Annotated in this window: 54 protein-coding genes and 8 pseudogenes (1 of these 62 only partly in view); 24 read left to right on the top strand and 38 right to left on the bottom strand. The window is 61.2% G+C overall.

The features are described from left to right. The 5 genes and pseudogenes from B5M41_RS23855 to B5M41_RS23875 all read right to left on the bottom strand — a co-directional run. A pseudogene (locus B5M41_RS23855) lies at nt 1-313 on the bottom strand (ABC transporter permease); the annotation flags it as partial. Nucleotides 314-532: 219 nt separating this feature from the next. Beyond that, a complete protein-coding gene (locus B5M41_RS23860; RefSeq protein ID WP_134652456.1) occupies nt 533-1,597 on the bottom strand; it encodes an ABC transporter ATP-binding protein in 1,065 nt (354 codons plus the stop codon). Further along, nucleotides 1,591-2,538, bottom strand: coding sequence for an NAD-dependent epimerase/dehydratase family protein (locus B5M41_RS23865; protein ID WP_134652458.1), 948 nt, complete (start codon nt 2,536-2,538; stop codon nt 1,591-1,593). The genes B5M41_RS23860 and B5M41_RS23865 overlap by 7 nt, the downstream gene beginning before the upstream one ends. Then, complete coding sequence (gene lhgO, locus B5M41_RS23870) at nt 2,535-3,752, bottom strand: L-2-hydroxyglutarate oxidase (protein ID WP_134652460.1); 1,218 nt, start codon at nt 3,750-3,752, stop codon at nt 2,535-2,537. Before lhgO ends, B5M41_RS23865 begins: the two co-directional genes overlap by 4 nt. Nucleotides 3,753-3,770: 18 nt before the next feature. After that, nucleotides 3,771-4,616 (bottom strand): carbon-nitrogen hydrolase family protein, encoded by an 846-nt coding sequence (locus B5M41_RS23875; protein WP_134652462.1) that lies wholly within the window; start codon nt 4,614-4,616, stop codon nt 3,771-3,773. A 135-nt stretch (nt 4,617-4,751) separates the two neighbouring features. Between B5M41_RS23875 and B5M41_RS23880 the strand changes: the two genes are divergently transcribed. Beyond that, on the top strand, nt 4,752-5,489 hold the full coding sequence (locus tag B5M41_RS23880; RefSeq protein ID WP_134652464.1) for a GntR family transcriptional regulator: 738 nt from the start codon (nt 4,752-4,754) through the stop codon (nt 5,487-5,489). Nucleotides 5,490-5,627: 138 nt separating this feature from the next. Here the strand turns inward: B5M41_RS23880 and B5M41_RS23885 are convergent, their stop codons facing one another. Both B5M41_RS23885 and B5M41_RS27180 read right to left on the bottom strand, forming a co-directional pair. Next, entirely contained in the window at nt 5,628-6,308 is a 681-nt protein-coding gene (locus tag B5M41_RS23885) for a LysR family substrate-binding domain-containing protein (protein WP_167719450.1), read from the bottom strand. Nucleotides 6,309-6,326: 18 nt separating this feature from the next. Then, nucleotides 6,327-6,422: pseudogene (locus tag B5M41_RS27180) on the bottom strand (helix-turn-helix domain-containing protein); the annotation flags it as partial. 215 nt (nt 6,423-6,637) lie between these two features. On the opposite strand from B5M41_RS27180, the gene B5M41_RS27055 reads away from it, so the two are divergent. The 4 genes from B5M41_RS27055 to B5M41_RS23905 all read left to right on the top strand — a co-directional run bounded on the left by B5M41_RS27055 (nt 6,638) and on the right by B5M41_RS23905 (nt 8,436). After that, nucleotides 6,638-6,979 (top strand): hypothetical protein, encoded by a 342-nt coding sequence (locus B5M41_RS27055; RefSeq protein ID WP_230640321.1) that lies wholly within the window; start codon nt 6,638-6,640, stop codon nt 6,977-6,979. Beyond that, nucleotides 6,903-7,283, top strand: a complete 381-nt coding sequence (locus B5M41_RS27060) for an HlyD family secretion protein (protein WP_230640322.1) — start codon at nt 6,903-6,905, stop codon at nt 7,281-7,283. The genes B5M41_RS27055 and B5M41_RS27060 overlap by 77 nt, the downstream gene beginning before the upstream one ends. An 88-nt stretch (nt 7,284-7,371) precedes the next feature. Continuing rightward, nucleotides 7,372-7,770: an HlyD family secretion protein gene (locus B5M41_RS27065; protein ID WP_230640329.1), complete on the top strand. Its 399-nt coding sequence runs from the start codon at nt 7,372-7,374 to the stop codon at nt 7,768-7,770. A gap of 3 nt (nt 7,771-7,773) precedes the next feature. Continuing rightward, on the top strand, nt 7,774-8,436 hold the full coding sequence (locus B5M41_RS23905) for an MFS transporter (RefSeq protein ID WP_209020909.1): 663 nt from the start codon (nt 7,774-7,776) through the stop codon (nt 8,434-8,436). Between the two features lie 12 nt (nt 8,437-8,448). Here the strand turns inward: B5M41_RS23905 and B5M41_RS27225 are convergent. From B5M41_RS27225 to B5M41_RS23950, 9 genes and pseudogenes are all read right to left on the bottom strand, one after another. Continuing rightward, nucleotides 8,449-9,474 (bottom strand): annotated as a pseudogene (locus B5M41_RS27225) (IS110 family RNA-guided transposase). A gap of 447 nt (nt 9,475-9,921) precedes the next feature. Further along, entirely contained in the window at nt 9,922-10,644 is a 723-nt protein-coding gene (locus B5M41_RS23915) for an ABC transporter ATP-binding protein (protein WP_230640323.1), read from the bottom strand. 58 nt (nt 10,645-10,702) lie between these two features. Then, nucleotides 10,703-11,692, bottom strand: coding sequence for a FecCD family ABC transporter permease (locus tag B5M41_RS23920; RefSeq protein WP_134652470.1), 990 nt, complete (start codon nt 11,690-11,692; stop codon nt 10,703-10,705). Continuing rightward, nucleotides 11,689-12,705 (bottom strand): FecCD family ABC transporter permease, encoded by a 1,017-nt coding sequence (locus B5M41_RS23925; RefSeq protein ID WP_134652472.1) that lies wholly within the window; start codon nt 12,703-12,705, stop codon nt 11,689-11,691. The genes B5M41_RS23920 and B5M41_RS23925 overlap by 4 nt, the downstream gene beginning before the upstream one ends. Then, on the bottom strand, nt 12,702-13,505 hold the full coding sequence (locus tag B5M41_RS23930) for an iron-siderophore ABC transporter substrate-binding protein (protein ID WP_230640324.1): 804 nt from the start codon (nt 13,503-13,505) through the stop codon (nt 12,702-12,704). Before B5M41_RS23930 ends, B5M41_RS23925 begins: the two co-directional genes overlap by 4 nt. Before the next feature lie 188 nt (nt 13,506-13,693). Next, nucleotides 13,694-16,111, bottom strand: a complete 2,418-nt coding sequence (locus B5M41_RS23935) for a TonB-dependent receptor (protein ID WP_134652476.1) — start codon at nt 16,109-16,111, stop codon at nt 13,694-13,696. 156 nt (nt 16,112-16,267) lie between these two features. Next, the gene (locus B5M41_RS23940) at nt 16,268-17,263 is read right to left on the bottom strand and encodes a FecR family protein (RefSeq protein WP_134652478.1); all 996 of its coding nucleotides are present in this window, start codon (nt 17,261-17,263) and stop codon (nt 16,268-16,270) included. 99 nt (nt 17,264-17,362) lie between these two features. Next, complete coding sequence (locus B5M41_RS23945; RefSeq protein WP_134652480.1) at nt 17,363-17,854, bottom strand: RNA polymerase sigma factor; 492 nt, start codon at nt 17,852-17,854, stop codon at nt 17,363-17,365. 138 nt (nt 17,855-17,992) lie between these two features. Further along, nucleotides 17,993-18,892 carry a ferric iron reductase gene (locus B5M41_RS23950; RefSeq protein WP_134652482.1) on the bottom strand — a complete coding sequence of 300 codons (900 nt, stop codon included), beginning with the start codon at nt 18,890-18,892 and terminating at the stop codon, nt 17,993-17,995. Between the two features lie 523 nt (nt 18,893-19,415). Here B5M41_RS23950 and B5M41_RS23955 point away from each other — a divergent pair. From B5M41_RS23955 to B5M41_RS23970, 4 genes and pseudogenes are all read left to right on the top strand, one after another. Beyond that, nucleotides 19,416-19,844, top strand: a complete 429-nt coding sequence (locus tag B5M41_RS23955; protein WP_134652484.1) for a MerR family transcriptional regulator — start codon at nt 19,416-19,418, stop codon at nt 19,842-19,844. After that, nucleotides 19,780-20,199: a carboxymuconolactone decarboxylase family protein gene (locus tag B5M41_RS23960; RefSeq protein ID WP_134652486.1), complete on the top strand. Its 420-nt coding sequence runs from the start codon at nt 19,780-19,782 to the stop codon at nt 20,197-20,199. Before B5M41_RS23955 ends, B5M41_RS23960 begins: the two co-directional genes overlap by 65 nt. 199 nt (nt 20,200-20,398) lie before the next feature. Then, nucleotides 20,399-20,614: a hypothetical protein gene (locus B5M41_RS23965; RefSeq protein WP_134652488.1), complete on the top strand. Its 216-nt coding sequence runs from the start codon at nt 20,399-20,401 to the stop codon at nt 20,612-20,614. Beyond that, a pseudogene (locus tag B5M41_RS23970) lies at nt 20,607-21,617 on the top strand (IS3 family transposase); the annotation flags it as partial. The gene B5M41_RS23965 and the pseudogene B5M41_RS23970, both read left to right, overlap by 8 nt. A gap of 38 nt (nt 21,618-21,655) precedes the next feature. Here the strand turns inward: B5M41_RS23970 and B5M41_RS23975 are convergent. Next, nucleotides 21,656-22,003 carry a YidB family protein gene (locus B5M41_RS23975; protein WP_134651433.1) on the bottom strand — a complete coding sequence of 116 codons (348 nt, stop codon included), beginning with the start codon at nt 22,001-22,003 and terminating at the stop codon, nt 21,656-21,658. A 477-nt stretch (nt 22,004-22,480) separates the two neighbouring features. On the opposite strand from B5M41_RS23975, the gene B5M41_RS23980 reads away from it, so the two are divergent. Together B5M41_RS23980 and B5M41_RS23985 are read left to right on the top strand one after the other, a co-directional pair. Then, the gene (locus B5M41_RS23980) at nt 22,481-22,927 is read left to right on the top strand and encodes a hypothetical protein (protein WP_134651435.1); all 447 of its coding nucleotides are present in this window, start codon (nt 22,481-22,483) and stop codon (nt 22,925-22,927) included. 202 nt (nt 22,928-23,129) lie between these two features. Then, nucleotides 23,130-23,366, top strand: a complete 237-nt coding sequence (locus tag B5M41_RS23985) for a thermonuclease family protein (protein WP_269139622.1) — start codon at nt 23,130-23,132, stop codon at nt 23,364-23,366. Between the two features lie 59 nt (nt 23,367-23,425). On the opposite strand, the gene B5M41_RS23990 is transcribed toward B5M41_RS23985, so the two are convergent. After that, nucleotides 23,426-23,926 (bottom strand): GNAT family N-acetyltransferase, encoded by a 501-nt coding sequence (locus tag B5M41_RS23990; RefSeq protein WP_329959104.1) that lies wholly within the window; start codon nt 23,924-23,926, stop codon nt 23,426-23,428. Between the two features lie 422 nt (nt 23,927-24,348). Between B5M41_RS23990 and B5M41_RS23995 the strand changes: the two genes are divergently transcribed. Both B5M41_RS23995 and B5M41_RS24000 read left to right on the top strand, forming a co-directional pair. Next, nucleotides 24,349-25,020 carry a pyridoxine/pyridoxamine 5'-phosphate oxidase gene (locus tag B5M41_RS23995; RefSeq protein WP_230640325.1) on the top strand — a complete coding sequence of 224 codons (672 nt, stop codon included), beginning with the start codon at nt 24,349-24,351 and terminating at the stop codon, nt 25,018-25,020. Nucleotides 25,021-25,506: 486 nt separating this feature from the next. Then, nucleotides 25,507-25,761 (top strand): annotated as a pseudogene (locus B5M41_RS24000) (hypothetical protein); the annotation flags it as partial. Between the two features lie 140 nt (nt 25,762-25,901). Here the strand turns inward: B5M41_RS24000 and B5M41_RS24005 are convergent. Next, on the bottom strand, nt 25,902-26,966 hold the full coding sequence (locus tag B5M41_RS24005) for an aldo/keto reductase (RefSeq protein ID WP_134651439.1): 1,065 nt from the start codon (nt 26,964-26,966) through the stop codon (nt 25,902-25,904). Nucleotides 26,967-27,050: 84 nt separating this feature from the next. Between B5M41_RS24005 and B5M41_RS24010 the strand changes: the two genes are divergently transcribed. Beyond that, entirely contained in the window at nt 27,051-27,635 is a 585-nt protein-coding gene (locus B5M41_RS24010) for a TetR/AcrR family transcriptional regulator (protein WP_134651441.1), read from the top strand. A gap of 321 nt (nt 27,636-27,956) precedes the next feature. Here B5M41_RS24010 and B5M41_RS24015 read toward each other — a convergent pair whose 3' ends face one another. After that, nucleotides 27,957-28,574 carry an FMN-dependent NADH-azoreductase gene (locus B5M41_RS24015; protein WP_134651443.1) on the bottom strand — a complete coding sequence of 206 codons (618 nt, stop codon included), beginning with the start codon at nt 28,572-28,574 and terminating at the stop codon, nt 27,957-27,959. A gap of 117 nt (nt 28,575-28,691) precedes the next feature. Here B5M41_RS24015 and B5M41_RS24020 point away from each other — a divergent pair, with 117 nt between their 5' ends. Beyond that, nucleotides 28,692-29,591 carry a LysR family transcriptional regulator gene (locus tag B5M41_RS24020; RefSeq protein WP_134651445.1) on the top strand — a complete coding sequence of 300 codons (900 nt, stop codon included), beginning with the start codon at nt 28,692-28,694 and terminating at the stop codon, nt 29,589-29,591. A gap of 171 nt (nt 29,592-29,762) precedes the next feature. Here the strand turns inward: B5M41_RS24020 and B5M41_RS24025 are convergent, their stop codons facing one another. From B5M41_RS24025 to B5M41_RS24040, 4 genes are read right to left on the bottom strand one after another with little or no spacing between them, the layout of a single operon-like run. Beyond that, complete coding sequence (locus B5M41_RS24025; protein WP_160872814.1) at nt 29,763-29,933, bottom strand: hypothetical protein; 171 nt, start codon at nt 29,931-29,933, stop codon at nt 29,763-29,765. A gap of 29 nt (nt 29,934-29,962) precedes the next feature. After that, the gene (locus B5M41_RS24030; protein WP_134651447.1) at nt 29,963-33,121 is read right to left on the bottom strand and encodes an efflux RND transporter permease subunit; all 3,159 of its coding nucleotides are present in this window, start codon (nt 33,119-33,121) and stop codon (nt 29,963-29,965) included. A 25-nt stretch (nt 33,122-33,146) separates the two neighbouring features. Next, entirely contained in the window at nt 33,147-34,301 is a 1,155-nt protein-coding gene (locus tag B5M41_RS24035; protein WP_134651449.1) for an efflux RND transporter periplasmic adaptor subunit, read from the bottom strand. Nucleotides 34,302-34,360: 59 nt separating this feature from the next. Continuing rightward, a complete protein-coding gene (locus tag B5M41_RS24040; protein WP_413713308.1) occupies nt 34,361-34,999 on the bottom strand; it encodes a TetR/AcrR family transcriptional regulator in 639 nt (212 codons plus the stop codon). Nucleotides 35,000-35,161: 162 nt separating this feature from the next. Here B5M41_RS24040 and B5M41_RS24045 point away from each other — a divergent pair. Beyond that, nucleotides 35,162-35,341, top strand: a pseudogene (locus tag B5M41_RS24045) (IS3 family transposase); the annotation flags it as partial. Between the two features lie 300 nt (nt 35,342-35,641). On the opposite strand, the gene B5M41_RS24050 reads toward B5M41_RS24045, so the two are convergent. Further along, nucleotides 35,642-36,202: a TetR/AcrR family transcriptional regulator gene (locus B5M41_RS24050; protein ID WP_167719376.1), complete on the bottom strand. Its 561-nt coding sequence runs from the start codon at nt 36,200-36,202 to the stop codon at nt 35,642-35,644. A 109-nt stretch (nt 36,203-36,311) separates the two neighbouring features. Between B5M41_RS24050 and B5M41_RS24055 the strand changes: the two genes are divergently transcribed. The 4 genes from B5M41_RS24055 to B5M41_RS24070 are packed head-to-tail and all read left to right on the top strand — an operon-like array spanning nt 36,312 to nt 40,147. Next, on the top strand, nt 36,312-37,100 hold the full coding sequence (locus B5M41_RS24055) for an SDR family NAD(P)-dependent oxidoreductase (protein ID WP_134651451.1): 789 nt from the start codon (nt 36,312-36,314) through the stop codon (nt 37,098-37,100). Nucleotides 37,101-37,154: 54 nt separating this feature from the next. Beyond that, a complete protein-coding gene (locus B5M41_RS24060; RefSeq protein ID WP_134651453.1) occupies nt 37,155-38,249 on the top strand; it encodes an alkene reductase in 1,095 nt (364 codons plus the stop codon). Between the two features lie 16 nt (nt 38,250-38,265). Continuing rightward, the gene (locus B5M41_RS24065; protein ID WP_134651455.1) at nt 38,266-39,267 is read left to right on the top strand and encodes an NADP-dependent oxidoreductase; all 1,002 of its coding nucleotides are present in this window, start codon (nt 38,266-38,268) and stop codon (nt 39,265-39,267) included. A gap of 28 nt (nt 39,268-39,295) precedes the next feature. Then, entirely contained in the window at nt 39,296-40,147 is an 852-nt protein-coding gene (locus B5M41_RS24070) for an alpha/beta fold hydrolase (RefSeq protein ID WP_134651457.1), read from the top strand. Between the two features lie 304 nt (nt 40,148-40,451). Here the strand turns inward: B5M41_RS24070 and B5M41_RS24075 are convergent, their stop codons facing one another. From B5M41_RS24075 to B5M41_RS24090, 4 genes are read right to left on the bottom strand one after another with little or no spacing between them, the layout of a single operon-like run. Further along, nucleotides 40,452-40,817 carry a putative quinol monooxygenase gene (locus B5M41_RS24075; protein ID WP_230640326.1) on the bottom strand — a complete coding sequence of 122 codons (366 nt, stop codon included), beginning with the start codon at nt 40,815-40,817 and terminating at the stop codon, nt 40,452-40,454. Beyond that, nucleotides 40,814-41,410, bottom strand: a complete 597-nt coding sequence (locus tag B5M41_RS24080; protein WP_134651459.1) for a cysteine hydrolase family protein — start codon at nt 41,408-41,410, stop codon at nt 40,814-40,816. The genes B5M41_RS24075 and B5M41_RS24080 overlap by 4 nt, the downstream gene beginning before the upstream one ends. A gap of 28 nt (nt 41,411-41,438) precedes the next feature. Continuing rightward, nucleotides 41,439-42,113 (bottom strand): glutathione S-transferase family protein, encoded by a 675-nt coding sequence (locus B5M41_RS24085; protein WP_134651461.1) that lies wholly within the window; start codon nt 42,111-42,113, stop codon nt 41,439-41,441. A gap of 31 nt (nt 42,114-42,144) precedes the next feature. After that, nucleotides 42,145-42,903: an SDR family NAD(P)-dependent oxidoreductase gene (locus B5M41_RS24090; protein ID WP_134651463.1), complete on the bottom strand. Its 759-nt coding sequence runs from the start codon at nt 42,901-42,903 to the stop codon at nt 42,145-42,147. A 170-nt stretch (nt 42,904-43,073) separates the two neighbouring features. On the opposite strand from B5M41_RS24090, the gene B5M41_RS24095 reads away from it, so the two are divergent. Beyond that, nucleotides 43,074-43,973 carry an AraC family transcriptional regulator gene (locus tag B5M41_RS24095; RefSeq protein WP_134651465.1) on the top strand — a complete coding sequence of 300 codons (900 nt, stop codon included), beginning with the start codon at nt 43,074-43,076 and terminating at the stop codon, nt 43,971-43,973. Nucleotides 43,974-44,031: 58 nt separating this feature from the next. On the opposite strand, the pseudogene B5M41_RS24100 reads toward B5M41_RS24095, so the two are convergent. The 5 genes and pseudogenes from B5M41_RS24100 to B5M41_RS24120 all read right to left on the bottom strand — a co-directional run. Beyond that, nucleotides 44,032-44,364: pseudogene (locus tag B5M41_RS24100) on the bottom strand (Tn3 family transposase); the annotation flags it as partial. 33 nt (nt 44,365-44,397) lie between these two features. Beyond that, nucleotides 44,398-45,435, bottom strand: a complete 1,038-nt coding sequence (locus B5M41_RS24105) for a FecCD family ABC transporter permease (RefSeq protein ID WP_134651467.1) — start codon at nt 45,433-45,435, stop codon at nt 44,398-44,400. Further along, nucleotides 45,432-46,409: a FecCD family ABC transporter permease gene (locus tag B5M41_RS24110; RefSeq protein ID WP_230640327.1), complete on the bottom strand. Its 978-nt coding sequence runs from the start codon at nt 46,407-46,409 to the stop codon at nt 45,432-45,434. Before B5M41_RS24110 ends, B5M41_RS24105 begins: the two co-directional genes overlap by 4 nt. 59 nt (nt 46,410-46,468) lie before the next feature. Continuing rightward, entirely contained in the window at nt 46,469-47,434 is a 966-nt protein-coding gene (fepB, locus tag B5M41_RS24115) for a Fe2+-enterobactin ABC transporter substrate-binding protein (RefSeq protein ID WP_134651471.1), read from the bottom strand. A 10-nt stretch (nt 47,435-47,444) separates the two neighbouring features. Next, nucleotides 47,445-48,305 carry a siderophore-interacting protein gene (locus B5M41_RS24120; RefSeq protein ID WP_209020894.1) on the bottom strand — a complete coding sequence of 287 codons (861 nt, stop codon included), beginning with the start codon at nt 48,303-48,305 and terminating at the stop codon, nt 47,445-47,447. 158 nt (nt 48,306-48,463) lie between these two features. Between B5M41_RS24120 and B5M41_RS24125 the strand changes: the two genes are divergently transcribed. Both B5M41_RS24125 and B5M41_RS24130 read left to right on the top strand, forming a co-directional pair. Then, a complete protein-coding gene (locus tag B5M41_RS24125) occupies nt 48,464-49,276 on the top strand; it encodes an ABC transporter ATP-binding protein (RefSeq protein WP_134651473.1) in 813 nt (270 codons plus the stop codon). Beyond that, entirely contained in the window at nt 49,273-50,556 is a 1,284-nt protein-coding gene (locus B5M41_RS24130) for an NtaA/DmoA family FMN-dependent monooxygenase (protein WP_134651475.1), read from the top strand. The genes B5M41_RS24125 and B5M41_RS24130 overlap by 4 nt, the downstream gene beginning before the upstream one ends. Nucleotides 50,557-50,568: 12 nt before the next feature. Here the strand turns inward: B5M41_RS24130 and B5M41_RS24135 are convergent, their stop codons facing one another. Continuing rightward, a complete protein-coding gene (locus tag B5M41_RS24135; RefSeq protein WP_134651477.1) occupies nt 50,569-51,354 on the bottom strand; it encodes an IclR family transcriptional regulator in 786 nt (261 codons plus the stop codon). Between the two features lie 179 nt (nt 51,355-51,533). Between B5M41_RS24135 and B5M41_RS24140 the strand changes: the two genes are divergently transcribed. After that, nucleotides 51,534-53,609, top strand: coding sequence for a TonB-dependent receptor (locus B5M41_RS24140; RefSeq protein ID WP_134651480.1), 2,076 nt, complete (start codon nt 51,534-51,536; stop codon nt 53,607-53,609). Between the two features lie 296 nt (nt 53,610-53,905). Here B5M41_RS24140 and B5M41_RS24145 read toward each other — a convergent pair. The 3 genes and pseudogenes from B5M41_RS24145 to B5M41_RS24155 all read right to left on the bottom strand — a co-directional run. Next, a pseudogene (locus B5M41_RS24145) lies at nt 53,906-54,581 on the bottom strand (fumarylacetoacetate hydrolase family protein); the annotation flags it as partial. Nucleotides 54,582-54,728: 147 nt separating this feature from the next. Continuing rightward, nucleotides 54,729-55,565 (bottom strand): sugar phosphate isomerase/epimerase family protein, encoded by an 837-nt coding sequence (locus B5M41_RS24150; protein WP_134651482.1) that lies wholly within the window; start codon nt 55,563-55,565, stop codon nt 54,729-54,731. A gap of 57 nt (nt 55,566-55,622) precedes the next feature. Beyond that, a protein-coding gene (locus B5M41_RS24155) for an ATP-binding cassette domain-containing protein (RefSeq protein WP_134651484.1) crosses the window boundary here: on the bottom strand, nt 55,623-55,830 show its final stretch. It continues 572 nt past the right edge of the window; 208 of the gene's 780 nt are visible here — the last part of the coding sequence; the start codon falls outside the window, past its right edge; it ends in the stop codon at nt 55,623-55,625.

A 55,830-nucleotide genomic window follows, 5' to 3' on the forward strand; every position in this document is an offset into this window, starting at 1 on the left:
GCCCGACGAAGAGTGCCGCCGGATAGCCGACGAGCAGCGTGGAAACGAGCACGATGAGCCAGATGCGCACCGTGGTCCACAACGCGCCGAGATAGGTATCCGACGTGAAGAAGGTGACCCAGCTCTTCAGCGTCAGCGTCGGCTCGATCTTGAACGTGGTCTGGGTCCAGAAGGAAACGTAGACCATCATCAGGATGGGCGCGACCAGGAAGAGCAACATCCACAGCGCACCAGGCGCCAGCAGCCAGAGATCGCGGCGCGAGGCGCGCGGGGTGACCAAGGTTTCGCTCGAAGTCTCGGTGATTGCGGCCATCAGTTCAACTCCTTCGTCTTGGGAGGACGGGTGGCGATGGGAAGGGTGGCGGTGCGCGACCAGGGAGAGTGCTCCTCTGGCCTCCCCGCCAGTTTCCCCCACAAGGGAGAGAGAACCCGCAGCTGGCTCCCCGGCTCAATCGAGGCATGGAAAACGCCGTACGTTACGCCCTTCCCCCTTGTGAGGAAGGGTCTGGGGCGGGGTCTTTCATGACGCACATCAACCGTAAACAAGCGCATCCTCCTTCTTCCAGATCAGGCTGTAGCGGCTCTGCGGCTGATGCGCTTCGGGTGCGGCATGGCTCAGATGCTGCTCCACCTCGAACACCTTGCCGTCGTCGAGCTGGAAGAAGGAATTGACCGCCGCACCGGTATATTCCGAGGCGACGAACGTGCCTTCGATGCGGACCTCGTCGGTGCCGGCCACCGCCTCGCGCGAGCGGATGGCGATGCGGTCGTAGCGGATGGCATAGGCAGATTGCGCCGAGGGCTGGGAGAACTTGCCGACCGGCAGCGGACCGGCGGCGCTGGAAAACACGCCGTCGCTCAGCCTGCCGCCGAACAGATTGTAGCAATTGAGGAAGCGGGCCACGGCCGGCGAATTTGGGCGATTGTAGATCGTGTCGGCATCGCCCTGCTGGGCAATCTTCTTAGCGACGAGTACCAGCACGGTGTCGCCCATGGCCAGCGCCTCGGTTTCCGAGCCTGTCACATGCAGGAAGGTGACGCCGCAGCGCTCGCGGATGGCGCGCAGTTCGGAGCGCATCCGCGAACGCAGATTGGCGTCGAGCGCGCCGAGCGGCTCGTCGAGCAACACCATCTTCGGCTCAGTGACCAGCGTGCGGGCAAGCGCCACGCGCTGCTTCTGGCCGCCGGAAATCTGCGTCGTCGCCCGGTCTTCGAGCCCGGTTAGGCCGACCAGCGCGATCATGTCGCGGACCCTGGCATCCACCACCTTGCGATCGGTGACCGGCTCGTGCTTGCGATTGAGCAAGCCGAAGGCGATGTTCTCCTCGACCGACAGATGCGGAAACAGCGCGAAATTCTGGAAGACGAAGCCGATGCCGCGCCCATGCGGCGACACAGCGTTGATCACCTTGCCGCCGAAACGGATCGTGCCGGCCTCAGGCGTCTCGAAGCCGGCGATCACCCGCAGAAGCGTCGTCTTGCCCGAACCCGACGGGCCAAGCAGAGAGACATAGCAGTCCTCGGGCAAGGAGAGATCGATCCCGTCAAGGGCAGGCTCGCCATTATAGGTCTTGGTGACTTTGGATAGCGTCAGCATGGGCGAACATCCTTTTCGGCACGGCGGCGCAATTCGGCGACCATGGTCTCGACGCCGCGGCGCAGCGGAATTTTCGGCAGGAACCCCAGATCGCGGCGGGCGGCGGTAGTGTCGAACTGGTGGTGATAATCGTCGTTGGGCGCCGCGCCCGGCGCCAAGGCGATATCGGCGGCCGGCAGGATCTCCCTCACCAGCGCGGCAACATCGCCGAGCGTGACGAGGCTCTCGCCGGTGATGTTGTAGAGGCGGCTTTCGAGCGCCGGCGCGTCCAGCGCCGCCAGCACGGCGCGGGCGGCATCGTCGGCATGAATATATTGTCTTGGAAAATCGGCACCCCAATCCTGGCGCGTCGGTCTGGCCTCGAACGCGTCGTCGATCATCCGCCTGAGAATACAAGCGGTGCTGCGATCGGGACCATAGATCCAGGACAGCCTGAGGGCCGCGGCATCGACGCCATGTTCGCGAGCATAGGCCAGCACCAGCTGCTCGGCGGCGAGCTTGGTGGCGCCATAGACCGTCGAGGGCGACAGCGGCGATATTTCGCCAACCGGCCCTGCCGTGGTCGATCCATAGACGCTCATCGACGAACAATAGACGAAGCGGCCGTAAGCGCCGATCCGCGCCAGTTCCAGCAGGTTGGCTGTGCCGGTAACGTTGACGGCGATCATGTCATAAGGATTTTCGCGGCCGACCATCGGGCCGGAATAGCCGCCGCAATGGACGATGGCGTTTGTACCGGCGCCGCCCGCGATCGCATGCAGGCGATGAATGTCGCGCAGGTCGCAATCGATCACCGGCACACCGGCGACTGCACCGGCAAACTTGTCGATCGCGGTCATGGCCTGGCCCCGGTCGCGCAATTGCCGGACGACGGCGCCACCGACCAGCCCGCTAGCGCCGGTGACGAGTACGTGAGGTCGCGGGGTCGATGGCAGGCTCATGCCGGTGCTCCATCACGGTTCGACCCGGCAATGCCGAGCGTTTCGGCGATTATGCGGCCGATCGGGATCGACGAGGTCGCCGCCGGCGACGGGGCGTTGAGGACATGCAGGCTGCGCGATGTCCGCTTGAATAGAAAATCATGCACCAGCGCACCGTCGCGCGACACGGCCTGCGCCCGGATACCCGGCGGATAGGGTTTGAGGTCGCTGAGTTGCAGCGACGGACAATATTTGCGGCATTCCTGCAGGTAGTGGCCGCGAAACAGCGAGCTTCTCGCCTCCCGGATGCCCGACGACAGATTGGCGCGCAGCATCTTCCAGAAACCGGGAAAGGAGGCGTAGGCGGCCATGTCGTGCAGGCTTGGCCAGTTGCCGGCATAGGATTCGCGCGCCAGTGACAAGACCGCATTCGGCCCGACCGTCAGCCGGCCGTCGATCATCGGTGTCAGGTGTATGCCAAGAAAGGGCAGTGCCGGATCCGGCACCGGATAAATCATGTGATTGACCAGCGTCGCGCTGTCCGGCCGTACCACGTCGAAATATTCGCCGCGGAACGGCACGATCCGATGCTCAAGCGCCACTCCGGCTATGGCCGCGATCCGGTCGGCCTGTAGGCCCGCGCAGGCAATCAGCCAACGGCAGGTTACCCTACCCTTATCGGTTTCGATCGCGACATCACGACTGCTCTCAACGATGGTGCGCACGGCGGAACCAAACTCGATCCTGACGCCAGCGTTAGCCAGCTTACCGACCATCACCTCGCAGACGCGGCGGTAGCTGACGATGGCGCTTTCGCCGATCCGGAGCGCCGCCAGGCCTTCGATATTCGGCTCCAGTTCGCGCAATTCGCCAGCGCCGATTTCCTGCGCGGCGATGCCGTTTTCGGCAGCATTGCGGCGCAGCGCCTGCATCCGCTTGACCTCGACCGGATTGGTCGCCACGATCAGCTTGCCGATCTCCCGATAGGGCACAGCGTTTTCGATACAAAAGGCCTTCATCGCCATGGCACCCTCGCGGCAGAGCCTGGCCTTCAGGCTGCCCGGCTTGTAGTAAAGGCCGCTATGGATGACGCCGCTGTTGTGGCCGGTCTGATGCATCGCCGGGCCGGCCTCCTTGTCGAGCACGACAATCTTGGCATCGGGCTTCAGGCGGGAGATTTCCAGCGCCGTCGCCAGTCCGACAATGCCCGCTCCGATGACACAATAATCGTACATTGCGCCCCTCTCGTCCGCTCAGAGCCGATAGGCTTCGGGGCGGCGGTCGGCGAAGAGGTTTAGCTCGAACCTTCCCTCCTCGACGACGATCTTCTTGCTGCGGGCGATCTCGAGGTCGACATCGGCGGTGATGAGGCCGGTCTCGCCCGTGAGATGCGCCATCACGACACCCTTCGGATCGACGATCTGCGAATGGCCGAGATAATCCGTTCCGGCGGCGCTGTCATTGCGGTTGGCGGCGACGAAGTAGACCATATTTTCTGCCGCGCGCACCCTGGTGAAGTGATCGGCCAGGATCGACGACTGCACCGGCCAGTTGGTGGGCAGGGCGATGATTTCGGCCCCGTTCAGCGCCAAGGTCCGCATCGCCTCGGGAAAGCGGATCTCGTAGCAGATCGAGATGCCGATGACACCGATCTCGGTAGCGAAGGCGGAAGCCGACACCTCCTCAGGGCGATCGGCATAGCGGTCACCGCCGAGATAGGGCAGATGCGCCTTGCGATGCACGCCGGCAATGCCCTGCGGGCCGATCAACGCGGCCGAATTGAAGATCTTGCCGTCCCTTGCCTCGAAGAAGCCGACAATCGCGTGGATCTGCCGGGCCGCACATATGGCAAGGATTGCCCGCACTTCGGGACCATCGAGCCGAATGGCAACCCGTTCAAGTGCGGCACGGCTGTCAAAGCCGTAGCCCGTCAACGAGCATTCCGGCAGAACCGCAAGCTGGCAGTCTTGATCGGCAGCCTTGGCGATCCAATCGGCCGCCGCTGCCACATTCGCCGCCGTCTGGCCTTCGCTTACCGCACATTGGATCGCTGCAATACGCACTTTTCTCTCGTCCTCGTTCTTAGTAGCATGTAACATGTCACACTCCACCACGCAGTCAACGTCTGTTTTCTCAAATTTTACGCGTGGAGGGCATCAAGCACCGGCACCTTGATTTTGAGAGGCAAGTTTGTCTTCTACAGACGGGGCCATCCGCCCCTGGGAAGGAACATCATGGAACTTGGTAATATCGGTCGCAAAAGCCTCGCGACCCACGTCTATGAGGTCGTCCGAAACGCCATCGTCGTCGGCGAGTTGACGCCCGGCAGCCTGCATTCGGTCAACGACATTTCCGAACGGCTGAACGTGTCGCGCACGCCGGTACGCGAAGCGCTGTTGAAGCTCGAGGAACAGGGCATGGTGAGCTTCGAACGCAATCGCGGCGCCCGCATCCTCGAAACCACGGTTCATGATCTGGAAGAACTGTTTTCGCTTCGTTTCATCCTGGAGATCCCGGCAGCGCATCGCGCCGCCCGGCGGCCTGAAGCCGCCGCCATTAAGAAGCTGCAGACGCACCTGAACGAATTGACCGAAGCCTATCGGCTCGAACGCAGCAATGCGCGCGCCCATCTCGAGCCGGACGCGCGTTTCCACAAGCAGATCGCGGCGATGGCCGGCAGCCGCAGGCTCGGCGCCATCCTCGACAATCTGTTCGACCAGCAAATGATTGCCGACGGCACTTCGGGCGGCTTCACCCGCGGCATGGAAGAGATCATCGACGACCATGTGCGCATTTTCGACGCCATCGCCCAGAAGGATCCGGATGGCGCAGCCAACGCCATGCGCGATCACCTGCTGATCAGCAGCCGGGCGCTGGTATCGAAGGAAGCCGGCGATGCCGAGGTCGGCAAGCAGTTCGAGCCGCTATTCATCGATATCCTGACCATGACCACGTCGGGCATACTCAAGTAGATTGGTGATCGTATCGAAGCTGGACGGCCAGGCCCGCCACTTCGGAAATGGCATGCCGACGCTGCGCGCCTTAGCGCCGGCATCGACCGGGATGATCGCGCCCAAGACTCGTCAACAGCAACAGGCCCCGCCGGATACTCACGTGGCGTCCAGCAAGCCCACATAGTTGCGTGCAGCCGGGCCGGCATCGCTGCGCCAGAATATGTACATCTCCATCGGCGGCAGCGCTTCCGCCAGTGGCCTGAAGACCACGCCTGGAAAGTTCATGACGCTCATCGAAGCCGGGACAAAGGAGATTCCGAGGCCCGAAGCGACGTAGGCCATGAGCCCGGTTACATGGCTTGTCCGGTGAATATGGCCCGGCGCCATATCGGGTATCGAACTCATAACCCCGACCGTGGTGGAGCGCCCGTCAGCCTCCGCGTAGACCGCAAAACTCTCCGCAAGGACTTGCGCGACACTGATGGCGCCCTGGCCGGAGAGAGGATGATCATCGGCCAGCGCCAGCATCCAATGCCACTGGCCGATCCGCTTGGAATTGGCCCCCGTGATGCGAACATCGGTCGCGACCGCATAGCCGATATCCACCTCGCCTGAGATCAGTGCGTCCTGCACGCTGTTGCTCGGCATTTCCTTCAGGCTGAGGCTCACCCCCGGCCACTCCGCCCTGAAGCGGCGGATCGACGTGGAGATCATGCCGGTGATCGCCGCATTGGCGCCGTAGCCGATACGGATCGACCCGGCAGCGCCGCGCCCGATATCGACCGCCGTATCGACAGCAGCCTCCACCTGCGCGATGGCGGAATGGCTCTTCCTCAAGAACTCCCTGCCCGCTTCGGTCAGTTCGACAAGCCGCTTCGAGCGCGCAAGCAGTTCAACGCCTAGAATGGCTTCCAGCGCCTTGATCTGCGCCGTCGGCGCCGGCTGGACGATGTTGAACGGGCGGCCGCGCGACCGAAATGCAGTTCCTCAGCCACCGCAACGAAATAGCGGAGATGCCTCAATTCGATTGTCCTGCGGGCACTTCGAGATGTCTGCTGCACTGAACCCAACCTCGGGTAATCACCAATAGTGATCAATGTGAATTTCAGACCTATTGGAAGTGATATCGACTATCGTGCTTAACGTCGCGTCTAAAAGGAAAGAACATGCTCCAGAAGACGTCGCCTCAACCTATCGCCGCCAATGCACCTACCGTCGCTCCCGCGCCTGAGGCGGCAGCACCGCCTCGCCCGCCGCGCGAATATGCCAAGTTCCTCGTGCCGCTGGTCGTGATCGGCGCCGTCTGCGTTCTCGTCGGCATCAGTACGCAGAGCTTCGACCAATGGACGGCGGGCGCGGATGTGCAGACGACCGACAATGCCTATATTCGCGCGGATCTCAGCCACCTGAGCGCGCGCCGCTGGCAATGTCGTGTCGATCAAGGTCAACGACTTCGATCGTGTGAAGAAGGGCGACATTATCCTCCAGATCGATCCTTCCGATTATGAAGCCAAGCGCGATCAGGCCAAGGCGTCGCTCGATTCAGCCCTTGCCCAGCTTGATAACCTGACGAACCAGGAAAATCTGGAAAAGGCCGCCATCCAGCAGGCAGAGGCACAGGCCACGGTCACCAGAGCCAATGCCGATCTGGCAAAGACCGAGGCCGCCCGCCAGAGATTGCTGATTGATCGTGGCGCGGGTATCCAGCAGAACAAGGACGAGGCCGAAGCCAAGGTGCAGACGACGGTCGCAAGCCTCGGAGCAGCGCAGGCAGCGGTTCTCTGGGCAAAGGCACAGCTGCAAATATACTGACGGCCAGCGCGCTCAGCTTTCCGCCAATGTCCAGTCTGCCAAAGCAGGCCTAAAGTGTGCAGAGCTCGCGCTCTCTCATACGACGATCATCGCGCCGTTCGATGGCGTCGTCAGCGAGAGGCAAGTGCATGTCGGCGACTATGTGACCACGGGCACGAACGCGATCTCGATCGTTCCGCTTCCAAATGTCTATCTGACGGCAAATTTCAAGGAGACGCAGCTGTCGCGAATGCGTGAGGGCCAAGCCGTTACCATCACGGTCGATTCACTGCCGGGCGAGACCTTCCACGGCAAGGTATCGCGCCTTTCTCCTGCATCCGGATCGCAGTTTGCGCTTCTTCCGGCTGATAATGCGACCGGCAACTTCACGAAGGTCGTCCAGCGCGTTCCCGTTCGCATCGACTTCAATCCGCCAGAGGTTTTCGCCCACCTGCGCGCAGGCATGTCGGCGGTCGTCTCCGTATCGGTTGCGCCGGCGGGACGCTAAACCATGGCCGAGATCCTGCGACTGTCATTGCACTTCATCGGGCGGCAAACGCATCACCCTATTTTGGCAGTGGCCGCTGTTCTGGTCGGTCCTTATATGGTGTCCTTCCACAGCCGCCTGTTCGGGCTGGGCCTGGACCTCAGGGCGGCTTTCGGCCTGAGCTTCGATGAGGGCGCCTGGCTCAACACCTTTGCCAACGCGCCGCAGCTTCTCATCGCCCCGGCCGTTGGCTGGCTCGTTGCGACATTCGGCGTACGCCGGATCCTCGTTCCGGCAGCCCTCCTCTACGCCCTGACCTCCGCCCTCATTCCGACGACCTCCGGCTTTACTGCCCTTGTCCTGCTGCATGTCGTCCATGGCTTGCTGCTCGGCATCTTCGTGCCCGCCACCTTGATGATCATCCTGCGCAACCTGCCGATGAAATGGTGGATCACCGGGATTGTGTTTCGGCCCTTTAATTGCGGGACTCAGTCAAGTCTGTTTTGTCCGTGCCGGGGTCATGGTCCTTTTCGAGGTCATGGCCTCATGATGATGTTCGGGTCGGATGCCTCAACGTGTGGAGCGCTGTGCGGTCGCAACCGCCAGCAGCCGAAACAACGAGGTCACCACAACCACCGTCCCGGCGGGACATCACAGGCCCAATTCAGCCCTGCGGTTTTGGTCTAGGTAGGTAAGGGATCAGGCTGGTTCGTTGCTCCACTGGAATGAGGTCCCATCGACCCAGATGCAGTGCAGGATAACGGCCAATTTTCGGGCGACTGCCACCTGCGCTTTTTTCATGCCATTGCGTTTCGCCAACCGCAGCCCCCAGGCCTTCAACGCGCACCACCGCTTTGTCCGATGGAGCAGCACGCTGGCAGCCTCAAAGAGAAAAGTTCGCAGCAGGCGATCTCCCCATCGCGAGACCTGACCGACAGTGTCCGTTTCACCCGATTGCTTGCGGCGTGGCGTCAGATCCAAATAGGCTCCCACGGAGGTTGCGCTTCGAAAGCGAGACGGGTCGTCGATGGTATGGCGGAAGGTCAGTGCCGTCACCACGCCGATGCCCAGCACGGTCATAAGCCGCTTGGTCGTGTCGTCTGCTCGAGCCATCAGTCGGACCTGGCGGTCTAAACCCGCAAGTTCTCGACAAACATGCCCATGCACGGAAAGCAGTGGTAGCAAGACCGGCCAGAGCGCGTGGCCGTCCCAGGTCAATTCGGTGACGCATCGCTAGAATTGTCCTGCGATGGCGCGAGAGAACAGCAACCCGCATTCTTTCAACATCGATCGGATCTGATTCTCGAGATCACGTCGCACCGTCACAAGCCGGGACCGCGCAACCAGCAGTGAACGAACCTGTTGGCTGGCCTCGCTCTTCACCGCAACCTCGCGATACCATCCGACGCGAACGAGCTCGGCCAAGCCACGCGCGTCGTTCTCATCGCTTTTGTTCATTCGGACCGATAACACAGCGTGGGCGTGTCGCGCGTCGATGCAGACCACCGGCACGCCGGTCCGCTTCAATTCATGCCAGAGCCAGCTCGACATAGCACCGGTCTCGAAGCCAACTCGTTCCGCATCGGGAGCCTTCTTCGCCAGCAGGGCAGCCAAGGCTCCAGGATCCGACTTTGCCCGGCCCTCGAAGATCAGCCGGCCGTTCTCGTCAACGACACAAACGGAAGTCTCCTTCTGTGAGACGTCCAATCCGACATACTGTTTCATCGTGATGTCCTCCCGTTGATACTGGGACCAGTATGCCACCACAGTGGCGACCGGGGCATGCCGGAAGCAATTACGTCATCGTGTGGAATATTGGCTCTGACGCACATTCGATGATACTCTCGGCATTCGATATGAAAGAAGTAATTGATATTGCCGGCTTTTCCATACGCGCTGGCAGTTTATAGCAGCGTTGTAGCTCGGCGGCTCCGAGCAAGGCTTAAAGTCGTTTTGGTTCAAGAAGTTATCCCGCTACAATGCCGGGCATGATCATCGAATGTGCGTCAGAGCCAACATTCCGCGCCGATTGACAGACCCGCAAGTACCAGCGCCGCCGCGACCGCTTCCCGGGTCAATCTCACCAAGGCGGCAGGGCTATAGCGCAGCCGGCCCTTCGGGTGCGATCGGCTCATGCAGGCGACCATACCGGGGCTGCGTCCCTTTGACCTGTCAGCTCAGGATAAACTTGGCATTCGTCTTCGGGTCATGAATGATGTCAGGATCGATATCGAAGACGCGCCGGACATGCTCTCTCGTCATGATGATGTTCGGCGGCCCCTGCTGCACAAGTTTTCCCGCCTTGAACATGACGATATGATCGGCGTGCCGGGCCGCCTGATTGACGTCATGGAGCACGGCGACGACGGTTTTCCGACGGGATTTCACCAGCGCGGTTATGAGGCTCATGACTTCGGCCTGATGCGCAAGATCCAGGAACGTGGTGGGTTCGTCGAGGAGGAGGATCTCCGTCTGTTGCGCGAGTGACATCGCAATCCATGCACGCTGTCTCTGGCCGCCGGAGAGGTTTTCAAGCGGCTGTTCCCGCAGATCCGCCATGCCTGTCAGTTCGAGTGCTTCGTTGACCGCTTCCTCGTCCGCTCTGGACCAGCGCGAAAACAGACTTCGATGCGGGTATCGCCCCTGGCGTACAAGATCGGATACCGTAAGCCCCTCCGGCGCAACAGGACCTTGCGGCAGGATGGCGATGCGTCTTGCGCTTTCGCGCGCCGTGAACCTGGCGAGCGGCTTGCCATCGAGCAGGACAGTGCCTGCCTTCGGTTTGAGCAGGCCGGCACAGGCTCTCAACACCGTCGATTTGCCCGAGCCGTTGCGGCCGAGCAGGACGGTGAACGCCTGCGGCGGGATTTTGAGGTCCAGCTCTTCGACGATCATCCTGCTTCCGTAGCCGAGTGACAGCTTGTCGAGGCGCAGGCCAGATCCTGCTTCGTTGTCATTGAGCGGCATGGCGGCGTCCCCAGAGAAGATAGCCAAGGAAGGGGGCGCCGATCAGCGCCGTGACGATACCGGCCGGCAACTGCGCTGGGGCAATGACGGTCCGTCCAATAAGGTCGGCCGCCATGACGAGCAGCCCGCCCACCAACGCAGATGCCGGTATCATGCGCGCATGGCCGGCCCCCACCATCTTGCGGGCGACATGCGGCGCGATCAGGCCGATGAAGCCGATCAGACCGCAAGCGGCGACTGTCGCACCCGATATGGCCGTGCACAGCAGGATCAGAAAGGCGCGACCAAGATTGACACGCTGACCGAGGCTTGCCGCGATATCGTCGCCGAAACGCATGAGATCGAGCTGGCGGAAGGCGAGACCGGCCAGCGCCACGGGCACGACAAGCCATCCGGCCAGAAGACGCAATGTTTCCCAGCTTGCGGCGTAGACACTGCCGGAAAGCCAGATCATCAATCGCTGCACATCCGCTACGTCGGAAAAAGCGATGAGGAAACTGCTTCCGGCGCCAGCAAGCGAGCCGAGCGCGATGCCGATCAGCACGATGCGCAGCGACGAGGTGCCATTTCGCCAGGAGAGAGCAAAGACCGCGGCAGCCATCAATGTCGCCCCGGCGAAGCCGGCCACTGGCAACAGCGTTGCCCCCGCGCCCTTCAAGCCGACGATGACCAATCCGCCCGCCAAAGCCGCGCCCGCGTTGATGCCGAGAATACCGGGCTCGGCGAGAGGGTTGCGCATCACCGCCTGGGCGATCGCTCCTGCAATGCCCAGCGCCATACCAGCGGTGAGCGCCATCAGCGCACGCGGCAGACGCAGATCGAGCACGATCATGCGGATCTGCTCTGTCGCACTGCCATCGACAAGGCTTTCAAGATCGGCGCGCGAAACCGTCTGGTCGCCGAGAGCCAGACTGGCGAGCAAAAGGGCTGGAACGCTCAGGAGCGCGGCAGCCAGGACCACGTGCCGGGACGTCATGAACTGCGCAGCCGGTAACGGGCGAGCCACAGAAAGAACGGCGCGCCGATCAGCGCCATCGTGACGCCGACGGGAAAGTCCTGATTGGCGAACAGGCCGCGTCCGATCATATCGGCGATAACCAGCAGCAATGCGCCTCCGATGGCGCTGTAAGGCACGATCCAGCGATAATCGGCCCCGACCGTAAGGCGCGCGATGTGCGGCATGACAAGGCCGACAAAGCCGACGGGTCCCGCAAGCGCCACGGCACTCCCGGCGAGCAGCACCACGATGACCACTGATATCGTGCGCCACAACAGCGTGCTCTGTCCCAGCGCGCCAGAGATGTCGGAGCCAAGGCTGAGTGTCGTGAACTGCCGCCGCAGCAAAAGCGCGGCCGCAAGACCCGTCACGATGTAGGGAGCGACAGCCACAACCTGCCCCATGGTTCGCCCCGACAGCGACCCGACGGTCCAGAGCCTTACGGCATCGAGCGTCGCCTGATCGAAGATCAGGATGGCCGCGGTCAGCGAGGTGAGGAAGGTGCCGATCACCGCTCCTGCCAGAACGAGTTTCAGCGATGTCGGTCCGCCCGGCCCGAGTGATCCGAGCGCATGGACTGCGAAACCGGCGATGGCCGCACCACCGAAGGCGTACCAGATGAGGCCATTGCCGTCGCTCATCGAGCCGGTCATCTGAAGCGCCATGGCGGCGACCACGGCGAAGGCGCCGCCAGCGTTGATGCCGAGCAGGCCGGGCGAGGCCAGGGGATTGCCGGTCGCGGCCTGCATCACCGCCCCGGCAACGGCGAGTGCAGCGCCCGCCATGGCACCGGCCAGCACACGCGGAAGCCTGAGCATGGTGACGACGAGGTGATCACGGGACCCGTCGAAGGCAAAGATTGCCTCGCAAATCGTCATCAGCGAAAGCCGCGACGTGCCCGCGCCGATCGCCAGCGCCGCAACCAGAATGCAGACGCAAAGCAGGATCGCGAGCCCGAGCGCCCGCAGGGGGTCTGCGTGCCTCTCTGTCACGGCGCATTCACGATGTAGCGTTCGACGTCGTCGAGAACGCGATGGGCGGAGGCAACCCCGTGAAAACCCATCCAGGTGGCGCGATCGACGCGGTAGGCCCGGCCGGCCTGTACGGCCGGCAGCATCTGCCAGAATGGATTTTTGGTGGTCGCGGCCTCAAGGGCATCGTCGGGCGCCTGATCGTATCCGCTCACGACGACATAGAGCAGTGTCTTTCCATCGAGAAGACCGATCTCCTCCCAGCCTGGACGCTTGAAGGCGGTATTATCGGTGACCGTTTCGTAAGCCGTGCGCTGAACGCCCGCTTCGCGCAGCACGGCATAGGGTGCATAGGCGGCCGGGCCGGAGACATAGACATGGAACCCTGACGGCGTGATGCGCAGGATGGAGACCGGAAAATGGGGGACACGCGCGCGTATGGCCGCGACCCGGACTTCATAACCCGCGAGCAACTCTGCCGCGGTGTCCCTGCGGCCGGTCATATCCGCCAGGACCTGCAGATGATCCTTCCAGTTCCGGACATCGATCAGCACGGTCGGCGCGACCTTTTCGAACATGCCGCGGACCTGGGCGTGCAACGTGGCGTCACCGATGATCAGATCGGGCTTCAAGGCAACGATACGCTCGAGGCTCGGTTGCCTTGCGTCACCGATATCCGTGACAGATGCCTTTTCCGCTGCCCTACGCAGGTCTGGATCCTGCGCCGTCATCAGCGGCGCGCCGACAATCGGCAAACCGAGCTCGAGCCCCATGCCGAGATTGTAGAACGGATCGAGCACGACAATGCGGGATGGCGCCATGGGCACGCAAACCGGCGTTCCGAGGACGTGTTCCGATATCGCCCGTCCCTGACATTGCGCAGCCGCTGGCGTCAGCGAAAGCAACATCGCCAGAGCGGAAATGATAAGGCACAACGCCGTTCTCATGCCGTGAAATCCCATACGTCGCGGCTGGAGCGATAGCCAAGGCATCGCTCCAGCCCGCATGCTCAGAACTTGACCTTGAGGTTCATGCCGACGCGACGGCGTTCACCCAGCGTGGCAGCGATATTGTTGTCGTTGTAGACGAAGTACTTCTCGTCCAGCAGGTTCTGCACGAAAGCGTTGATCTCCCAGCGCTCCGTCTTGTAGCCGGCCTGCATGTTCACGATCCAGCGGTTGTCCAGATAGTCGTGCGGCAGGCTGCCGAGCCGTGCCAGATAGCGAGACGTGTATTTTGCGTCTGTGCCGACGAAGACGCCGTTGTCGAACGTATAGCGCGCGCCCAGCCCCACGGTCCATTCCGGTGCTTCGGGGAACGGCAGCCCGGTAAGGTCACCGTAGGTCAGATCGTTGAAGTCCTTGAACTCGGTATGGACATAGCCGAGCGAGACGAAGGTCTCGAGATTGTCGTTCACCTCGAACGAGGGCTCGATCTCGAAACCCCAGGCTTCCGACGAGGCGGCATTGAGGATGCGGCGGGTCGTCGCGTCGGCCGGGTCGAGCTGCATCTGGACCTGCTGGTCGCTGTATTGGGTGAAGAAGACGTTCGAGTTCAGTTTCAGCCGCTCGTCCAGGAAGCTCCCCTTGTAGAAGATCTCGTAGGTCGAAGCCGTTTCCGGCTCATAGGTATAGGCTGTCGCGCTGGCAGAATTGTAGCTCGCGCCTCCGGTGCGGAAGCCCTGCGAATAGGTGACGCCGACCGTCTGGGTGTCGGTGAGGTCCTTCGAAAGGCCGATCTTGGGCACGAAATTGACCTCATCGAACGACGCGCCATAGTCGGTGAGTACGGTCGTCGTGCCGCCCAATGGCTGGGTGCGGACGAGATGCTGGGTAATGTCCTGGTCGGTGTAGTCGAGACGGCCGCCGACGGTGACCTTCCATGTCGGAACGAACTCGTAGGTCGCCTCGCCGAAGATAGCGGCGTTGAACGATTTCTGGGTGTTGTGCTGGACTTGGTTACGACCGATCGTCGGCGTCAGCGGGATTGTGCGATCGTAGAAGTTCTTCTCGTCTTCATAGGCGAAGTAGACCCCACCGACCCAGTTCCACTTTTCACCCGAGTAGTTCAGGCGCACTTCCTGCGATGCGATCCATTCCTTGTAATAGCCGTGATAGGTGTTGACCTCCCCTGCCGTGCCGTAGTTCGGCGAAAAGCGATCGGTGTCGGAATAACTGAAAGCCGATAGCGACGTCAGCTTCAACTCGTCGGTGATATCGTGAGTTACGTCCAAGCCCACATTGTGTACGCGGGTTGGCCTGTATTCGATATAGGCGGGAATCTGGTAATCGCCGCGCTCTTCATCGAAGCTGAAGCCCAGGGAACCGGCCGGACCGCCGATGTCGCGGACATAGGGATCATCGTGCGAGAAGGAATAGCTCAACAGAGCGCGCGTTTCAGGCATCTCCGCCGGCTGGAAGAGGACCTTGCCGCGGATCTGATAATAGGTGTCATGCGTGAAATCGCTGTAGCGGTCGTAATTTTCGAATGTCGGGTAATTGATATCATTCTTGCTGCGCTCGAACTCCCCGGCGATACGCAGGGCGAGCACGTCCTCCACCAGCGGCGTGTTGACCATGAACGCCGTGCCATGGAGATTGCCCGTGCCGACCGTTCCGGAAAGTTCTCCCTCGCGCTCGAATACGGGATCCTTGGTTTTGACGTAGATGGCGCCCGCCATGGAGGCGCGACCGGACAGCGTCGACTGCGGACCCCGATAGACTTCGAGTTGTTCGACGTCGAACAGCCCGCGGGCGCCGCGCCGGGCACCACGCACCGTTTGCTGGACACCATCGACATAGAGTGTCGCAAGCGGCGCGCCGCCCGGAACAAGCCCCTCCGAGTTGACGCCGCGGATGACGAAACCCGCATCGGTCCAGTCACCGTCCATGACATTGGCCATGCGCTGGAAGCCGTCGCGGATACTGCGGACCTGGCTGTCGGCAATCTCGTCGGCGGTCAGGATTCCGACACTCGCCGACGTGTCATTGAGGGTGGTCGCATTGCGCGAACCATAAATCATGATTGGGGCCAGAACGGTATCGCCCGACAGGGCTGCGGTATCACCCGTGACGGCCGCGGACGTGCTCGCGATGGTCACTGTATTGCCGTTGGTGAAGCGGTACTGGAGATCCGTACCCGACAAAAGGACGGAAACGGCCTCGGACGCGGTCATGGAACCACGGACCGGGCGTCCATTCAGCGACGCCGCAGACGTTTCGTCAAATATGACGGCGAGGCCTGAGATCCGCCCGATATCGTTCATGGCGTGGCGAATGGGTTTTGCCGGAATATCGAAACTGTAGACCTGCTGTGTCGCGGTCTGCGCCATCGCGCTCCCAACGGCGAGTGGACCAACATCTACTGCGCCAAGCACTGTCGTCGCGAGCAGCATAGCCGCGTTGCGCCCCAATCTTCCGGTCTTCATCAAATGCCCCTATTCCCTCAGATCATTCGGGAATGGCGACAGATCCCCTTCTATCGGTCTGCCGTCATCCTGTTGAGGTAACGGAGCTCGCCGGGGACCACCCTCATCAGAAAAGCGAAAAATTCAAACTTTTTGCACCATAGACAAAAGAGCCGTTCAGGGCCTGACGATGACGAGGCGGCCCGCAACATCATTCATCGTGAATCCGACCAGTGACTGAACGGACGCAAGTGCCGCATCCGGGTCATCGACCGAGAAACTTCCGCTTACCCTTCTTTCCGCGAGCGTATCGGAAAGAAGCACAATTCGGCCCGGACGGTAGCGCTCGATCTGCCTGAGGACGTCCACGAGGCGGGCATTGTTGAACACGAAACGCCCATCATGCCAGGCTGTGCGCTCTCCAAGATCGACCTTCTGCGACCTGCCGATCCCGGAGGCGCTGTAGGCGACACTTTCTCCAGGCGCGAGGACCACACGCTGTGATGTCGCAGTGCCGGTGACCTGCAGACTGCCACTTTCGAGCGTCACCGACACGCCGTCATCCTGCACCGCCACATCGAAGGTCGTGCCGAGAACCCTCGCCTCTCCGTCCCCGGCCTTCACGATGAAGGGGATATCGGATCGCTTGACCGTGAAGAATGCGGTTCCGCGCAGGAGTTGGACACGTCTTTCCGACGTCCCCATATCGACATCGATGGCCGTGTCCGCATCCAGGAGGATCGTCGAGCCATCCTTCAGCTCGATCGTGCGTCGCTCGCCGCGGGCCGTGACATAGTCGGCCTGAAGATCCTGAAACACGTTCGGTCTCTCAAGCCACATCCACGCCCCCGCCAGACAGGACATCAGACAGAGGCCGATGATCGCTCCGGCCTTGCCTGATGTGTTCTTCTCACGCATGCGCCGGACATTATCCAGATGACGTGAGAGTGTGTGTTCCTCCTCACGTGCCACGTCTGCGCCCGGCCCGGCAGCCGAGGACCACAGGATCTGAAGGTCGTCATAGGCGCGTCCGTGTGCCGGATCGGCGTTCATCCACGCCGCGAAGTGGTCACGATCGGCCCGCGAAGGCTTGCCGTTCATCCGGGTGAACCAGGCGACGGCTTCCGCTTCGACACCCGACAGGTTTCCGGCCGCCTTTTCATTATCTGCCATGGCCGTTATTACCCTAGATAGCGGAGGCAAGCGCCTGGTCGATCTTCCCGTTCAAGATGATAACGGAGCGAAAGGCGACCGACCCTCATGCTGGAAGCGTTATTTGAAGCTTTCCCGGCAGGCAAGCAGGGCTTTCGCCATCTCGCGCTCCACCATGATGTAGCTGAGGCCCATCGTGGCGGCAATTTCCTGGTAGGTGCAGCCATGAACGCGGTTCAGCAGGAAGACGTGGCGGGTACGCTCCGGCAGGCGCCTGATGATGTCGTCGAGATGACGGATGCCGTCCCTGGCTTCGACGATCTGGAGCGGCGTTGCGACTGGCGCGGCATATTGGTCAGCGGTGATCTTGTCCGCCAGGGCCTTGTGACGCTTCTCGACGCGCAGCTGATCGATCGCCGAGTTGCTTGCGCAGCGGCTCAGATAGGAGGGCGTCAGCACGACATGTTCCTTGGCCTTCTCCCAGATCCGCGCGAAGACCTCCTGCACCACATCGGACGCCTGTGACGGGCCGACCTTACGCGTGACCATACGCTCAAGCCGGCGGCGCTCGGTCTGGTAAAGCCTCTCGATTTCGTCGGATCTGCTTGTCACTATGTCGGCCATGCAACGCCCATGCTACCAATTCACGCGTCAAGCATGCACATAACAGCGAAAAGTGGAATATAAAAATCATCTTTAAAGTCGGATGCAGTCAGCTTTCCGACGCGCTGTTGCCCTGAAACATCATCTTCATGTCGGCTGTCCGGCCGTCAGCAAGGCGACGTGTCTGCGCATGGTATCGAGCAGCTCGGCGTCGCGGATTTCCGGCTTTTTCAGAACGCAGGTCGAACACAACGCGCCCTCCGCAACGGTGTAGTACCGACAGCAGCCACCCCTTGCCCGAAACGTCCAGGAACCGATCGGCTTGCGGTTATCATCGTGCAACGTCAGATCGAAGAAATGTAATTGCTTGTTATAAAGCGGCGAACCCGTGTGTTTGACCACGCGCATGGCGTCTTGCCGCGCCTGACCGAGGCAGTTGAGGTGTCGGCCGACCTCCAGCCATCGTCCGGCGACAGCGTCGGCAACCAGCCGCCACAGAGCAGGGCGGCCTAGGCCGGACCTTTTCACCAGGACCTCGATCAACGCTGAAAAATGATTTTCGATGGCGACCCGGAAGGCATCGCAAAGCTCTCCTCGGCCAGGAAGAAGCGTCGCATCCGGATGATGACCAAGAGACAGTCGGTCCGTCGAAAAACGTTGGGAAAGGTAGCGGATATCGGCGCGACGAACGTCATGAACCTCGCCGTCGTGATCATGGCGGTCGTCGAACATCCGCAACGCAATGCGTTCAGGCGTCAGATCGGGCACGATACCCGATGCGGCGACGAGCGGGATCGTCGCCAACATGAAGACATAGCAGTAATCGATCATCATCAAGGCGGCACATGTCTTGTCGTCCATATGGCTGTGATGCGTGCGTTCATAATTCATGAAGGCGTCGATGGCAGCGGCATCGTCGAAAAACGCACGCGCCGTCGTCCAACTCTCCTCCATGCCCCCGCATTCCACACGGAATTCGGACCAGAAAGGGGACTGGGCGCCCAAAGCCTCTTCCAGTGGATGATGGTCCTGATCGGAAAAACTCAAATACCCCTGCCCCAGCCATCGAACGCGCCCAACATGTCAAAGCATGTGAGACAGGTCCATTCCCAACATGACGTGTTTCATATGCATAACGTCTGCCGGCGAGTGTTACCCTCACGTGGGATAAATCTGCGAACGACAGCAGCAGCGGGCTTGTGTTTGGCACTCGGCAGGATGCAACACCGTCCCCCGGTGCCGAAGTGCATCATCGGGCGTTTTGTCATTATAGAGAAATGGCCCAATCATCGCGCAAAACAGCGAAAATCACGTCGAGGGACCTCAGCACCGACTCTCAGCACGGCGGCTGGGCATGATGTTTCCGCGCCGGAGGTGTCGGGCGACGGCCCGCTCCCTCTCTCGCCAGCGTCTGGTGCTCGGGAAAGGGCGCGCCTATTCTCGCCTGCATCATTGTTGCTGCTGGCGCGATCCTGCTCGGGTCTTAGGATTTCTGCGACACTTGACCCCTTGACATAGAGTGCACTCTAACCCTTACCTTCCCGTGCGTCGTGACGAAAGAAGGGCGTTCATGAAGATTGGCGAACTGGCGAAGCGTTCGGGACTGTCGGCCCATACCATCCGCTACTATGAGCGGATCGGGCTGCTTCCCCATGCCGACAGGGACCAATCGGGCCAACGTGACTACGACGCATCAATCCTGATCTGGATAGAATTTCTCGACCGCCTCAAAACGACCGGGATGCCTATTCGAGAAATGCTGCACTATGCAGCCTTGCGGGAGCGCGGCGTCGGCACGGAAGCGGAACGCAGCGCATTGCTCGAACAGCACCGCGAGCGCGTCCGCGCCCATGTGGCCGAACTGCAAGCCTGCCTTGTCGTCCTCGACACCAAGATTGCCGGATATGCCGGCAAGGAACAGAGGATGAAGGACTATGACGCACCAATCCCCAAGCGCCGGCGAAAGCCGGCTGGAACGCGGCAAGCGGGTACTCGCTGAAATCGACGGCGCGGCCGGCCACAATGTCGTTGCCGCTCTGGCCGACATTGCCCCCGAATTCGCGAACTACCTCTTCGAGTTTCCGTTTGGCGACATCTACAGCCGTCCCGGCCTCGATCTGCGCGCCCGCGAGATCGCCACCATCGCGGCGCTGACCGCGATGGGAACCGCGACCCCGCAATTGAAGGTCCATATAGAGGCGGGGCTGAATGTCGGGCTGACCAAGGACGAAATCACCGAAACCATCATACAGATGGCTGTTTATGCCGGCTTCCCGGCGGCGCTCAACGGACTGTTCGCCGCCAAGGAAGTGTTCGCCGCCCGGTTCCCCGTCCAGCAGGAGCAAGCGGTATGATGAACCCTCTTCGTTTTCTGAGCGCCGCCGGCGCTCTCATCCTCGCCGTGGCGCCTGCTTTCCCCATCATGGCGCCGACGGCCGCATATGCGAACACGGCCGTGCCGGAAAAGCTATGGGACGGCTTTAGTTCGCCGGTCGGCATGGCGTTCGATGCTGCCGGCAATCTGTTTGTGGCTGAATGGAGTGCCGGCCGGGTTTGCGCATCGACCCGGCCGGCAACCGCACGACGTTCGCGGATGGGCTTTCCGGCCCCTCCGGGCTGACCATTGGCCCTGATGGCATGATCTATGTTGCATCCTATTCCCGCGATGAAATCTATCGCTTTACACCAGCCGGCGAGCGCAGCGTGCACATGACCGGCATCGCGACACCGGCCGGCTTGAGCTTCGACAGGTCCTGCCGGCCTGTATGAATGGAAGAAGAAGTTTGCGGCGTCGAACGCCAAGGGCAACGACGAGGCCGAGGAGATCAGGCGGCTGAAGAAGGAACTGGCTCGCGTCACCGAGGAGCGAGCATCCTGAAAAAAGCGGCCGCGTATTTCGCCAGGGATGCAAAGTGAAGTACGCGTTCATTGCTCTGCATCGCTTGCAGTTTTCGGTGCGGACGATGTGCCGCCTTCTGCGGGTTCACCCGAGTGGATTTACACCTGGCTGAAGAACCCGCTGAGCAGGCGAGCCAACGAGGACAAGCGACAGACCGATCTGCTCCTGAAGGCATGGGAAGAGAGCGGCAAGGTCTACGGTTATCGCAAGCTGCACGACGACCTTCTCGATCAGGGAGAGATGTGCTGCCCAAACCGGGTCGCGCGCCTGACGCGTCTCGCCGGGATCAAGGCGCAGATCGGCTACAAACGCCGTCCCGGCATCTATGGCGGCAGGCCTGCCGTCGCTATCGACAACACACTCGACCGGCAATTTGACGTCGCGGCTCCGGACAAGGCCTGGGTCACGGACATCACCTACATCCGAACCTGCGAGGGCTTCGCTTACCTTGCGGTCGTCATCGACCTTTATTCGCGCCGTGTCATCGGCTGGGCACTGCAGAGCCGACAGACCACGGACGTCGTATTGCAGGCTCTGCTCATGGCGGTGTGGAGGCGAAAGCCGAAGGACAAGGTGCTGGTTCATTCGGATCAGGGGGCGCAGTTCACCAGCATGGACTGGGCATCGTTCGTCAGGCACCACAATCTGGTTCACTCGATGAGCCGACGCGGCAACTGCCGTGACAATGCGGTGGCCGAGAGCTTCTTCAATCTTCTGAAGCGGGAGAGGATACGTCGCAGGGGCTACCGTTCACGCGATGAAGCGCGCCAGGATGTGTTCGACGACATTGAGATGTTCTACAACCCGAAACGCAAGCACGTCAGAAACGGAATGCTGTCGCCCGTCGAGTTCGAGAGGCAGCAGAAAATCTAACCCGAGGGGGTCTACGAAAATCGGGGCTATTCAATTGGCTATGACGGCAACACGCCGTTCGGACTTGCCTTGTCGACCATCTTCGGCAAATGTTCGGCAAGAAGTTGAGGGAGTTGGTCGACGTCGACACCGAACGACTGGGCGAGATTCCGCAAAGTATCGGACGAAAGTGCGGTTTTGATTTGACCTTCGGAAATCGGCAGGTTGGAGCCCGTCCCGATCCAGGACGTGACCTGTTCGCCCAGTCCTGCCTGGTTCAATTGCGCAACAATACCATTCAGGCCACCGGCGTTTTGCAAGACCTGCCCCGCCACCGCCATGAGGTCGACCGGCTTTCCGTTTAGGGCGTCACTGACAATGTTCTGCAGTCCATCAAGCAGTCCCATGGATATCTCCGATTCAGACCCGATCTGATATTGCGAATAAGAGGATACTAAATTGTGCTCAAACGAAGGCAACGTGTCGGAGCTTTGAAAAAGGGGCTCACGCAATCACTAGGCCGACGGGTTCTTAGATGTGCCGCGCGCCGTCAGCTTGCGGTAATAGCGGCTGGAGGCGCTCATTGCTTCCAACAGTTCATTCTGTGGGCGTCGGCGAAACAGAACTGGCACTGAGGTTATGTCTACGCAGACGCGGGGACCGTTGGATTTTCGAGGATTTGGATCGACTTTCTTCTAGTTTTCTCTCGCGAAGTCCGTGAGCTGCAAGTGAAAGAAGCGCGCCGTTAGCTCTCTATTGTAGAATTTCAAGCAGCGCATCCGAAATTTCTTTCGCTTTTCCTGTTTTAGAGTGCGTTGACAAGTAACCCGGTCAGTTAGATATTCGCGCGGCAGGGGCAACCTCCAAACAGGAGATTCAACAAGATGATCCGGACAGTAATTTTCTCATCCTTCGCGCTGCTTGCTACGGTGGCGCTCACTTCCCCCGCATCCGCGCTCACCATGAAGGAGTGCAGCACCAAATATCAGGCGGCAAAGGCCGATGGCTCTGCCAAGGGCATGAAATGGAATGACTTTCGTGCCAAGAATTGCGGGACCGACGCTGCTGCGGAAGACGCAGCAGACGAAAAAGACATAGCGGCCACGCCCGATAAAGAGCCGGCGAAGTCCACGAAGAAAGCCCCCAAAAGCGTTGTTTTCCCGAAGGCCGTTGACAAGAAGTATTCCAGCGAGACCCCCGGGAAGCAGCGGCTCCATACCTGCGTCGACAGCTATCGGGCAAACAAGGATAATGGCACCCTTGGCGATCTGAAATGGATCCAGAAGGGTGGTGGTTACTGGAGTCTGTGCAACACAGCCCTGAAGAGCTAATCCTCCGCGGCTAGCGAAGTCTCGAAGGTCGCTTGAACTTATCGGGCGGCCTTCTTGATTCAACAGCCCATGCGTTTGTTTCAGCGTACGCATGAATGGATTGTACTGTCTCTTGTCCTTAGCTATGGAGAGGACAAGAAGCTTGAATAGCTCCTGGATTTGTAGACGTCTTCTTTCCTACTTTTGAGGTAGGATTTTCAATATCGACGCCCCCGAGCTGGAAGGTCAGTGCCGATATGAAATTGACCTCGCCTTTCGGTCAAAGCGTCGGCTGGCCGACATTCTCGACGGCCAGCGGGTGCAAATTTATCGACAGGGCACGGACCGTTACGGTCGCACATTGGCTGCCCTTTCGGTCAACGGGCGCGATGTCGGCGACCAGCTCGTGAGCGAAGGTCTTGCGCGGACGTGGAGCGGCCGTCGCGAACCTCGGTGCTGAATCGACAACGATGTGCCTGTGCAATTGGCCGCGCGCCATAAGGGCCGCCTTCGTTTTCGCTACGCCTCGAACGCGGAGTGATAACTGACGTCGCCGGCAGCCGGCGGGCCATTAAGGATCAGGCGCTGAAAGTAGGGCGAAGGATCGCCGCCATAGGTCAGAGCCGGATCGCTCACAAAACCGAACCGCTGATAATACCGGGGATCGCCCAGGACCACGCAGCCCGCGGCCTGCAACGATCGAAGCCGTTCGAGCCCGGCTCGAATGAGCAACTGACCAATCCCCTGGCCCTGGTGCTCCAGACTGATGGAGACCGGCCCAAGGCCATACCAATCCTCTTGGACGTCGGCGATACTTATGGGCGAGAACGCCGCATGACCGATGATCTCATCCTGATCGACGGCAACGAGAGATAGGGTCAGCGCTCCGGCCGCCCTCAGGCCCTCGATGATGCGAGCCTCGGTCCCGCTGCTGTGGGGCGCGGTCTTGAATGCCGCGGTGGTGACAGCGCTGATTGCGGCGATGTCGGCTGGTTGCTCGGATCTGATTTCCAATGTCATGAACCTTTATAGAAGCCCAAGTATACAACATGCGCCGCACCGCGGATCAGGCGACACGGGCAGGCTGCGATCGCGTGTCTCAAGCGAGACAGTTAGAGGGTTCCTACAAGCATGGGCGGAAGCTAAGCCACTCGAACCTCAATTGCAATGCAGTCCTCTTCTGCGCCGGAACATCGGGATGACCTACTTTTGGAATTGAATAGCGAAATGCGGACCCAGGGATTTGTTCAATTCAAACAAACCACGCAGATCGAGGCTGTCACTCCCGCCCCTCATGCATAATATATAGGCTTGCCGTTGGCCGTTTCGTTGTCAGCTATCCAATTTACGCGCTCCGGTTCCGGCTACGCTCTGTCCGATTGCCGTCCGAGCGACATCCCGTCCTTCATCCAGTCCGCATACCCCGAAGAAAGGTGCCTATCGTGACATCCGAAACCACAAGCTTGAAAGACAAGTTGCGTCGAATTCCATCCTTGAAGGCGCCACTTCCGGACATGGACCTGGAGGCATTCCCCAGAGCTCCACAAGAGGCCTTTGCAATCTGGCTGGATGAGGCACTGGCGGCCGGCATACGCGAACCACATGCGATGACGCTTTCGACCCGCGACGAAAATGGCTGGCCGGATGCCCGCGTGCTGATCCTGAAAAATGTCGATGGGCGCGGCTGGCATTTTGCGATCAAGGCAGAAAGCCCAAAGGCACAGCAGATAGCAGCGGAGCCGCATGTTGCGTTGACGTTCTATTGGCCGGTGCTCGGCCGGCAAATCCGACTGCGCGGACTGGCAAGTCTTCTTCCAGCCGACGAATGCGCTGCCGACTACCTTGAGCGCCCGCAAGGCTCTCGGGCCAGTGCCCTTGCCTCGCGACAGAGCGCGGTGCTTTCGGACGCAACGGAACTGGAGAGAAATCTGGCGGAAGCGGAGGCGTTCCTCTCGGCCAATCCAGATCACGTCGCCCCGGGCTGGCAGGTCTATGCCGTCGCACCTACCGTTGTCGAGTTCTGGCAAGGGGCGAGCGACCGCAACCATAAGCGCCTGCGCTTCACGCTATCCGCCGATCACAAAGAATGGGATCGGGTTCGGCTCTGGCCTTGATCGTGGGTTATGTGGCTTGATGGCTTGGCTAATGCAACATTCTTTGCGTCGGTTAACTTTGTTTCTTGCCGTCGCCATTCTCCCTGCCACTTTGGCTCAAAAACCGGAAACGCCGTTTTCAAGGCCTTCCGATCCTTGACAACCGAAGCAGTTCTCACCAGACGCCTGGAACCAGTCTCCATCGCACCCAACGGGAATACGCGTCATATCCGGGCAGTTCGACTTGCAGCAGCCGATCTTCCCATGACGTGCTCAAGACAAGCACTGCCCCTGCTCGTGCAGCCGGGATGAGCGCCCAGAACGAACCCAGCGCAAGCGCCATGCCGAAGAATGTCAATCGGCGCGGAATGTTGACCCCTTGGGGATGCGGACTAAAACTTGGACCACCAGGAGGTAGTTCATGTCATTCCCATGCTGACAGAATTCGCGCGGTCGAGCTGTATATCAAGCTCGGCAAGCGGGTTAAGGCGACGATCCGCCAGTTGGGTTACCACCACGCCGCTCGGGGCCATAGCCCGCATCGAACATGCGCTTGACGGTTTCGAGGGCGAGCGGGAGCGCTATCGTCAGCGTCTCGCCGTTGGCCGCCGCAGGCTGGCTTCATATCAGGCCCGCGATGGCGAGGCCGAATTCGCCTTCGCCGGCGAGTTGGCGGAAAAGCGCAAGCTGCTTGCCGTAGTCGAAGAGGCGCTTGCCGCCGATATCGAGCGTCCCGACGATGCGCTCCAGATAGCGTCCTGATCCGGCCCTCGCGCCAGCCATCACCAGAAAAAACTTTGGCTGGGTAGGTGCTCGGGTTATTCCGCCTTCATTGTTACCGGAAGCAAAGGGGTGGAAGGGAGACAGTCCGGTCCTGGCTAAGGCGCGCTTGAGAGCTGACATCAGTTGGCGAGCGACGCCCGGACCGGGAGACGGCTGATGCTGTGTCCTGTGGCTGTTTCGGCTGCGCGACGCAGCATGGCCGGGTCTGACACTCCCTGATGGTCGAGCCGCGGCGTATAGGGCGCCTCCAGCCTTTCTGCCTCGTCGTCGGTGAGACTGATCGAGAGGGAGGCCACGGCGTCGTCGATATGGTCTGGTTTCAGCGCACCCACGATCGGCGCTGCCACCACGGGATTGCGACGCAACCAGGCCAGCGCGATCATCGACCGGCCGACGCCTCGCTCTTCGGCAATGGCCCCCACCTCATCGACAATCCGCTTGTCGCTGTCGGCCGTGGCTGCTCCCAGCTTGTAGGCCGTTTCGCTTTCCGCTCTTGCCGTGACCGCGCCCCACGGCCGGGCCAGCCGGCCACGGTAGAGAGGGCTATAGAGAATGGTCTGCACCCCTTCGTCGATGCAGAGCGCATGCATCTCGCGCTCTTCCTCGCGGTCAAGCAGATTGTAGGTATCCTGCATCGACACGAAGCGGGCCCAGCCGTTGGATTGCTGCAGGTGTAGCGCCTTGCCGAATTCCCAGGCCTTCATGGACGATGCACCGAGATAGCGGACCTTGCCGGCCTTGACGACATCGTTCAGGGCCTCGAGCGTTTCTTCCCAGGGCGTGGTCCTGTCGCGACGATGGATCTGGTAGAGGTCGATATAGTCGGTGCCAAGGCGCCTGAGGCTCATATCGACTTCGGTCATGATCGCCTTGCGCGACAGCCCTATACTGTTAGGTCCGTCGCGCATCGGGGCGCTGAGTTTGGTGGCGATCACAACGTTTTCGCGGTGCGCAAAGTCCTTGAGGGCCCGCCCGAGGATTTCCTCGCTGGACCCGTTTGAATAGAGATTGGCCGTGTCGAAGAAATTGATGCCCGCCTCCAGTGCGTGGCGAATGAGGCGCCGGCTTGCTTCCTCGTCAAGCGACCAGGAAGGGTAGCCTCGCGACGGGTCCCCGAACCCCATGCAGCCAATAGCGACAGGCGAAATATCGAGGCCGGTGCGGCCGAGCTTGGCATATTGCATGTCTGTCTCCGCATCCGCTATATTCGGACAAGTGTCCGCTTGCTGTTACGTAACGGACAATTGTCCGTTTAGTCAAGGGGCGATATGGCTGCAGGAGAAGATGGATTGCGGGCGGACGCGCGCGCCAACCGTGATCGCATACTTGAGGTGGCGCGGGAGGCTCTGACCGCGGATCCCGAGACGCCGCTCAGCGCCATCGGCAAGGCAGCCGGCGTTGGACAAGGCACGCTCTATCGCCACTTCCCGACGCGGGAAGCTCTGGCCCTGGCCATCTATCGTAGGGAGATCAGCGCCCTGGCGGCTCTCCCATCCACGCTTCTGCAGGAGCGTCCTCCCCTTGAGGCGTTTCGTCTGTGGTGCGCCCAGCTGGCCGTTTCCAGTGCGATGAAGCGCGGAGTGGCAAAACTTCTGCAAGGAGCTACGTCCGAGGATGATGAACGTGAGACCTATCGGCAGATCGTGTTGGCGGTGCGCTCACTCCTAGCTGCAAGTGAGGCTGCGGGTGCAATCGATCGCGGTGCAAATGCCGACGATGTCCTGATGCTTCTCGGCGTGCTTTGGCAAATCCCATCCCACCCCGGCAGGGATGCTCAGGCAGCGAGGATAATAGCTCTCATCTTCAGGGGGTTGGGCGCCAAGGACGAGCTGGATGGCCTTGCTGGACCATGAAGCTCGTTCCGTGTTGGAGCGCTTGTCGGGAGTGACCGGTTCGTCGGGTCTGCATGTACCGCGAGTGCAGAGTTGCGGTGCAAGCCCGTAATGCCTGATTTCACGCCTTCGATTTCAGGCGACTGACGTCAGAAATGGGGTGGGGAAGCGGACGGTCAGCTATTGCAAGGCAAGGCTACCAGATCGGACGAGCGTGAGCACGTTCGGCATGAACAGTGATCCGAAGGCAAGATGCGATGAAGGCCAGCGGCGATCTTGCGGCACACCTGAACTCGGTGGAAGCAAGCGGGCTCCATCGGGGGGCCGCATACTCCCGATCAATCAGGCTACCGCGGCGCGCTTGAGTTTTCGAACAACGGCGTCGATGAACGTGCCCATCGTTACTTCACCCATATCCACGGCCTTGGCACCATCGCCATGGATAATCTTTACGTCGGTGATGCCGAGGACGTTGAGAATGGCCTTGAGGTATCGCGGGGCAAAATTGAGGTGGTCGATGGGCGAGGCCTCGCCATAGATGCCGCCGGACGCCAGCACCACGGTGGCTTTCTTGCCGATCAGCAGTCCCTTGCCGTCGAAGCCAAGCGTTACGCCCTTGCGCACGACGTGATCGATCCAGGCTTTGAGGCTGGCCGGGATATTGTAATTGTAGACCGGCGTGGCGATGACAAGCTCGTCGGCTGCCAGCAATTCGGCAACCAGCGCGTCCGAAAGACGCAGTTGCTCGGCCATGTCCGCGGTATGGGCATGCGGTGGCGTGAAATAGGCCGACAACCACGGCATGGTCACGTGCGGCAGCGCATCCACGGCCAGGTCGCGCCGCACGACCGCGCCATGCGGGTTCACCTCAAGCCAATTGGCGACAAGGCGTTTGGTCAGTTGACGGGAAATCGAAGCCTCGCCGCGCGCGCTGGTTTCGACAACGAGAAGGTTGGGCATGGCGTCCTCAAGGTTTTAGGCTGAACAGCCGTGACTGATACGGACGATATAGGGCTTTTCATCCAGCGGCAGGAGCGATAATAAATTGATCATCTCTATCGGTGAATATGATGGATCATGATCGGCAGTCTCAGCCTCGACCAGTTGCGCATCCTGGTGACCATTGCTGATGCCGGCAGCTTTTCGGCGGCCGGGCGGCAATTGCGCCGTGCGCAATCGGCAATCAGCCAGTCGGTGGCGACGTTGGAAGCCGCCCAGGGCGTCCAGCTCTTCGACCGCAGCACCCATCGCCCCCGCCTGACTGAAACGGGCCGGGTTCTGGTCGATCAGGCCCGGCTGGTGCTTTCGAGCGCGGCTCGCTTCGAGGCCGTCGCGACCGGCGCGCGAGGCGGGGTCGAGCCCGAGCTTGCTCTGGCCATAGATCCGCTGGTGCCCACCGCCCCGCTCATTGAAAGCCTGCGCGCGTTGCACCAGGCCTATCCGCATCTTCCCGTCAGCTTCTCGACCGAGGGCCTGGGCGGGGCGCTGCGTCGTTTGCGCAGCGGCGACGTCGCACTGGCCTTCTGCCTGCTGCTGCCGGTGGTGCCCGAGGACGTCGTGGCTTCGCCGCTCCTGCGCGTGGCGCTGACGCCCGTGGTCAGCGCCGAACACCCATTGGCAGCGCTTGGCCGTCCGGCAACCCGCGACGACCTGGAGCGCCATATCCAGCTCGTCCTGTCCGATCCGGTCGATCGGGAAGCGAACAATTACGGCCTGACCAGCGCCACGCGGTGGCGCTTTGTCGACCTCGGCCGCAGGTTGGATTTCCTGCTGGCCGGCTTCGGCTGGTGCCGGATGCCGGAGCATCTGATTGCCGATCATCTCGCAGCCAGCGATCTGGTTCGGCTCGAGCTGGCCGAAGATGCCCGTGACCCGGCAGACGCCCTGACCATCTACGCCGCCCGCATGGCGGGCCATGAACCTGGCCCGGCCGGCCGGTGGCTCCTTAACGACCTGCAGGTCCGGCTGTCGCTCTGATCCGATCAAACACTTGTCGTCGGTATCACCTAATCCCTGAGAGATACCGGAAGAGCCGCGATGAACGCGGTCAAAATCGGCTCTTCGGTGTTAGTCGCACTATCGCCAACGTCCGAAATGAGATCGATGAACGAACCGGCGCCTTTGGCGTGGTTAACCTGCGAATGACCATTAGGGGATCGGCACCAGACTGGCGATTCCCGGTGCCAAGATATCCGTGTTTTGATTGCCTACTGCCGCATGAACGGACAGATCGACGGCCGAGCCGAGATAATCGGCCAAAAATTGGCCGAACGCTTCCGCCAGCCGCTCGCTTTCATCGTTCTGCAGGGTGGCAGGCAAATGCCCTTCCCAAAGCGTTGCAAGATTGGTTATTCGGCGGCCATCGGCATGGCATGGTGCTCGTCGAAAAGCTCACCCTGGCTGGCGGACTTCTCGTCTTCCTTTTTCGCCTTCGGCTCGCGGCCGAAGAACAGCGCGTAAGCTGCCGGCAGGACAAGGATGGTCAGCACGGTCGCAACCAGAATGCCACCCATCATCGCATAGGCCATCGGCCCCCAGAACAGACCGCGCGAGATCGGGATCAGCGCCAGCACGGCGGTCAGCGCTGTCAGCGTGATCGGCCGGAAACGGCGGACCGCCGCACCGACGATCGCTTCCATCCGCGGATGGCCGGCCGCGATATCCTGGTCGATCTGGTCGACGAGGATGATCGAGTTGCGCATGATGATGCCAAGCAGAGCAATGACGCCGAGAATGGCGACGAAGCCAAACGGCGCACCGGTGATCAGCAGCGCCATGGCGGCGCCGATGATGCCGAGCGGGCCGGTGGCGAGCACCAGCATCGCCTTACCAAAATGCTGCAGCTGGATCATCAGCAACACGAGGATGACGAGCAGCATGATCGGCGCCTTCGCAGCGATCGACTGCTGGCTTTCCGCCGCATCTTCGGCGCCGCCCTGGATCTCGACCTTGTACCCTGTCGGCAGCTTGGCGCGCAGATCGGCCATGCTGTTATAGAGGCTCATGGTCACCTGGGTCGGCTCCACGCCATCCGGCAGCGTTGCCTTGACGGTAATGGTCGGCAGGCGGTCGCGGCGCCATTCGATACCCTGTTCGAGCAGCGGCACGACCTTGGCGATCTGCGATGCCGGCACGAAGCCACCATTGTCGGTCGGGATATAGACCGAGTTGACGGCCGAGAGGAGGCTGCGGGTCGCATCCGGCTCGCGCACTACGATCGAGACGGTTTCCTCGCCATCACGGAAATCGCTGATCGGGGCGCCGTTGGTCGCAGTCTGCAGCATCTGCCGCACGCGCTGCGAGGAGGCGCCGAGGGCACGCGCACGATCCTGGTCGATCACCAGTTTCATCGCCGGCACCTGCTCCATCCAGTCGTCATGAACGGCGCCGAAATTCGGCTGCTGTTCAAAACGCTGCTTCACTTGATCGGCAATGCTGCGCACTTTCGCACGGTCCGGGCCAATAACGCGCATCTGCACGGCCCAGCCGACGGGAGGTCCGAGGAAGAGGCGGTCGACCTTGCCACGCACGGTCGGGAAATCCTCGGCCAAAATCTTGCGCAGCTTGACGATCATCCGTTCGCGCTCTTCGAGCCCGTTCGACATGACGAGAAGCTGGGCATAGTTCGGGTTGCGCAGCTGCTGGTCAAGCGGCAGGAAGAAGCGCGGCGCGCCTTCACCGATGAACGTGGCGACGAACTTCTTGTCCGGATCGTCCATGATCTTGGCTTCGAGCGCCTTGGCCTGGCGTTCGACTTCCTTGATCGCGGTGCCTTCTGGCAGCCACATGTCGACAAGGATTTCCGGCCGCGACGATTGTGGGAAGAAGCTCTGCGGAATGAACTGGAAGGACCAGAGGCTACCGACAAAGGCCCCGAGCGTCAGGAGCAGCACGATCGCCTTGTGGCGCACGGCCCAGCCCACGGTGTGGCCGACGCCGCGATAAAAACGGGTGTCATAGGCATCATGATGCGTGCCGGCATGCGCCCGCTGCTTCAGGATCATATAGCCGAGCCAAGGGGTGAAATAGACGGCGACGAACCATGAGGTCACCAGCGCAATGCCGACCACGAAGAACAGCGAGCGGACATATTCACCCGCCGTGGAGGCGGCAAAACCAACCGGGATAAAGCCGGCCGTGGTGATCAGCGTGCCGGTCAGCATCGGAAAGGCGGTCGAGGAATAGGCGAAGCTCGCCGCATCCAGGCGGTTCAACCCCTCTTCCAGCTTGCGCTCCATCATCTCGACGACGATCATCGCATCGTCGACTAGAAGGCCGAGCGCAATGATCAGTGCGCCGAGCGAGATGCGCTGCAGCTCGATGCCCATATAAAACATGATGGCCAACGTCGCAGCGAGAACGAGCGGAATGGCAACCGCGATGACGATGCCCGAACGCCAGCCGATCGAAATCAGCGAGACGATCAGCACGATGACCAGAGCTTCCATCAGCGCCTGGGTGAATTCGCCGACCGCTTCGGTGACGACTTCGGGCTGGTTGGAGATCTGCGTCACCTCGACCCCGACCGGCAGCGTGTCTTCAAAGCGTTTGTAGGTTTCCTCGACACCCTTGCCGACATCGGTGACCTTGAAGCCCTTGGCCATCACCACGCCGAGTTCGACGGTATCATGGCCATTGACGCGGAATTTTCTCTGATAGGGCTCTTCGAGCCCGTCCTTGACGGTGGCGATATCGCCGAGACGGATCACCTGATCACCGGCCTTGAGCCTGAGTTCGCGGATTTCAGCCGGCGTCGTGACATCGCCTTCAACGGAGATGCGTACGGAGCGATCGGCGGTTTCGACACTGCCGGCCGGATCGACATCGTTCTGGCCCTGCAGGGCGTTCTGGATATCGACCACGGTCAGGCCGCGTTCGGCCAGTGCCTTGGAGGAGACGTCGATAAAAATCTTCTGCGGCTGGTCGCCGAGGATGACGGCCTTTTCGACGCCGGGCGTGGCGATCAGCATGTCGCGTGCCTGGATCGCGAACTTCTTCAGCTCCGGATAGGAATAACCGTCGCCGCTGATCGCGTGCAGAGTGATGTAGGTATCGCCGAATTCGTCGTTGAAATAGGGGCCGAGCAGGCCGGACGGCAGATCCTGCTTGATATCGCCGACCTTCTTGCGCACCTGATAAAAGGCGTCCGCCACATCGGCGCCGTTGGTGTCACCCTTGATCTGGATCGTGGTGATCGCCACGCCAGCGCGGATATAGGATTTGACCCAGTCGAGATGCGGGGTTTCCTGCAGCTTGCGCTCGATCTTGTTGACGACCTGGTTCTGCATGTCATCGATCGAGGCGCCCGGCCAGACCGACTGCACGACCATGACACGGAAGGTGAAATCCGGATCTTCCTTCTGGCCCATGTTCATGACGCCAAGGGCGCCCATGACGATGATCAGGCCGAACAGGAAACGGGCGATGCTGGGATGTGAGATCGCCCAGCGGGAAAGGTTGAATTTATGCTTCTCTTCCGTCGAAGAAGGCGCGTTGTGCGAAGTCATGAGCGTGGTTCTTCGATCCTAAGAGTCAGGGTGCGACCGAGGCCGTGGTGAGGCTGTTGACGCTGCCGAAGCGTGAGGTCACTGTTTCCGGCAGCCTCACCTTCATGTCTTCGCGCATGAACTGCGTGCCGGCCGAAACGACCAGAACGCCGGTCGAAAGACCCTTGGAGATGCGGGCGCCGTCATCGGAAAAATCGACGACTTCGACCGGCCGCGAGCTGACCGTGCCCTTCTGGCGGTCGACGACCCAGACGACCTTCTTGCCGTCCTTTTCGCCGAGCGCGGCAAGCGGCACGGAAAACGCGGGAACCGCATTGTCGGCCTTTGCCTCGATCGTCGCGGTCATGCCGAGCAGCACACGCTGATCCTCGGGCAGGCTGACGCGGACGGAGAAGGTGCGCGACTGGGCATCGGCACTCTGGGCGACTTCACGGACTTTTCCTGTCAGCACAGTCGTGTTGGCAGCCCAGAAGCTGGCGGAGACCTGTTTGCCCGGCTGGAAATGCGAAACATCCATTTCCGGCACGGCGATCTGCACTTCCTTTTCGCCATCGACGGCGACCGTAACGACCGGCGTGCCGGCCGACACGACCTGGCCGACATCGGCGCTGACCGTGGTGACGATGCCATTCTGATCGGATTTCAGATCGGAATAGGCAACCTGGTTGCGGGCCTGCTCGAGTGCGGACTCGGCCGACTGGAGGGAGGACACGGCCTGATCGCGTGACAGCGACGCCTGCTCGAGGGTCGATTGCGACGTGACATTTTGGGCAGCGAGCGTCTGGGCGCGGCGATACGCGAGATCGGTGATTTCGACCTGTTTCCGGGCTGACGAGAGATCGGCTTCGGCGCGGGTGAGGGCAAGCTTGTAATCGACCGGGTCGAGGCGCGCGAGCACGGCGCCGGGGCTGACACGGTCGCCGACATTAACCAGCCGCTCGGTGATCTTGCCGGAAACACGGAAGCCGAGGTTCATCTCGGTGCGAGCCTTGACCGCACCGGAATAGACGAGCTTGCGGCCTTCATCCGGCGCGCCGATCTCGGCGACCTTGACGGGGCGCACCACGTCCGGTGCCTCCGCCTTTTTCTCTTCCGAGCAGGCGGCAAGAAACGAAAGGGCTCCTACAACTACGGCGATTTTCAGAACTGTCGTGGCAGTAACAAAACGAAACGAGGACATGGCCCCACTCCATGGAATGATGACGGGTGGCGCGGGAGACGCCGGTGCTTGGGTAGAAATTATTTCAGGCCCCGAAGGGCGAAATCGATCAGGTCTTCCGGCTTGCCGATACGGGTTTCGGCAAGGCATTTGGCAACAAGCTGCGGATGACAGAGGAGGATTGTTGCCGACATGAAATTCTCGGCGGCAAGTGCTGCATTCTGTTCGCGGAACTCTTCGGCGGCGATGCCCTCGGCGATCACACGTTCGATAACGATGCGGATCCGTTCAATATGTTCCTCGATGACGGGCCAGTTCTCTTCCATGGCGACGACGACCATTTCATGGACCTTCTTGTCGGCCAGCATGGTCTCGGCGGTGATCTTGAACTGGGCAAGGATGAAATCCCTCAGCCGCACGCAGGCGCTGTCTTTGCGCGCGGCAATTTCCACGGCAACCTGCTGGCTGGCGGCGAGCATCCGGCGGCAGAGTGCTTGGTGGATATCGGCCTTGGAGGAGAAAAAACGGTAGATATTTGCCGGCGACATGCCGAGATCGCGGGCAATGTCGGCGACATTCGTTTTCGTATAACCGTAATGCTTGAACAGCCGCTCGGCCGCATCAAGGATGCGGGTGATATTTTCTCGGCGGACTTCGTCGAAGCTGGTGGTCGTATCCATGGCAGTGACGGCTTTCGAGTGACGTGTGACGAATTTCATTTTTCGTTAGTCGTAAAACGAAAGCCAGCATCTGTCAACCATTTGCAGGCTTGATGGGCGATCGGTGGCTGGGAAATCGTAACCGGCGCAGCATTCGCCTCAGCGGCTGACACCCGGCGGTGGCGGTGGCGAGAGCTCTGTCATTGGTGTGTGTGTTACGCTTCGAAGAGCTTCTTCAATCTTCTAAAGCGAGAACGTATACGTCGCAGGGTCTATCGTTCACGCGATGAAGCACGTCAGGACGTGTTCGACTACATCGAAATGTTCTACAACCCGAAACGCAAGCACGTCAGAAACGGGATACTGTCGCCCGTCTCGTTTGAGAAGCAGCAGAGAATCTAACCCGAGGGTGTCTACGAAACTCGGGGCTATTCATTCGCCAACCAGCGACATCCCGGAGCTGACCTGCGTTCCAGAAGCAGTGATCAAGGCTTTGATCTCTTTTGCACAAGCCACGGTTCAGGACGCACCCGTGTTCAGGCTTCGCGAGAAGAAGCCTGACTAATGATCAATCAGTCAGCTGTCATCCTTGAGGGGTGGGCTACAAGATCGTTCACGGAACCGGGGTGCGTCGCCCAATGCGGGTCCTAGCGCTGGACCTCCCAGGTCACTGCCCCTCTCCGGCAAGTGTGAGGCGCAATGTCATTCACCATTCCCGCGAATTGTTTTTTCGCCAATCCATGCCCGGGTCTCGGACAAGAGTTCGCCCGACAGCGCGGGGTCATCGATCGACCGCGAGAGGATGAGGGCGCCGACCATCGCGGACCAGCTACCAATTGCCGCCCGGCGCCGCTTGGCAGGGTCGGCACCTGGCATGACATCGGTGAGCGTGTTGATCTGCAAGGCGAGGACCTGTGCCATGGACGCGCGTGCTTCCGGGGCCTGCTGCCGCATGAACCCCGCAAGGGCAGCCATTGGGCAGCCCAGGTCCGGATGCTCACGATGCAGTTCGGAGAGGTAGGTGTCGATCCAGACGCCAAGATCGTCGATCACTGATTGGCTGCCGACGGCGTGAGCGATGGCTTGGGCGACCAGATCGTCCTTTGACTGGAAATGTCCATAAAAGCCACCATGGGTCATGCCGGCCGCTTTCATCACTTCGGCGACACTGACCGCATCGAAACCCTTTTCCCGAAACAGCCGCGCTGCCGCGGTTAAAATGCGGTCTCGGTTTTGCGCCTTCTGTTCCTGACTCACTTTCATCTCGCCTGGTCTCCGCTCGCTATTGACATTTTGATGATGGCTATCATATTTATGATCAATGATGACAATCATCATTAATATAGTTTCAATGCCACGAAAGGGCAATGCCATGACCGACAAGCCAACCGTCCTTATTACCGGCGCCTCCACTGGCATCGGCGCCGCCTACGCCGAGCGCTTCGCGCGCCGTGGTCATGATCTGGTGCTGGTCGCCCGTAACACGGCGCGGATGGAGACGCTGGCCGATCGCCTGCGGCGCGACACCGGCGTGACGATCGACATCGTGGCGGCCGATCTCGTCAATCCGGCAGAGCGCGCAGCGGTTGAGGCGCGACTGCGCGATGACGCGCGGATCGGCATTCTCATCAACAATGCCGGTGCGAGCCTGGCGGGCAACTTCCTCGAACAAGCCGCTGACGATATCGACAGGCTGGTGGCGCTCAACACGACGGCTCTCGTGCGTCTTGCCCGCGCCATCGCCCCCCGCCTTGCGCAAGCAGGTGAAGGCGCGATCGTGAATATTGGCTCCGTGGTCGGCCTCGCGCCGGAATTCGGCATGCCGGTCTATGGCGCGACCAAAGCCTTCGTGCTGCATCTCTCCCAGGCGTTGAACCTCCAGCTCGCTTCCCAGGGCGTCTATGTCCAGGCTGTTCTTCCGGCAGCGACCCGCACCGAGATCTGGGGCCATGCGGGCGTCGATGTCGACACTCTTTCAGGCGTGATGGAGGTGGACGATCTGGTGGACGCGGCGTTGGTCGGTTTCGACCGCCGCGAGTCCGTCACCATGCCGCCACTTCATGATGGGGAACAATGGACCGCTTTCGAGACCGCACGTCAGGCCATGATCCCCGGTTTCGCGCAGTCCCGGCCCGCCGAGCGCTATCTGGCGAGCGCGTGAGAAGCCACAGAATTACGCAAACGCATTCAACGCATTCGAACGGAAACTGAGAAAATGACTGATACCGATCTGTTTAGCCCTTACGACCTTGGCGGGCTCGTGCTTGCGAACCGCATCGTCATGGCGCCCTTGACCCGCAACCGCGCAGGTGCGGGCCTCGTGCCGAGCCGATTTGCGGCGGAGTATTATGCACAGCGTGCGAGCGCCGGCCTCATCATCACCGAGGCGACACAGGTTTCAGAACAGGCCCAGGGCTATCAGGACACGCCCGGTCTCTATACGCCAGAGCAGATCGCCGGCTGGCGCAAGGTGACCGACGCGGTCCATGCCAAGGGTGGTCGCATCTTCGTGCAACTCTGGCACGTCGGCCGTGTCAGTCATGTCGATCTTCATGACGGAGAGGCCCCGGTCGCGCCGTCGGCGATCCGTGCCGAGACCAAGACGTTCGTGAACAATGGTTTCGCCGATGTATCCGAGCCGCGCGCGCTCGAAGCGGAAGAGATCCCCGGCATCGTCGAGGATTTCCGCAAGGCTGCGGCCAATGCGATCGCGGCCGGTTTCGACGGGGTCGAGGTCCATGGCGCGAATGGCTATCTGCTCGACCAGTTCCTGCGCGAGACCGCGAATGTCCGCACGGACGCTTATGGTGGTTCGATCGAGAACCGAGCCCGGCTGTTGATTGAGGTCACGGCCGCCGTGGCGAGCGAGATCGGTGCGCAGCGTACGGGCGTTCGCCTCTCGCCGGTGTCGCCCGCAGGTGGCTCCGTGCTGTCGGGCAATGAGCAAGCCCAATACGGCTACGTCGTGGAATCGCTGGACCGCCTCGGCATCGCCTATATCCACGTCGTCGAGGGCGCGACCGGCGGACCGCGCGATGCGGCACCTTTCGATTTCGACGCACTGCGTCAGCGCTTCCGCAACACCTATATCGCCAACAACGGCTATGATCTTGATCTTGCCAAGTCGCGCCTCAGCGAGGGCAAGGCCGACCTGTTCGCCTTCGGCCACCACTTCATCGCCAATCCCGATCTGGTCGATCGGTTCAAAAGCGGTGTGCCGCTCGCCCAGCTCAATCCGGCCACGCTCTACGGCGGCGGCGCGCAGGGCTACACCGATTATCCCGCCGCGATCGTTTCAGCCGACGCCTGAACTGGAGGAGAGCATCATGAAGGCCTTCATCCTCGACCGCTACGGCAAGAAACAACAGTTGCGACTGGGCGACATGCCCGAACCCGTGGCAGGTCCCGACGACGTGCTGGTCGAGGTCGCCGCGGCAGGGCTCAACCCAATCGATTCCAAGATCCGGGACGGCGCGTTCAAGCCGGTGCTGCCCTACAAGACGCCGCTCGTGCTTGGGCACGATCTGGCGGGCACCGTGATCAGCGTCGGCGCAAATGTGCGGCGCTTCAAAATCGGCGACGCCGTCTATGCCCGCCCCCGTGACGGACGGATCGGCACCTTTGCCGAACGGATCGTCGTCAACGAGAGCGATCTGGCGCTCAAGCCGGACAATATCTCGATGGCCGAGGCCGCATCGATCCCGCTGATCGGGCTGACTGTCTGGCAGGCACTGGTCGAACGCGCGCAGATCAAACCAGGACAGAAGGTCCTGATCCACGCCGGATCGGGCGGTGTCGGCACATTCGCCATCCAGCTCGCCAAACATCTCGGCGCGACGGTCGCGACGACGACGAGTGCCGCCAACATTCCGATGGTGAAGGAGCTGGGGGCCGATGTCGTCATCGACTATCGCAGCCAGAACTTCGAGGAAGAGCTGTCGGGCTACGACCTTGTCCTCCACACGCTCGATGCCACGACGCTGGAAAAATCGCTGAAGGTGCTGAAGCCCGGCGGCAAGCTCATCTCGATCTCCGGCGCTCCCGATCCCGCTTTCGCGCGCGCCCAGGGCTTGAACGTGGTGCTTCGGCTCGTGCTGCGCCTGCTCAGCGCCGGCATCCGGCGCAAGGCAAAGCGCGCGGGCGTCGACTATTCCTTTCTCTTCATGCACGCCGACGGCGAGCAGCTAGGCCGGATCACGAAGCTGATCGAAGATGGCGTCATCCGTCCGGTGGTCGATCGCACATTCCCGTTCGAGAAGTTGAACGATGCGTTCGCCTATGTCGATACCGGTCGCGCCAAAGGGAAGGTCGTCGTCACACTGAAGTGACGCCATACCCAAGAACAAGGATTCCATCATGACCACCCACACGCGCAACGCAGACTGGAAGACGGCGCCCACCCACCACGTTGAGGCTGCCGGTACGCGCTTCGCCTATCGTCGTCTCGGGCCTGACGGCGGCGTGCCGGTGGTCCTCCTCAACCATTGGGGCGCGAACCTCGACAATTTCGATCCTCCGATCGTCGAGGGCCTGGCTGTCGATCGAGCGGTCTATGCCATCGATTATCGCGGCATCGGCGCGTCCGGCGGCACAGCCCCTCTGAGCATCGCCGAAATGGCGAGCGACACCATCGCAACGATCCACGCGCTCGGACTGACATCGATCGATCTGATCGGCTTCTCGCTCGGTGGCTTCGTCGCCCAGCAGATCTTGTTCGACGCACCCGATCTTGTCCGCCGCGTCATCCTCGCCGGCACGGGTCCGGCGGGTGGAACCGGAATCGAACGGGTCGGCTTGGTGTCGTGGCCGCTCATCATCAAAGGCCTGCTGACCTTCCGCGACCCCAAATTCTATCTCTTCTTCACGTCAAGCGCGGCGGGCAAGCGGGCGGCCAAGACCTTCCTCGCCCGATTGAAAGCGCGCGCGGAGGATCGCGACAAGGCGGTCTCGCTGAAAGTTTTTCTGCGACAGTTGAAGGCTATCAAGGCCTGGGGCCAGCAGGCGCCGCAGCCGCTGGAGACCATCGCCAAGCCCGTCCTTGTAGCGAACGGCGATCATGACATCATGGTGCCGAGTGAAAACTCAGCCGAGCTGGCCCATCGCATCCAAGGCGCCGAGCTCGTCTTCTACCCCGACGCAGGCCATGGCGGCATCTTCCAGTATCACGACGCCTTTTTGACGAAAGCCAAGGCTTTCCTGACCGTCTGATTGCCACCCCCGCACCGACAAGGATTTGCGATGGACTACATGACATTCGGCTGTACGGGCCTTCAACTTTCGAGACTGGCGCTGGGGAGCGGCAATTTTGGCACTGGTTATCCGCAGCGCAGACTGGAGGGCGACGCCCAACCCCACGTCGAGGCTACCGGTGCGCGGTTCTCCGACTTTCCGGCCTAGCGCCTTTCGTCGGGCGGCCGGACGCCAACCCGGCCGATTGCTCTCCACAGACCGATATTCTGCCGATCACTGTGTACTATAGTGTGCCGCCGTAAGCACGCATACCGTCGGTCGGTTACAGGGCGTACGGCACAACCGTGAACATGTGCATGACGGGCGGTGCGGCCAGAAAGGGCGCGGTGAGCAGGCGATTGGCCGCCATGTGCGGCGATGCGCGGTGCGCCTGAAGCGCGGCATCATCCTCGTAGATTTCAACGAGCGTGTAGCTGTCGGCTAGGGTGGTCGACTTGAACAGTTCGTACAGGCGGTTGCCCGGTTCGTTTGCACGCACCGCAGCCGCCTGAACGGCGAAGGCGCATTCGAATGCTGCACCGCTGTCAGGCGTGACTGCGAGTTCGACCATCAATCCAATCATCGTATCGCCTCCGAAGCCCTGATAAACCAAGGCCCGACCCTGAAAGGCCGGGCTGTGGTATTTCACTCATGCGACACGAACTCCTGGGCGGTGATCGCGTTGGCGTAGAAAGGTGTGATCTCGGCCACGAAGTCGTCCTGCTGCTTGCGGGTATATCCGGCTGAGGCGTCGTAGATGACGTTGGTGTGGTAGCCGAGGTCATGGGCATTGCGCATCGAAGACTCGACGCACTGGCGTAGCGAGAAGCCGGCGAGGTAGATATCGAAGATGCCGTTGTTGCGCAGGTAGCCGTCGAGCGTGGTTCCGACGAAGACGCTGCTACCGCCGGCGCGCGCGCGGACGACATGCTCGCCTTCCGCCGGTTCGAAGCCAGGGAAGAAATCAGCCTGCTCGCCCAGGAAAGACCCGTAGTCGCGCATCATCTTGCGCAGGCCATATTTTGCTTCGCCCAGCACCTTGAAGGTCGGCTCGAACTTCAGCGCCGCGTGGATCACGTGCATGCCGCGACGGCGGGCCTCTTCGAGGATGATCTTCGAATTGGCAATGGCGGTGTCGACCTGCTCCCGGTCCTGAAACGCCGGATAGATGCCGCCGGTCGGGGAGAGCCAGTCGTTGACATATTCGATCAGGATCAGCGCACTCTTGGATGGGTCGGTCATGCTGTAAATCCTTGGATGATGGTCAGGGTCAGGCGACGATCATCGCGCCTTGCCGGCGCAGATGGTCGCGAAACAGGTCGGGATAGCTGTCGATCACGGCGTTCTTGACGCTGGATCGCTCGGCAAGTGCCCCGCGCCACGCCGTCACACGTGGCAGGCCAGCAAAGATCGGGTCCGCCACTTCCGGATCGATGATCCCGAAATAGCGAAACAGCGGTGCGTAGACCGCATCGACGAGACCAAATTCCGCCCCGGCGAAATACGGACCGTCGCCCAGTTCGGCCTCGATCTTGCTTAGCCGATCACGGAAGGCAGCGCGCTTGGCGTCGGCGGTCGCCATGTCCTTGGCGTGGAGGAACTGCCAGCCCTCGGCAAAGGTCTGGGTGGCGAATTCGATCCAGGCGCGATGCCGGGCACGCAGCAATGCATCGTCGGGATACATCGCAGCGCCGCCTTGTGTCTCGTTCAGATATTCGCAGATAACAACGCTTTCGAAGAGGATTGCCTCCTCACCGTGCGGCTGGCGCACCTTCAGCACCGGCACCTTGCCGGTCGGCGACAAGGCCAGGAACCAGTCGGGCTTGGCCGATAGATCGACGTTGACCCGGTTGAACGGAACGCCTTTTTCCAGAAGTACGATCGCGGCACGCTGGACGAACGGGCACAGCGGATGGCTGATGAGAGTAAGATCGGTGTCGGTCATGACGGTTTCCCCGATGGAGCCGGATGCAGCATCAGAGCGACTGACCACCCGAGACATCGAAGGTCGTACCGTTGGCCCAACCCATGTCGTCGGACAGGATCGCTGCGACCGCGCCGCCGATGTCGTCGGGCTGACCGACGCGGCCCAGTGCGATCTTGCTCGCGACGAAGGCATGAGCTTGTTCATCATCGCGGACCCTACCACCGCCGAAATCGGTGGCGATGGCGCCGGGCGCGATGGCGTTAACGCGGATCTGCCGCGCGCCGAGTTCCAGCGCCATGAACCGGGTCAGCGTCTCGAGCCCCGCTTTGGCTGCCGCATAAAGACCGAAGGTGGCCATCGACGTGCGCGTGAAGCCCGTAGAGACATTAAGGATGCGTCCGCCATCAGCGATGATCGGTAGCAATGCCTGCGTCAGGAACACCGGTCCGCGCAGGTGCATGTTAATCATCATGTCGAACTGTTCCTCGCTGGCGTCAGCGACCTGCACGTGGACGACCGCACCGGCGTTGTTGACCAGATAATCGAACCGGTCGCTGTCGAAGCGGCTTCGGAGCGTCTCAGCGAAGGATGCGGCGAAGGCCGGAAAGCTTGCTACCTTGGTGACGTCGAGCTCGAGCATCGCCGCGGTTCCGCCCAGCGCCTCGATCTCGCTTACCAGCGCATCGGCTTCCGCCGCGCCCTGGCGATAGGTGCCCACGATGCCGACGCCGCGACGGGCGAGGTGCAGCGCCATGCTGCGACCGAGGCCGCGGCTAGCGCCGGTAATGAGTGCGATCTTCTGAGACATGGCTACGTTCCTGTTATTTTGATTTTCCTGACGGCACACCGTTGGGGGCCGCCTTCGCTGCCAGTCAAATAGGCGCTCGGCGTGTCCGACACCCCGCCTAATACTCTCAATTGATTGCCTGATTGTCTCAAGCTCTTTGCAGAGGGAAGAAATGGTGTCATAGTGTTGCCATGACAGACAACCTACAGCCTCTTCGCGATATTGCGCTCCGCCACGGGCGGATCGGAATGGCCCTCACGCCGATACCCCGCCTGGAAATCGGCGTAGGACAGGCAACCTCAGGAACCTCGCCGTGTCTCTACCGCTCGATGATCTGCTTCATTCTGCAGGGATCGAAAGAGGTGGTCATCCACGATGACCTGCTGCGCTACGATGCGTCTCAATACTTGGTCAGCGCACTCGATTTGCCCTTGAGCGGCCAGATCCATGATGCTGATAACGGCAGTCCTTACGTGTCGGTTTCGCTGGTCCTTGATCCGGCGCTTCTTGCCGAGGTCGCATCGACGATGCCTGCGGTGCGCGACGCGGAAATTCCAGGCAGCGGCATCGCGCTCAATCCGATGACGCCGCCGCTGCGCGACACGCTGCTGCGGCTGCTGGCGTTGCTCGACTCGCCTGCGGACATTCCGGCGCTCGCGCCGATGGCCGAACGCGAATTGCTTTATCGTCTCCTCCAGGGCCCGCAAGGGCGTCTGTTGCGCCACATCGCCCGCCCGGAAGGTGCGATCGGCGGCATCCGTCGCGCAGTCGAATGGATCCGCGACCATGGCAACAGGCGGCTGCGAATCGAGGCGCTGTGCGAAGCCGCCGGCATGAGCCGCGCCAGCCTGCACCGCCATTTCGTCGCGCTGACGGGATTGAGCCCGGTCCAGTATCAGAAGCAGCTACGCCTTCAGGAGGCACGCCAGTTGTTGCTCGCCGGAGACCATAGTGCCTCCGACGTTGCCTATGCGGTCGGCTATGAAAGCGCCTCTCAGTTCAGCCGCGAATATTTGCGGCAATTCGGGGCGCCGCCTGTCCGCGACGTTCGCAAGCTCAGGCAGTCGATCGACAATCAAATGGTCAATTAGAGAGCGTAGCGTTCGAAGTACGCTAAACAACGGCAAGGGCGAACAGCGGGAGAACATCCTATGCGGCCTTTGTCCCTCTCGGCAGGATGAGGGATTTTCGAGCCTTTGCTTGCGCGGCCCGATCCCACAGGAAGTCGCCCGAGAACGCGATGTGCTCCCAGCCTACCGGAGATGTGTGCGCTATAAGATCGTCGGTCACGACATTTCCGGCTGAGCGCAGATGCGCAATAGCATCGGCCATGTAAGTGGAATTCCAATAGACAATCGCGGCGATAACGAGATTGAGGCCGGACGCTCGATACTGCTGGGCCTCGTGGCTACGGTCAACGATCCGCCCCTGTCGGAATGTGCAGATAGCCTGTGTGAGGGCGTGGCGCTGCTCGCTTTTGTTGCTTCATCATTGATGAAACAACGTGACATCGCCCTAAAATGACTTGGGCCGGACCAGCAGCCATAGAAGGTAGACGCCGCCCAGGAGGCCTGTGGTCAGACCGATGGGCATGTGGATATTGAGCGGAAAATGCTGACTGGTCAGGTCCGCTCCCAGGAGCAACACCATACCCATTAATGCGCCGGACATAACGGGCACATCCGGCGATCCGCTAAGCCGGCGGGCGAGTTGCGGCGCCGCGAGCCCTATGAAAGCGATCGGACCGGCGGCAGCGGTGGCGACAGATGTCAATCCGACGGCGGCCATGATCATAAGCAGTCGCGTGCGCTCGGCATCCATGCCGAGTTGCCGCGCAGTATCATCGCCCATCTCAAGCAGATTGAGGCCGCGTGCATGGGCGATCACCACCGGTAGGACGAGGATAAAGCCGATCGCTGCAGGCACCACGTGCGACCAGGTCCGTGTGTTGAGTGAGCCGGCAAGCCAGAGCTGAGCGGAGGCCGCCTGATCGAGGTCGCCGCTCACCAGCAGGATCGTGTTGATGCCGGAGAGAGTGGCGCCGACGCCGATGCCGATCAGCACGAGCCGGTAATCGCCGGTGGAACGCCCCTTGCGGGCTAGAAGGAATACCGCAACGGCGGTCAGAGCGCCTGACAACACAGCCGCGGCAGAGGTCTCGATCGGGCCGGCATCGAGCAGCATGATCTGAACGATCGCACCCGTGGCTGCACCCGTCGTGAAGCCGATGATATCGGGCGAGCCAAGCGCGTTGCGCGAGATGGACTGGAAAATCGACCCCGACATGCCGAGGGCTCCGCCGACGATAATGGCCGTCAAGACACGCGGAAGCCGGATGCGCAGCATGATGCGCTCGGCTTTCGCATCATCGCCCTGTCCGACGAGCGTCGCGAAAACATCTTTCAGGCCGAGCGACAGGGAGCCGCTGGACAGCAGCAGGACGGCAAGGACTACAAGCGCCAGGATCAGCAGGCCGCAAAACACGGCGACACGCGGCCGCCACCGCACCGACAGTTGCCCCAGACGGCACACGGATGCAGGCGCCGTTTTCATAACGGCCTCAACCGGTACCTGCGGACGATGAGGATGAAGAAGGGTCCACCGACCAGTGCGGTGACGATACCCGCGGCGATCTCCTCCGGTGCGGCAATTATGCGACCGAGGCAATCTGCACCGAGCAAGAGGATAGACGCTAGCAGCGCGGAATAGGGAAGGATCCAGCGATAATCCGGCCCCGTGACAGTGCGTGCGAGATGCGGCGCCACCAGGCCCACGAAGCCTATCGGCCCGGCCGCGGCCGTCGCGCCGCCGGTCAGCAGCATGACGGCCAGGCATGCAAGGAAGAGTGTGCGGCCCGTATGCAGACCGAGCGCCCTGCCGAGTTCGTCTCCCAGCGCAATCGCATTGAGGTTCGCGGCAATGGAAAAGGCCACAACGAGCCCAAGGATCGTCACGACGGCCAGGACGCCGGCGACATCGAAGCCGCGTCCGGCCACCGATCCTGCCGCCCAGGTACGAAAGTCATCAAGCACAGAGGTCGGTGCGTTGATCAGGACGATACCCGTGACCGCGCCGAGCATGACCGACAGCCCTGCCCCGGCCAGCACCAGCCGCACCGGGTTTGTTCCGGTTTCATGCGCACGCCCCAGAAAGAAGACAGCCCCGCCCGCAAGACCTGCGCCGGCAATACCGAACCATACGCGACCGGCCATTGTCGCGACCCCGAAAAAGGATGCACCGAGCACGACGGAGACGGCTGCGCCCGCGTTGACGCCGAGCAGCCCCGGTTCAGCCAACGGATTGCGTGTAATGGCCTGCATCACGGCACCGGATACGCCGAGCGCGAGCCCCGCAAGCAGCGCAACCGCAGTCCTGGGAACGCGCAGGGACCAGACGATCAGATGCCGATCGTCGCTCGGGTCGTAAGCATTGATCGCATCGAGAACCACATCAAGAGGAATGGGCCGCGACCCGAAGGCAAGGCTGAGAAGGCATAGAACGATGAGCGCGACCAGGCCTGAAAGCACACCCCAAATCCTCCGCTCGCGTCTGCCCGTATCGCGTGCTACCCTCACGAAAGCCCAGGTCATTTGCCCTTCAGCGCCCGGGCGGCAGCATCTATCATTTGGCGGCCCGAATAATAGTCGATGCGGAAGGATGTCGCGCCCAACGGGTAGACATGCTTGGCTTTCACGGCGGGCAGATTGGCCAGCACAGGGTCGGCCAGGAATGCCTCCACATCCTCATTCGTCGCCCGCAGCAGGAAGACGCTATCGCCCGTGATCGCCGCAGGCAGGTTCTCCTGCGAAATGAACTCGAAATCGGAAGCCCGCGTCACCTGCCTACGCAGGCTTTCGGGCAAGCCGGTCACGGTCATGCCAAGCGCAGCGAGGAGCCGGGCCTGCGGGCTCTTCGGCTTGCTGATGGAATAGCTGCCGCCAATATTATAGCCGACGATGCTGACCGGCCCCTCGACGGGCGGCAAGGATGAAGCGACATCGGCCGCATAGCTATCGAAACGGGCGATCGCATCCGCCGCTTCGGATTCAAGGCCGGTGGCCCTGCCGAGCTGGACGGCAATATCCTGCCAGCTCTGGTTGGAGTAGTTGATGACGATGGCCGGTATGCCCTGCGCCACCAGTTCGGCATGGTGCTGGACGACGCTGTCGGCCCCGGTTGCCGAGATGATCAGCAGATCCGGCTCGGCCGCGATAACAGCCTCGATATCGAATTCGAGCTTGCTGTAAAGCACCTCCACCCAGCGCTCGTCAGCGACCTTGGCCCATTGCGAGAAGAAACCCTTCTCATCCGTGAGGATGCTCGGGGTCGTGGCAGCGCTGGCAATAACGGGCGCGCCAATGGCAAGCAGGATGCCAGTAAGGCTCGGCGCCGTCGAGACGATCCGCCGGGGCTGCGCGGGGAGCGTCAACTCACCGGCGTCATGGCGTATGGTGCGCGGCCATCCCTCCTGCGCATGGGCGGTCAGCGGCGGCAGGAGGGTACTGATGGCAAGTCCGAAAGCGGATGTCAGAAGAGTACGGCGCTGGATCATGGTCTGATCGTCAAGCGAGAACGTCGAGATCGTTCATCTGCCGCAAGCCTCCGCCTGCCGCGCGCACCGTCTCATACTGCTTGAGACGCGTCCGGTCGATTTCCGAGCTGCTGACACCCTTGCGCCAGTATCCGAAGACGCGAACACGCTCTTTAGGCAGGCCGCATTCCTCGGTGAAATAGGCACGGATGGCCCGGACATCCTGACGCTCTCCTGCCGCCCAAATCATGCGCCCCTCGGGATTGGGCAACGCGCGCGCGGCCGCGACCAACCGCCCGGTCGTACCGGCTGGCTCATGGGGCTCCCGAAGCAGCAGGTGACGCACCACACCATCCACTTTTGGCAATTCCTCGAAGGCGGCCGGGTCCGCGGTTTCCACGTAGAGCTCGCCGCGGCTTCCGCCCCGCCATGCGCTGAGGATGGCGTGGATTGCCGGGATGGCTGTTTCGTCGGCAAAAAGCGCGACACCGCCTGCAACATCGTGATCGGGGAGATAATGGGCGCGCGGTCCGACAAGATGGATGATGCTGCCGATGGCCGCGCCATTCAGCCAGCGCATGGCGGGGCTGTCGTCAGCATGGATGACGAAATCGATTTCGACAAGGCTCAGCGCCGCATCAAAGGAACGGATGGTGTAGACGCGGGAAACCGGCCGCTGGCCCTCCGGACTTTCGACTTCAAGGCGCACAGCGAGATTGGGCCGACGCCATAGAGCCGGATCGCTCGGAGAAATGCGTCCCGTAACCCTCATGACCGAGGGAACCGGACGCTCGAGTGCAACGATTTCCATCGCCAGCCGTTCCATGCCGGCCATATGGTCGTCCTGTGCGAGCAGATTGTTTCGGTCCTCGACGCTCTCACGGTGCTGCATGTCACCATACTCCTAACGTTCATGTCGGTCGAATTGGTGTAGGAAGTGGACCCAAGACGATAAACATGACAAATTGAGTCTATATTGTTTTGCCCATATTGCAGAATGCATTCCGCAATGCAATACGAATTCACATTATCAGGTGACAGAAGAATGCCATGACCCATCGCCTCCATGCCCGTGCCGTGACGCTACGTTATGACGAGCGAACGATATCGCGCGGTCTGACAATCGCCTTACCCGATGGCGCCTTCACTGTGATCGTTGGACCCAACGCGTGCGGTAAATCCACCCTTTTGAGAGCAATGGCCCGCCTCCTGAAGCCATCGACCGGCGACGTGATATTGGACGGAAGAGACATCGCCGATTTTCCAACACGCGAGATCGCACGCCGGCTTGGTCTGCTGCCGCAGAGCGCAATTGCACCTTCAGGCATCACAGTCGCCGACCTGGTGGCGCGGGGGCGCTACCCGCATCAATCGTTCTTCCGGCAATGGTCGAAGGCGGACGAGGCGGCGGTGGCCGCGGCCATTCAAGCCACCCGCATCACCGAGCTTTCTGACCGATCGGTCGACGAACTCTCCGGCGGTCAGCGACAACGCGTCTGGATCGCCATGGTCCTGGCGCAGGAGACACCGATCCTGCTTCTCGACGAGCCGACGACTTTTCTCGATATCGCCCATCAGATCGAGTTGCTGGATTTGCTCACAGATCTCAATGCCGCTGGGCGGACAGTCGTCGCCGTACTGCATGACCTCAACCACGCCTGCCGATACGCCACCCATCTTGTCGCCATGCGCGATGGCATGATTTTCGCCGAGGGCCGTCCTTCCGAGGTGGTGACGGAGAATCTGGTCGAGGCCGTTTTCGGACTTCAATGCACCGTGATCGATGATCCCGTGTCGCATACGCCGCTCATCGTCCCGCTTGGACGCCATCGTGCGACACATCGGCGGAACTCGGCACAATGAAGGGCAGGCAGCTTCATATCGGGCTTTGCCTTACGGAAACGTGGCTGCAGGGGCGTGAGCCCAATGATGCCGAGCGCTCCGAGCAGCAGCGAGACCCGACCGGCTTCTACATCCGGCTGGCGCAAGCGGCAGAACGAGCTAAGCTCGACTTCGTCTTCAAGCCAGATGTCCTGGCCATGCGACGGGGCAAATCTGGCACCGCACCGTCGTTTGTCGGTTTGGATCTGACGGTCCTGCTGGCCGCCATCGCCACGGCCACGCATCGCATAGGGCTTGTCACAACCGCCTCGACGACCTTCAATCCGCCCTATGTCGTCGCCCGGCAGATTCAGACGTTGCACTGGGTCAGCAACGGGCGTGCGGCCTGGAACATCGTCACCTCGATCGAGGGAGCGGAGAACTTCGGCGATGCGCCGATGCCGCCGGCGCCGGAGCGCTATCGCAAGGCCGCGGAATTCACCGATCTCGTGCGCAGCTTGTGGCAGAGCTATCCACATGCGGCACTGGACAATAAGGCGCAACCGGCGGCGCTCAACCACCGCGGTGAATTCTTCAGCGTCAAGGGACCGCTCAACGTACCGGGTCATGCCAGCGGCCCACCGCCTTTGTTCCAAGCCGGTGCGTCGGAGATCGGGCGGGACTTCGCAGCCTCAGTGGCGGACGCGACCTTCGCCTCCACCCCCGACATGGGCGCCGCGCTCGACCTGCGGAACGATCTACGCATCCGCGCCCAGAAACATGGACGGACTGATGCGCCAAGGGTCCTTCCCGGCCTCTACTTTTTCCTGGCAAAGACGCGGGAGGAAGCCGTGGCGATGCACCGGCGCGCCCATGCGCATTTGACGAAAGAGCAGCGCCTCGACGCCGTGAAGACCATTCTCGGCCTGGATCTTTCTCACTTGAAGCCGAATGCCCGGGTGACTGCCGATCTGCTACAGTTCGACGACCGAACGGTGCGTAGCCGCACCCACGCCGATCTGCTGCGCCGACACATCCAAAACAACGAGCCTCTGCTTGAGGACCTTCTGGCGCGGCCGGAAGTCGTCGGCTCCGCCCATTGGGTGTCCGTGGGCACGGTAGAGGATGTCGCGGCCGACATCGTGAAATGGTTCGAAGCCGGCGCGATCGACGGGTTCATCGCGCTGCCGGGCGGTTCACTCGAATCGCTGCGCCTGTTCCTGGAAGAACTCGTGCCGCTGCTCGTGCGGCAAGGTCTCTTTCGCCAAGACTACGACGGAGAGACGTTGCGGGCACATCTGCGTCTTGGGTCACAGGCATAAACCGATGCGGGGTCAGGCCCCGCCCGAATCTCGCGTCGCCTGTTTTCCCGCGTCGATCAATGCTGCGGCGTGTCCCTCGCTCTCTGCCGTCTCGACGAAGGATACGGTGGTGACCACACAACAGATTTCGCCGTAGACATCGAAAACAGGCGCGGCTTTGCCAGTGAGCGCGGAGAAAAGCCGCTCGTTCAGTTCGGCGCCACCGGCGCGGCGAATGTCCTCCAGCATGCCAGGTGCGGGCGGGCGACCGCGAAAGGCATCCGGCTGCAACCGGCGCACCGCCTCGATCCGCTCCGCCGGCAGATAGGCCTGGAACACAAGCCCGCACGCCGTGTTATCCAGCGGCAGGACATCGCCCAGTGTCACAGTGCTGATGGCAAAGCGGGCACTGCGATACCATTGCACGATTGTCGGGCCGCGATCCGTCCAGATCGCAACGCCGCAGCTGGCGGCAAAGCGCGACGCCATCACCTTCATGTGCCGCGCTGCGACGGCGACCGGATCAATCCGTTTGAGCGCACTGATGCCGATACTAAGCGCGGCGGGACCGAGATCGTAACAGCCCGTCACCTGATCCTGTGCGACGAGCCCCTCGCGTACCAGACTTTGCATATAGCGATGGGCGGTCGACCGCCCGGTCCCTGCACGACGGGCCAATTCGACCAGTGGGAGTTCGCCATCCGATATCGCGAGGATGTTCAGGAAACGCGACGCGATGGAGACGGACTGAATGACACCGGCACGCTTTTCCCCTGCGACATCCGACAGTTCGTCTGAATTCTCTTCGAACTCGGTCAACTACATCCTCCCATCGATTTCTCCGGCGCTGATGCGACGCCAATAGCACACTGTTGCAGATATGACACGGGCTGCATCTCACGACAATCTGCTCATTATGTGGAAAGCATTCCCTATTGCGGAATGCTTTCGGCCTCGCTACGCCAACATGAGTTTAATACTCATGTTTAGGGGTTGATATGAGCACTCATCTTTCTCGCAAGCTCGCAGCCGGCGTCAGCGTCGCGGCATTGTCGTTGCTCCCGGCAATGGCGCCCGCGCAGGACAAAGCGACGAACGGCGCGACGGTTCTGGAGGCCATCACTGTGACGGGCGAGAAGGTCTCTCGGGACATGAAGAGCACAGCCTCTTCGGTATCGATCAAGACGAGCCGAGAGATCGACCGGGAGAAGACGGGCAACGCGACCGTCTCGGAAGTGATCGCCGATGTGCCGAACGTCGTTTATTCCGATACCGTCAGCGCGCCGGTCATCCGCGGGCAGGACAGCCAGGGTCCGCTGACCGGACAGGGCTCTTTCTGGGGCGGCACGGTGCCGCGCGCCACCATCAATCTCGACGGCCACTACCTGAACTACAACGAGTTCTACTTCGGTGCGACATCGGTGTGGGATCTCGACAGCATCGAGGTGTTCCGCGGTCCGCAGACCACGTCGCAGGGCGCCAACGCCATTGCCGGCGCCATCATCGTCAACACGAAGGATCCGACATTCACGCCCGAGGCGGCCTATCAGGCCGAAATCGGCAACTACAACAGCAAGCGAGCGTCCATCGCCCTATCCGGCCCCATCGTCGAAGACCAACTGGCCGCTCGTTTGGCCATCGATTATTCCGGACGCGACACCTTCATCGATTATGTCAATGCCGGTTTCAGGCACGAAGGGACGGATCAGGATTTCAGCGCCCTGAACGCACGTCTAAAGCTGCTGTGGGAGCCAACCGACATTCCTGGCCTGACGGCAAAGCTAACCTATTCGCATACCAGCAGCAACAGGCCGTCGCAGGAGGCGGCGTCACGCCCGTTCGATGCGCTCGAGCATGTCACCAACACGATGCCAAGCTGGAAGCAGCACACCAATACTGGGATCCTCGACATCGGGTATGACTTCGAGAGTGGCATCAAGCTATTCAACCAGACGCAATACTCGTCTTCAAACGTTCAGCGAGCCACAGGCATCGTCAACGGCGGAAACGCCGATATCGATCAAGCCAACGTGTCGAACGAGACACGCGTCATGTTCGGAGACGAGACCGATACGGTGAGTGGTGTTGCCGGCCTCTATTACGCGCGCACGCACACCGACGAGGCGCTCTACCTCTCTGGACTGTCGTCGTTCGATGACACCAAGCGCAATCTCGGTCTCTTCGGTGAGATGAGCTACCGATTTGCCGAACGATGGACGCTCACGACGGGACTGCGTTATCAGAACGATCGCATCGAACGCGCCGGCTCCTCGGTCTTCGCGCCGACGCCGGTCGATTTCGACACGACTTTCTCGGCGCTCCTGCCAAAAGCATCGCTTGCCTATGCGGTCACCGACGACTGGACCGTCGGCGCGCTCGTCAGCCGCGGCTACAATCCCGGCGGCGTCTCCCTCAATCTGAATGCCGGGCGCTGGCAGCCCTTCGAGGAAGAGTCCATCTGGAACTATGAGCTCTTTACCCGCGCAACCCTTCTCGATGATCGTCTGACGGTGAACGGCAACCTGTTCTACATGGACTTCAAGAACGCACAGTACACCATCCCCGTCGTCATCTCGCCGGGTGTTACGCAATCCTACACGATCAACGCCGAGGAGGCGCACGCTTACGGCCTGGAGATCGGTGCGGACTATCAACTGCTCGATAACCTGACCCTCAAGGGAAGCGCCGGCATCCTGCGCACGAAAATCGACCGGATCGCCAGTAACGTCGCCTATGAGGGCAACGAGTTCGCAAAGTCGCCGGGCTATATGGTCACCTTGGGCGTGAGCTGGGACGTGACAGAAAAGTTCAACCTGTCGGGCCAGGTGCGCCATCTCGATGGCTATTATTCCGACACGGCCAATACCGCAGCCTACGCCATTGAGCCCTACACGATCGCCGATATCAGAGCGAGCTACAAACTGCATGACAACATGGAGGCCTACGGCTACGTGAAGAACGTCTTCGACGAGCGCGCACCGACCTATATGCAGCAGAACCGCGGCATCGGTGGCATCGAAGCCAGCATGACTGCCCCACGCATGTTCGGCATCGGCGTCAAGGGCACGTTCTGATCAATAGCCGGAACAATTTCCGACGTAACACCGTGTAACGGTCGACGGATGTCGACCCGGCTCAGAATGCGCTTGTGATGTTGAGCGAATGGCGACGGCGAACTAGGTTCGCCGTCGCTCCTCCAGCTTGCCACTAGTATTTGTCCCTTCCTGCGAGTCGTAAGAAGCCCAACGCAGCTGTCGCTGAGGTTATTCGGGCGTGATGGACCATCCTGATACGGACTAAGGGGATGGGCCTGCGTGCAGAAGATCAAGGCCTTCTTCGCCCTTCTATTGATGCGTCGGAAGGACGTTTCCTATATCAGCTTTCCTGCCGCCAGATTTCGCATCAACTGCGAAGCGCCAAACGTCAAGGGTGAGCATTCCGTCGATAGTTTGACCATGTTTACGAGCGCGGCGCGCGTCTGTGCGACGAGATCGAGAGGGTCGCGACTGATCTCCTTCATCGAACTCTTGCCGTGCAGCACGAAGCCGTCCTTGCCCTCGACGCGCAGGTCCAACTCGGCATTGCACGTCGTCGATCGTATAGTTCTCATCGAACAGACGGACAAAGGGACCGATGGCGCGGGACGCGTTGTTGTCCTTGGCCTTGCCGAGCAACAGGGCCCGAGCGCCCTTGACCCGGCCTTCGCTGTCGACCGCCAGCACGATCTCCGGTTCGGGGTTGTTCCATTTCGAAACCGGGTGCAGCCCCACGGCGGCCCCTGTGCCCACGGAAGACATGATCTGCGCCTTGGTGAACACTTCGGCATCCGGTCCGATCCCGACCTCCAGATATTGCGGACACAGACCTTCCTCGATAAGCAGGGATTTCACCCGCTGGGCATTTTGCGAACCGGCCTTGAGGTCGCGAAGGCTGGCGCGTGGGCCGTAATGCATTCTTCCCTTAACCGGCACGAGCGTTGTCCCATGCACGATAGCAGAAGTGCGTTCCGATCGTTCGCAGGGAGATTCTATCAACCACTGGCCACATTAAGAACTTGAAGGGATTCGAACTTGAAACCATCCCTTTAACTTGCTTGCGATGTCCGGGATTTGAGACAACAGCCAGTATCTCGCAGGCGAGTTCATCAAAGCATTATCTCAGTAGCTGACCCGTCCGGCGAGCGGGCACTCCACTTATGTTATGGCTTCAAGGGCGTTCTGCAAGTGCCTCAAGCTCACCCGAGCGACCTCGCCGGGGTCGGCACCGCGGCGACCGAAACCGGTTTCGACTGTAACATTGCCGGTGTAGTTTGCCGTCACGAGTGCCTCCATGCGAGGCAGCCAGTCCGTCGTGCCCTCGCCGATAGCCTTTCGCTGCGTGTCGGCCATGTGGATGTTGACGAGGTCAGCGCCCATCTCGGCAACGTAGTCCGCGAAGCTTCCGCCTTCGAAATCCATGTGGAACGTGTCGAACATCAGCTTCACGTTCGATGTGCCGACTGCCTCCATCATCCGGCGCGCATCGGCCGGCGTGTCAATGAGGTTTGTATCGGACGTGGTCGGCTCGATGGCAATGATAATGCCCCTGTCCTGCGCGTGGACGGCGATCTGGCGCAGGCATTCGGTGCTGTAGTCCCAGCCGGCTTCCAACGACATGCCCTGCGCTCGCCAGCCGCCGATGTAGAGAACCATGCCGGCGCCGAGATCGGAAGCGAGATCGATGATGTCGATGTAATGCGATACCGTCGCCTGACGCTCCGCCCGCGACGACGAGCAGGGATTGCAGCCGAAGCCGCCGCCGATGGCAGGAAGGAGCGCTGAGATTTCCAGCCCCTCACCACCGGCGAGCGCGCGGATTTCCTGCCGGCGGTCCTTTGCCAGGTGCTGCGGCCAGGCATGGGGGGCGCAGCAACCGATTTCGACGGCATCATAGCCGGCCTCGGCGATGGAGCGGATCGTCTCGTCCAGCGTGTAGGTGGGCAGGAAGGTCGGGAAGCTGCTGTAGGGAAAGGTGTTGAAGGCGAATTTCATGGCATCGATGTCCTTCGGCTTTCTTGCCGCGCCGCACGCGACGGAGGATTCGAGAGATCAGGCCGCGATCGGCGCCGCCATGGCCCCGGTCATGATCGCCACCGCATCGGACATGGAATAGTCCTTCGGCGAGATGACCGCCGCGCGTCGGCCGAGACGATGGATATGGATGCGATCAGCGACCTCGAAGACATGCGGCATATTGTGGCTGATGAGGACGATCGGCACGCCTCGGGCCCGCACCTTGAGGATGAGATCGAGCACC

Source organism: Shinella sumterensis, from assembly GCF_004514425.2.
GTDB lineage: Bacteria > Pseudomonadota > Alphaproteobacteria > Rhizobiales > Rhizobiaceae > Shinella > Shinella sumterensis.

Excerpts from the sequence above, each read along its gene's own strand:
- B5M41_RS23975 (WP_134651433.1), bottom strand. The coding sequence starts at position 22,003 with ATGGGACTGCTTGATGGACTGCAGAACATTGTCAGTGACGCCCTAAAC.
- B5M41_RS24050 (WP_167719376.1), bottom strand. The coding sequence starts at position 36,202 with ATGAAAGTGAGTCAGGAACAGAAGGCGCAAAACCGAGACCGCATTTTA.
- B5M41_RS24015 (WP_134651443.1), bottom strand. The coding sequence starts at position 28,574 with ATGCCCAACCTTCTCGTTGTCGAAACCAGCGCGCGCGGCGAGGCTTCG.
- B5M41_RS23905 (WP_209020909.1), top strand. The coding sequence starts at position 7,774 with ATGGCCGAGATCCTGCGACTGTCATTGCACTTCATCGGGCGGCAAACG.
- B5M41_RS23865 (WP_134652458.1), bottom strand. The coding sequence starts at position 2,538 with ATGAGCCTGCCATCGACCCCGCGACCTCACGTACTCGTCACCGGCGCT.
- B5M41_RS24095 (WP_134651465.1), top strand. The coding sequence starts at position 43,074 with ATGACAGACAACCTACAGCCTCTTCGCGATATTGCGCTCCGCCACGGG.
- B5M41_RS27055 (WP_230640321.1), top strand. The coding sequence starts at position 6,638 with ATGCTCCAGAAGACGTCGCCTCAACCTATCGCCGCCAATGCACCTACC.
- B5M41_RS23915 (WP_230640323.1), bottom strand. The coding sequence starts at position 10,644 with ATGATCGTCGAAGAGCTGGACCTCAAAATCCCGCCGCAGGCGTTCACC.
- B5M41_RS23920 (WP_134652470.1), bottom strand. The coding sequence starts at position 11,692 with ATGACGTCCCGGCACGTGGTCCTGGCTGCCGCGCTCCTGAGCGTTCCA.
- B5M41_RS24060 (WP_134651453.1), top strand. The coding sequence starts at position 37,155 with ATGACTGATACCGATCTGTTTAGCCCTTACGACCTTGGCGGGCTCGTG.
- B5M41_RS24065 (WP_134651455.1), top strand. The coding sequence starts at position 38,266 with ATGAAGGCCTTCATCCTCGACCGCTACGGCAAGAAACAACAGTTGCGA.
- B5M41_RS23990 (WP_329959104.1), bottom strand. The coding sequence starts at position 23,926 with ATGACATTGGAAATCAGATCCGAGCAACCAGCCGACATCGCCGCAATC.
- B5M41_RS24150 (WP_134651482.1), bottom strand. The coding sequence starts at position 55,565 with ATGAAATTCGCCTTCAACACCTTTCCCTACAGCAGCTTCCCGACCTTC.
- B5M41_RS24120 (WP_209020894.1), bottom strand. The coding sequence starts at position 48,305 with ATGCAGCACCGTGAGAGCGTCGAGGACCGAAACAATCTGCTCGCACAG.
- B5M41_RS23955 (WP_134652484.1), top strand. The coding sequence starts at position 19,416 with ATGAAGATTGGCGAACTGGCGAAGCGTTCGGGACTGTCGGCCCATACC.
- B5M41_RS23935 (WP_134652476.1), bottom strand. The coding sequence starts at position 16,111 with ATGAAGACCGGAAGATTGGGGCGCAACGCGGCTATGCTGCTCGCGACG.
- B5M41_RS24070 (WP_134651457.1), top strand. The coding sequence starts at position 39,296 with ATGACCACCCACACGCGCAACGCAGACTGGAAGACGGCGCCCACCCAC.
- B5M41_RS24040 (WP_413713308.1), bottom strand. The coding sequence starts at position 34,999 with ATGAAATTCGTCACACGTCACTCGAAAGCCGTCACTGCCATGGATACG.
- B5M41_RS24055 (WP_134651451.1), top strand. The coding sequence starts at position 36,312 with ATGACCGACAAGCCAACCGTCCTTATTACCGGCGCCTCCACTGGCATC.
- fepB (WP_134651471.1), bottom strand. The coding sequence starts at position 47,434 with ATGATCCAGCGCCGTACTCTTCTGACATCCGCTTTCGGACTTGCCATC.
- B5M41_RS23960 (WP_134652486.1), top strand. The coding sequence starts at position 19,780 with ATGACGCACCAATCCCCAAGCGCCGGCGAAAGCCGGCTGGAACGCGGC.
- B5M41_RS24090 (WP_134651463.1), bottom strand. The coding sequence starts at position 42,903 with ATGTCTCAGAAGATCGCACTCATTACCGGCGCTAGCCGCGGCCTCGGT.
- B5M41_RS23860 (WP_134652456.1), bottom strand. The coding sequence starts at position 1,597 with ATGCTGACGCTATCCAAAGTCACCAAGACCTATAATGGCGAGCCTGCC.
- B5M41_RS24080 (WP_134651459.1), bottom strand. The coding sequence starts at position 41,410 with ATGACCGACCCATCCAAGAGTGCGCTGATCCTGATCGAATATGTCAAC.
- B5M41_RS24125 (WP_134651473.1), top strand. The coding sequence starts at position 48,464 with ATGACCCATCGCCTCCATGCCCGTGCCGTGACGCTACGTTATGACGAG.
- B5M41_RS23875 (WP_134652462.1), bottom strand. The coding sequence starts at position 4,616 with ATGTTACATGCTACTAAGAACGAGGACGAGAGAAAAGTGCGTATTGCA.
- B5M41_RS24005 (WP_134651439.1), bottom strand. The coding sequence starts at position 26,966 with ATGCAATATGCCAAGCTCGGCCGCACCGGCCTCGATATTTCGCCTGTC.
- B5M41_RS24020 (WP_134651445.1), top strand. The coding sequence starts at position 28,692 with ATGATCGGCAGTCTCAGCCTCGACCAGTTGCGCATCCTGGTGACCATT.
- B5M41_RS24030 (WP_134651447.1), bottom strand. The coding sequence starts at position 33,121 with ATGACTTCGCACAACGCGCCTTCTTCGACGGAAGAGAAGCATAAATTC.
- B5M41_RS23980 (WP_134651435.1), top strand. The coding sequence starts at position 22,481 with ATGATCCGGACAGTAATTTTCTCATCCTTCGCGCTGCTTGCTACGGTG.
- B5M41_RS24105 (WP_134651467.1), bottom strand. The coding sequence starts at position 45,435 with ATGAAAACGGCGCCTGCATCCGTGTGCCGTCTGGGGCAACTGTCGGTG.
- B5M41_RS23930 (WP_230640324.1), bottom strand. The coding sequence starts at position 13,505 with ATGGCGCCATCCCGCATTGTCGTGCTCGATCCGTTCTACAATCTCGGC.
- B5M41_RS24010 (WP_134651441.1), top strand. The coding sequence starts at position 27,051 with ATGGCTGCAGGAGAAGATGGATTGCGGGCGGACGCGCGCGCCAACCGT.
- lhgO (WP_134652460.1), bottom strand. The coding sequence starts at position 3,752 with ATGTACGATTATTGTGTCATCGGAGCGGGCATTGTCGGACTGGCGACG.
- B5M41_RS24035 (WP_134651449.1), bottom strand. The coding sequence starts at position 34,301 with ATGTCCTCGTTTCGTTTTGTTACTGCCACGACAGTTCTGAAAATCGCC.
- B5M41_RS24140 (WP_134651480.1), top strand. The coding sequence starts at position 51,534 with ATGAGCACTCATCTTTCTCGCAAGCTCGCAGCCGGCGTCAGCGTCGCG.
- B5M41_RS23880 (WP_134652464.1), top strand. The coding sequence starts at position 4,752 with ATGGAACTTGGTAATATCGGTCGCAAAAGCCTCGCGACCCACGTCTAT.
- B5M41_RS24085 (WP_134651461.1), bottom strand. The coding sequence starts at position 42,113 with ATGACCGACACCGATCTTACTCTCATCAGCCATCCGCTGTGCCCGTTC.
- B5M41_RS24130 (WP_134651475.1), top strand. The coding sequence starts at position 49,273 with ATGAAGGGCAGGCAGCTTCATATCGGGCTTTGCCTTACGGAAACGTGG.
- B5M41_RS23940 (WP_134652478.1), bottom strand. The coding sequence starts at position 17,263 with ATGGCAGATAATGAAAAGGCGGCCGGAAACCTGTCGGGTGTCGAAGCG.